Consider the following 56,947-nt stretch of genomic DNA (forward strand, 5'->3'; position numbering starts at 1 on the left):
CCGCGAACCGCACGCGCACCACGCATTGAGGTCACTGTTGCGCAGAGTCTTGGTTCTCGGTGGCACTCGCGAGGCGCGGACTCTCGCATCCCGACTCGATCAGGATCCGACGATCGAGGTGATCTCGTCGCTGGCCGGCCGGGTCCGTGAGCCGGTGCTGCCCGTCGGCCGGGTGCGGATCGGCGGTTTCGGTGGTGTCGAAGGGCTCACGCAGTGGTTGCGGGACAACGACATCGATGCTGTCGTCGACGCTACCCATCCGTTCGCGGCACGGATCACCGCCAACGCGGCCGATTCGACAGCGCGGGCAGGGGTTGCGCTACTGGTGCTGCGGCGCACGGAATGGAGCGCCGGACCGGACGATCGTTGGCACATCGTTCCGGATCTCGCATCAGCTGCCGACGCGATCGCACGTCTGGGGGAGCGGGTGTTCCTGACCATCGGACGGCAGGGCGTGGACGCGTTCGCCGAGTGCCCGGGATGGTTCCTGATCCGCGCGATCGACCCGCCCTCGACTGCACTACCGCGCGATGCCGAAGTCCTGCTCGCCCGTGGACCGTTCACGGTCGCTGACGAGGTCACGCTGATGCGGGACCGGGGCATCGACGTACTCGTGACGAAGAACAGTGGGGGAGCGCTCACGTCGGCAAAGCTCGACGCTGCGCGTGAACTCGGCATTCCCGTCGTGATGGTCGCCCGGACCCCGATCCCGGCCGGGGTGGCCTCGACGTCGGATCTCGACGCTGCCGCTGCCTGGGTCACGCAGGCCAAGCGCCCCCGACACACGAAAGGCCGCGCGAGTGAGTGTGGATGACATCGATTCCGGAGCGACGAACGGCAGTTGGGCCGACGGCGTCACACGGACCACCGGTCATTTCGCCGGATTCGATTTCGCCGGCTTCTGGGACGAGGGCGACTACTCGCGGGAGAGCTATGTCGAGCAGCCGCCGAGCGACGAGCTGATCGCGTCGATCGAGGAGGAACTGGGCGGGTACCGGCTCCCGGACTCCTATGTCGAGCTGGCGCGGATGCACAACGGCGGCATGGTCGATCGCTGCTGCCATCCGATGGACGAGCCGACGATCTGGGCCGAGGACCACATCCGGATCAACGGGCTCTACGCGATCGGCCGCACCGCGACGTGGTCGCTGTGCGGGAAGCTGGGATCGACGTTCAAGCACGTCGAGTGGGGCTACCCGGACATCGGTGTCGGTATCGCCGACACCCCGAGCGGCGGACACGAGCAGATCATGCTCGACTACCGCGACTGCGGCCCTCGTGGTGAGCCGCGAGTGGTGCACGTCGATCAGGAGGACCACTACCGCATCACCCTCGTCGCGCCGGACTTCGCGACCTTCGTCCGGGGCTTGGTGAGCGAGGACGAATTCGACGACAGCGAGGAGATTCTGCAGGCCGACCTCGAAGTGGTACGGCACGGCACCTTCTCACCGATCGTCCGTAGGGCGTTGGAGGCTTCGGGACTTCCCGAAGGCGAGGCGTCGATCCGTGCGCTCGCCGAACGGATCGTGACGAGCAAGGGGTTCTTCGCGCTGCACGCGGACGGCGACTCGTGGCTGATGTACGACGCCATGTTCTGGCTGTATTCGCACCTGGCCACGCCGACGTCGTTCGAGGACTTCGTGAACCGGGCCGACGGGCAGACCGACTACGAGCGCCCCTGCTACACCCTCATGGTCACCACCTCGTTCGTCGCCGACCCTTACGGGTTCTGCACCGGCGGGTACGCGGAGGGATTCCTGCGGGACTGGTGGGACGCGAAGGTCGAGCGGGGGAACCTCGTGCCGATCGATGGCGGGTACCGGTTCGCCCCGGAGTACGCGGAACAACTGCTCCGGGTACTCCGGGCCGTCGCGGGCTGACCAGGCTAGCGCGGCGTCAGGACGAAGACCGGGATCTCGCGGGTGGTCTTGCTCTGGTAGTCCGCATACGGCGGATACGCGGCCACGGCGCGCTCCCACCACAGTGTCTTCTCCTGCCCGAAGACCTCCCGGGCGGTGTAGTCCCCGGACGCGGTGCCGTCCTGCAGCTCGACGCGCGGGTCGGCGACCACGTTGTAGTACCAGACCGGATTCTTGGGGGCTCCGCCGAGCGAGGCGACCACCGCGTATTCGCCGTCGTGCTCGACCCGCATGAGAGGGGTGCGGCGTAGTTTGCCGGTCTTGTTTCCCACCGTCGTCAGCAGCACCACCGGTTTGCCCACGATCGTCGTGCCTGCTGTTCCGCCGGATTCGATGATCTGATCCGCCTGGTCGGCGGCCCAGCCTACGGTGCTGCGTTCGTACTCTCCGGAAAGTGGCATGGTGATCAATTCCTTTCGGCTCGAGCCGGATGGGGGAGGGCGGGAGCGTTCTCCGCGTCCGCCGGCCACCACCGGCCGGTGCGTTCCACCAGAACGTACAGCGCCATCGTCGAGAACCCATTGACGGGGGAGCGGCGCTTGTGTCACCAGCTGTGGCGGATCCCATCGAGTCCCGCGAAGGAGGTCCACTCGCTGGAGGCGAGTAGATCCGGCGACGGGCGACCTTGGGCGAGTTGGCAATCGGGCATTCGACGCTCACCATTCCGTGAAGAACTTCGTATAGGACGGAAGCACTGGAATACCGGAATATTCCGGGCCGTCACCGATCACTCGCCAATGCATCGGACTCACTTCGCAATCAGCTCAATTCAACGCCCCGACGCCAGGGGCGGGGGTTGAATGTCCGAGGACGGAAGGGGATCGATCGATGGATCGGGTGTGCATTGTGGGGGCTGGGCCGGCCGGACTGTCGGCAGCTCGGGCGTTTCGACGGCTGGGCATCGAGTACGACCAGTACGAGCGGCACAGCGACGTCGGCGGAATCTGGGATCTCGACAATCCCGGAACGCCGATGTACGAGTCCGCGCATTTCATCTCGTCGCGCACGATGTCGGGGTTCCACGACTTCCCGATGCCGGACTGGTTTCCGGACTATCCGAGCAACCGGTTGATCCTTGACTACACGCGTTCCTTCGCGCGCGCCTACGGCCTCTACGACGGCATCCGTTTCGGCACGTCGGTGGACGAGGTCGTGCCGGACGGCGACGGTTGGTCGGTACGGCTGTCGACGGGGGAGCGGCGTCACTACCGCGCGGTGGTGTGCGCGACCGGGGTGACGTGGCGGCCACGAATCCCGCACCATCCCGGCCACTTCGACGGCGAGGTGCGGCACGCCGTGACGTACCGCGCGATCGACGAGTTCCGTGGCAAGCGGGTGCTCATCGTGGGCCTGGGTAACTCGGGTGCCGACATCGCCTGTGACGCAGCGGCGTCGGCCTCGGAGACATATGTCAGCGTGCGGCGCGGTTACCACATCATTCCCAAGCACATTCTCGGTACTCCGACGGACGTGTTCGCCGAGAAGGGCCCTCGGTTGCCGTTGGCGGTCGAACGTCCGCTGTTGACCGGGATACTGCGGCTACTGCAGGGTGACCTGACGCGGCTGGGGTTGCCGCGCCCCGACCACAAGTTGCTCGAGTCGCACCCGCTGCTCAACAGTCAACTGGTCCACCATCTCCAGCACGGCGACGTCGCGATCGTCCCCGACGTGGCGCGACTGGCCGGCTCGCAGGTCGAGTTCACCGACGGCTCGCGTCGCGAGATCGACCTGGTGCTTTTCGCCACCGGGTACGACTGGGCGATCCCATACGCGCCGGACGACTGCTTCGACTGGGCACACGGCCGTCCCCACCTGTACCTGACCGCGTTCAATCCGAGGCAGCGCAACCTGTTCGGCGTCGGCTACCTGGAAACCAACTCCAGCGCGTACACCCTGTTCGATCAGGTGACGAACGTTCTCGCTCAGTATCTGCACGATCAGCGGCACAATCCGGGGCGGGCGTCGTCGTTCGACCGCAAGATGGCCTCCGATCGTCCCGATCTCACGGGCGGCATCTCGTTCATCGGCACCGAACGGCACAGTGCGTACGTCGATTCGCACGCGTTCCGCGACTATCTGGTGCGGGTCCGGGCCGAATTCGGGTGGTCGGGTCTCGAACCGGGGATGTTCGACCGGATGCGGGTCACGGCGTGAGCCGCGCAATCGTCACGGGTGCCGCGGGCGCCATCGGATCGTCCATCTGCCGGGGTCTGGCGTCCCGCGGCTACGACATCGTCGCGATCGACGTCGACGATGTCGGGCTGGCGGCACTCGCGGACACCTCGCCGTCACGGATCAGCCCTTACCGCTGCGATCTCACCGATCCGGCCGAGCGCAATGAACTGGTGGCGATGGTGGGCGCCGACTGCGATCTGCTCGTCCACGTCGCCGGTGTCGTCGTGACCACGCCGTTCGAGATGGTCTCCGACGCCGAGGTCGACCGGGAGCTGGGCGTGAACCTGCTGGCACCGGTGCATCTGACCCGGGCCCTGTACCCGACGCTCCAACGCTCGCGGGGCCATATCGTCGCGATCGTGTCGATCGGCGGGATGCTGCCGCTCGGGGAGAGTCCCGGCTACAGCGCGTCGAAGTTCGGTCTGCGCGGCTTTCTCCTCGCGCTCGCGGCGCGCTCGCGTGAGACCGGGGTGCGGGTGAGCATCGTCAACCCGGGCTCGGTGGACACCCCGATGCTGCGGCACGAGGCCTCGAGCGGGGGATCGCCGCTGAACTTCCTGAGCACACCGCTCAGGCCGCAGCAGGTGGCCGACCGGGTGTTCAGGGTGGTGGAGCGGCCGCGGGTCGAGACCAACATGCCGCGCTCCGACGGCTGGATGGTGAAGACCGGGATGTTGGTGCCGGGTCCGACGCTCGGGGCGCTTCCGTGGATCGCTCGGCTCGCCCGCCGGAACCTGGAGCGTTATCGCGCGCGCCACGGTCTCGGATCGTCCGTGGACTGATCACCTCGGACCGTGATCGGGGTCATACTGACCGGGTGGATGCCGAGAAGCGGTTCCGGGTGTCGCAGATTCCGGCCGCGGCGTGGGCGTACGTCCGCCGCGCGCCGGGCACGTTCATCTGGCTGGCGATCCTGCTCGTGACGAGCATCGTCATGCATCAACTGTCGGACTCGGCGCTTCATCATGTCCTGGGCAATCGCTCCACCAACCTGCACCACCTGCGGGAGGACCCGATCCATGTCCTGATCGCCAGTGCGTTCTGGCTGGCCGGCGGCTCGTGGCTGAGTTACTTCGTGCTCTTCAACCTGTTCCACGTACCGGTCGAGCGGTGGCTCGGGACGTGGCGGTGGCTGACGGTGGTCGTGGTTGCCCACGTCGGCGCGACGTACATCAGTGAGGGTGTGCTCTACCTCGGAATCCAGCACGGGCGGGCACCCGAGTCCGCGGTGAACACGCTCGACGTCGGTGTCAGCTATGCGTTGGCCGGCGTGATGGCGGTGTTGACGTATCGGATCGCGCCGCCGTGGCGGTACCTGTACGCGATCGGTGTGCTGCTGGTGTACGGGCTGCCGCTGTTCGGCGGCCTGACCTTCACCGACATCGGCCACTTCACGGCCGCGTTGATCGGCTTCGCGTGCTACCCGCTCACTCGGGCGCGGCCGGAAACCTGGGATCCGGAGGATTGGGCGAGTTCGATCCGTGCACGTGTTGTAGCCCGCCGGTAGCGTGCCGTTCATGAGCGAACCGGTGAAGGGTCCCGCGTCCTACTTTCCGTCGATCGAGAAGAAGTACGGCAAGCCGATCAGCGAGTGGCAGAGCCTGATTCGGTCGTCGGACCTGACCAAGCACATGGAATTGGTGAACTGGCTCAAGACCGAGCACGGCGTCGGCCACGGCCACGCCAACGCGCTCGTCGCGTACACGCTCGAGGAGGACGCGGCGGGCTGACCGCCTGCGCCCGGTTCAGGCGCCGGCGACGTCGAGTCCGTGCAGGCGCTTCGCGGTGGGTGACTTCTCGACGGTGTCCGGGTCCGGCTCGGTCCCGAAAACGCGGTCGGCGGTGCCGGATGTGGTGACCGTGAACCAGTAGTGCTCGTTGCGGTAGTGGTGGTTGCGGTGGTGCCGCCACGTCGCCTTGTACAGCGCGGTCTTCGGCTTGTAATCGGTGTGGATGAGGAAGTGCGTCCACTCGTACGCGAGGCCGAGGGCCGTGATGACGATCAGGAACGTGAGGCCGAGCTCGAGGCGCGGAAACCCGAGCAACGCGATCGCCAGCAGCAGCGGTGCCAGCCACAGGAACACCGGGGCCGGTATGAAGTCCAGCGGGATGTTCCGCGGATCCCCGTGGTGGGCGCGGTGTTTGCGGGCGAGGAGCGGATCGACCGTGAGCCCGGCGATTCGCTTGGGGCGCCAGTGCAGGATGAACACGTGGATGATCCACTCCAGCACCGGGAACAGGGCGAGCATCACGAGCGGCACCAGGGCGTCGGCCCACGTCCACGCGCCCAGCGCGACGCGGGTGATGACGGCGCCGACGAACAGCGCACCGATGCTCCACGGACTCGGGTGGTGGACGAACTCGCGGGCGGCGCCGGCGAGGGTGACGTCGCGGCCGAACGCGGACGACGTGTGACGGGTCGTGGTCATGTGTCCTCCTCGGACATGTCCCGTGCCGCCGCGAGCGCGCCGTCGAGCAGCGTGGTCGCCGGCTGGAGAAGGGCGTGCGCCGCGGCGAACGCGCCCTCCGGGTCGCGACGTCGGACGGCGTCGACGATCGCGCGGTAGCGGTCGATCTCGTTCACCTCGGCGGCCATCACGACCGCGAGCGCGTCGAGCATCGGCTCGTACGACGCCCGCAGCGTGTTGAACATCAGCCGGAACGTGATCGAGTCGGCGCCGTCGACCACCAGGTCCCAGAAGTCGAGGGCGATGCGCTGCCGGACCACGGGATCGTCTGCGGCGGCGAGCGCGTCGACGGCGGCGTCCAGAGCGGCCGCGGCGCTCTCCGGCGCGCGTTGCGCGGCGAGTTCGGCGACCTTCGGCCCGTTCCAGAGGCGCGCCTCGAGAATGCTGCGCGCCACCGCGAGGTCGATCTCGCCGCGGCGTACCAGGAGCCGGGGCAGCAGGTCGAGGCCGCCGCGACGGCGCAGATCGTTGACGACGGTCGCGCCGCCCTGCCGGACGTCGACCAGCCCCATCGCGGCGATCCGGTTCAGCGCCTCGCGCACGGCGGGCCGCGAGACGCCGAGGGCCTCGGCCATTCGCCGCTCGCTCAGCAGCGTTTCCCCGGGCGCCAGGCCGCCACCGACCACGCCGTCGACGAGTTGCTCGAAGACGTCGTCGGGGATCGACCTGCGACGCACCGGGGTGAGATCCATGTCACAGACGCTAGGCCCCTCCGGTGCAGCTGGTCAAGTGGTCAGACCAGTTCAGAATCCGATCGTGGTCTCGAAGCCGTCCCGGTCCGTGGCGAGTCGGTACCAGCGATCCGCGATCGCATCCGGGTCGCCGTCGCCCGACCCTCGCACGATCGGCAGGCCGACCGAGACGTGCCCGACGTACACGCCGTCGTCCGCCAGCTCTCCGTGGAGGGCGGTGGCCCAGTTACGCAGCCCGGCCAGCGCGATCCCGGCGTTGCCCATCATGGGCAGCGGGACCACGGCCGACATGCCGGTGGTGAACAGCAGTGCGCCGTCGCGTGCTTCCCGCATGGCGGGCAGCACGGCCCGGGTCGCGGTCAGTGCGCCGGCGACCGCCAGGTCGAACTGCGCCCGCGCCGACGCCGGTGTGGTGTCGAGCGCGCTGGTGTAGCCGAGCGCGGCCGGGTCCGGGAACTGTCCGTCGGCGAAGTCCCAGGTGGCGCCCGGGGCGTAGGACAGCACGTCGATCCGCCCGAGTCGGTCGGCGGCGGTGTGCAGCGCGGCGGTGAGGCCCGTCTCGTCGGTGACGTCGGCCGGAAACGCCTCCGCGGTGATTCCGCTCTCGCGTAGCGAGGCCGCCGTCGCATCCAACCTGCTCCGGTTGCGGGCGACGAGCGCGACGCGGTGGCCGGCCGATCCGAATCGGTGAGCGATCGAGTGTCCGAGCCCAGGCCCGGCACCGACGACGGCAATGGTGGACGGCATGCGCTTCCTCCTGGTGGTTACGATTTGTTCGTAACGCCACGCTAGGGAAGCGGCGGACCGTCTACAAAAGGCACTTTCATGTCAGGAACGCACAGCGACACAACCGACCTGGCACCGGACCCGGTGCCGCATCCGTGTGCCGGATGGCCCGGCGGCGGCCGCACCATCCGGAAGACGCTCGACCGGGTCGGGGACAAGTGGTCGGTTCTCGTCATCGGTGTTCTCGCCGCGTCCGGGCCGCTCCGGTTCGGTGTGCTGCACCAGCGTGTTCCGGGTATCTCCCAGCGCATGCTCACGCTCACGGTGCGCCATCTCGAGCGTGACGGGCTGCTGAGCCGCACCGCCTACGCCGAGGTGCCGCCGCGCGTCGAGTACGCACTCACCCCGCTCGGGGAGAGTCTGCGCGGCATCGTCACGGCCCTCGCGCAGTGGGCCACGGATCACGACGACGAGATCGAGTCCGCGCGCCGGGACTTCGACGTGCGCACCGGCGGTCAGCCCGGGTAGTGCCGCGGGGTGAACACCGTCGTCCCGTGCGCGTTCTCGACGACGGTCGTCTGTGACGACCCGACGATCAGCAGGCACCGCATGTCGACGTCGGCGGGGTCGAGGTCGGCCAGACGGACGATCTTGATCGACTCCTGCGGGCCGGCGATGTCGCGACCGATGACCACGGGGGTGTCGGGGGAGCGGTGTTCGAGGACGAGGTCGCGCATCGCGGCCACCTGCCACGTGCGGGACTTCGACGCCGGGTTGTAGACCGCGAACGCCATGTCGGCGCCCGCCACCGCGGCGATGCGCTTGGCGACGACGTCCCACGGCTTGAGCCGGTCGGACAGCGAGATCATCGCGTAGTCGTGGCCCAGCGGTGCGCCGACCCGGCTCGCGACGGCGTTCGCGGCGGTCATGCCGGGCAGGATCCGGACGGGGACGTCCTTCCACTGGTCCTCAGCCGCGACCTCGAGCACGGCGGCGGCCATCGCGAACACACCGGGATCCCCGGAGGAGACGACCGCGACGCGCGCGCCGCGCTTGGCCAGGTCGAGGGCCATCGCGGCCCGCTCGGCCTCGACGCGGTTGTCGCTCGCGTGCCGGCGCTGCCCCGGACGCGAGGGCACCCGGTCGATGTAGGTGGTGTAGCCGACGAGGTCGGTCGCGCGGGCGAGCGCCTCGTGGACCTCGGGCGTGGTCCACGCCTGGTCGCCCGGTCCGAGCCCGACGACGACCACCTCGCCGCGTGCCGGTTCGGGTGCGGTGCGGTTGTTGACGGGGCTGGGCACGATCGCGATCGAGAAGTACGGCACGTCCGCGTCGTCGACGGCGTCGGCGGCGGCGACGCGCTGCCGGTCGGTGCTGGCGCGCTCGACGTAGTAGGCCTCGTCGATGCGACCGGCGTCCTTCAAGGCTTGGCGCACAGCGGGATACGTGCGGCCGAGCTTCATGATCGCGGCGGCGTCGGTCTCGCGCAGACGCCGGGTCAGCTCGTCCTGCGGCAGCGTGCCGGGCAGGACGGTGAGGACTTCCTCGCCCTCGACGAGCGGCTCGGCGAGTGCGGCGGACGCGGCGCTGACGGCGGTGACGCCGGGGATGACCTCGGCGTCGAACCGGTCGGCCAGACGCTTGTGCATGTGCATGTACGAGCTGTAGAACAGCGGGTCACCCGCGGCGAGCAGCGCGACACTGCGGCCGGCCTCGAGGTGTGCCGCCAGGCGGTCGGCGGCCTGCTCGTAGAACTCGTCCATCGCGCCCTGGTAGCCGCCGGGATGGTCGATCGTCTCGGTGGTGACCGGGTAGATCAGGTGTTCCTCGATCTGGCCTTCGCGCATGTAGGGGGCGGCGACCGCGCGGGAGATGCTGCGGCCGTGCCGGGCGCTGTGGAACGCGATCACGTCGGCCTCGCCGATCACGCGGGCAGCCTTTACCGTCACCAACTCCGGGTCGCCGGGTCCGATGCCGACGCCCCACAACTTGCCGGTCGTGCTCATTCGATCTCGCTCGCAATCGCGTTCAGGGCGGCCGCGGTGATCGCGCTGCCGCCGCGCCGGCCGCGCACCACCAGGTACTCGAGGCCGGCCGGATGCTCGATCAGCGCTTCCTTGGACTCGGCCGCACCGATGAACCCGACGGGTCCGCCGACGATCGCGGCGGGCCGGGGCGCACCGGCTTCGATGAGGTTCAGTAGGTGGAACAGCGCGGTGGGTGCGTTGCCGATCGCGACGACCGCGCCGTCGAGCTTGTCGCCCCACAGCTCCAGCGCCGCGGCCGACCGGGTGTTGTCGATCGCCTTGGCCAGCACGGGAACTCGCGGGTCGTCGAGCATGCACAGCACGTCGTTGTCGCGGGGCAGGCGCTTTCGGGTGACCCCGGCGGCGACCATCTTCGCGTCGCACAGGATCGGGGCGCCGCGGCGCAGTGCCTCGCGGGCGTCGGCGACCACGTTCGGGGTGAACGCGATGTCGTCGACCAGATCGACCTGACCGCTCGCGTGGATCATCCGAACCACGGCCTGCGAGACGTCGGCGGGGAATCGGGCGAGGTCCGCTTCGGCTCGGATGGTGGCGAAGGACTGGCGGTAGATCTCCGCGCCGTCGCGAATGTAGTCGATCATGCGCCACACGATAGAGGCATCACGACGACCCGTTTTCCACCCGGTAACCGTCGTGGCCGGAGACCACGTCTGTTACCTCGCCGCGGGGTCGGCCGCACTTGCGGTCGCACCCGGACCAGTGCTGGCGGCCCTCCGCGGGCAGTTCTTCGTTCTCGATCGCGGCGCGGGCATCGGCCCGCACGTCGGTGTGCGACTTGGCGCAGCCCGGCTGCCCTGCGCATGCGCTGACCTGCAGGTACGGCGAGTTCTCGTCGAAGATCAAACCCATCGGTGCGAGCACCCGGACGACCTGTTCGGCGGCCCACTCCTCCAGGTCGGGCACCAGCAGCGACCGCCACGGCGTGATCACGATCGGCTTCTCCACGGCGGCGAGGAACTCCGCGAGCCGGGCGGGCAGGGTGCCGAACGCCAGCCCGGCCGCCAGCGTGACGTTGCCGTCGGGTTGGTCGAGCCAACCGATCGGACCGCGCTCGATCGCGTCGGGCAGCGTGACGGGATCGCCGTACTCGAGGCCGAGACGCGCGAGGCTGAGACGCGCGAGGACGCGCTCGGTGCCACCGGGCACCTCGTTCAGCCGCCACGCCTCGCCGCGGCTCTCACCGAACGCGCGCGCCGCGGCCAGCAGCACGGAGACCACATCCGCCTCCGCGAGCCGCGCGCCGCTGTCCTCGCCGGCCAGGACCAGCGCGAACCGACCGTCGTCCAACGCGTGCACGCCGAAGTCGCCGCGCAGGCCGGAGACGTCGCCGCGGCCGTCGTCGAGCGTGAACAGCGTCCGTCCGGGCAGGTCGGCCAGCGCGGGATCGGTGCACAGCGCGCGGTCGAGGTCGCCGACCAGACCCCGGACGTCGGCGTGGCCGCCGATCCGCCCGGACAGCGGCGAGGCGAGGATGTTGCGCACCCGCTCGTGCGTGGTCGACGGCAGCAGCCCGACGTCGGCGATGCGGCGCGCGAACTCCTCGGGATCGGTGACCGCGCGCAGCTGGACGTTGCCGCGTGAGGTCAGCTCGAGCTCGGCGTTGCCGATCTCCAGGGCGGCGACGGCCAGCGCCTGGAGCTGCGGCGAGGTGATCACGCCGCCGGGCAGGCGGACGCGGGCGAGGGGGCCGTCGGCGGCGTGGTGAACCTGGAGAGCACCCGGGCATCTGTCCGGGCCGGAGCGTGGAGATGGCACGTGTCCAGGCTAGAGAAGTCCGGGGACCGGTGTGCACACGCGTGACCGGTAGGATCTCCGGCGACCGCGGCAGAAGAGGAACCGGTGAGATTCCGGGCGGTCGCGCCACTGTGAAAGTCAGACCCTCTTCCGCCGCCCGAACCGCTTCGACGAGTCCCGACTTGCTCGAACCCTGCCGTGGGGCGCGAAACCCCGGAAAGGCTGCACCAGTGATCCTGCTGCTGTCGACGTCCGACACCGACCTGCTCAGCGCCCGCGCGAGCGGCGCCGAGTACCGCTGGGCCAACCCGGCCCGTCTGCTCGTCGACGAGGACCTGCCCGGCCTGCTCGATGGCGCCGACCTGGTCGTCGTGCGCATCCTCGGTGGTCGCCGGGCCTGGGAGGACGGCATCGACGCGGTGCTCGCCTCGGGTCTGCCGACCGTCGTGCTCGGCGGCGAGCAGGCACCCGACGCGGAGCTGATGGAGTGCTCGACGGTGCCCGCCGGTATCGCCGCGGAGGCGCACACCTACCTGGCCGAGGGCGGCGGCGCCAACCTGCGCCAGCTGCACAACTTCCTGTCCGACACCGTGCTGCTCACCGGCTACGGGTTCGAGCCGGCCGCGCACCTGCCGAACTGGGGCATTCTCGAGCGCGAGGCCCGCACGGTCGAGGGCCCGACCGTGGCGGTGCTCTACTACCGCGCCCAGCACCTGGCCGGGAACACCACGTACGTCGAGGCGCTGTGCCGGGCGGTCGAGGACGCCGGCGCCAACCCGCTGCCGATCTACTGCGCGTCGCTGCGCACCGCGCCTGCCGACCTGCTGGAGACGCTGGGCCGCGCCGACGCGATGGTCGTTACCGTGCTGGCGGCCGGTGGCACCAAGCCTGCGCACGCGCAGGCCGGCGGCGACGACGAGGCGTGGGACGTCGCCGAACTCGCCGCGCTCGACGTGCCGATCCTGCAGGGCCTGTGCCTGACCAGCAGCCGCGAGGCCTGGGAGGCCAACGACGACGGCCTGTCGCCGCTCGACGTCGCCACCCAGGTCGCGGTTCCGGAGTTCGACGGCCGCCTCATCACGGTCCCGTTCTCGTTCAAGGAGATCGACGCCGACGGCCTCACCACCTACGTGCCCGATGCCGAGCGCGCCGCCCGCGTCGCGGGGATCGCCGTCCGGCACGCGCGGCTGCGCCGGATCCCGAACCCGGACAAGAAGATCGCGCTGATGCTGTCGGCGTACCCGACCAAGCACGCCCGCATCGGCAATGCCGTCGGCCTCGACACCCCGGCCAGCGCGATCGACCTGCTCACCGCGATGCGCGAGAGCGGCTACGACCTCGGTCCGCTCGACGGCGACGACGCGCTGCCCGGTCTCGCAGCCAAGGACGGCGACGCGCTGATCCACGCGCTCATCGCCGCCGGTGGGCAGGACCCGGACTGGCTCACCGCCGAGCAACTCGAGGGCAACCCGATCCGCATCTCCGCCGCCCGCTACCGCGAGTGGTTTGCAACGCTGCCCGAGGACTTCCGGGAGGGCGTCGAGGAGCACTGGGGTTCCGCGCCCGGCGAGCTGTACGTGGATCGCTCGTCCGATCCAGACGGCGAGATCGTCATCGCGGCGATCCGCGCCGGCAACGTCGTGCTGATGGTGCAGCCGCCGCGCGGGTTCGGCGAGAACCCGGTCGCGATCTACCACGACCCCGATCTGCCGCCGAGCCACCACTACCTGGCCGCGTACCGCTGGATCGGCGCGAACACCGAACAGGGTGGATTCGCGGCCGACGCGATCGTGCACCTGGGCAAGCACGGCAACCTCGAGTGGCTGCCCGGCAAGACGCTCGGCATGTCGGCGTCGTGCGGCACCGACGCCGCGCTCGGCGACCTGCCGATGATCTACCCGTTCCTGGTCAACGACCCGGGCGAGGGCACCCAGGCCAAGCGGCGCGCGCACGCCACCCTGGTCGACCACCTGATCCCGCCGATGGCGCGCGCCGAGTCCTACGGCGACATCTCCCGGCTCGAGCAGCTCCTCGACGAGCACTCGAACATCTCGGCGCTCGACCCGGCGAAGCTGCCCGCGATCCGCCAGCAGATCTGGACGCTGATGCGGGCCGCGAAGATGGACCACGACCTGGGCCTGACCGAGCGTCCCGAGGAGGACGTGTTCGACGACATGCTCATGCACGTCGACGGCTGGCTGTGCGAGATCAAGGACGTCCAGATCCGCGACGGACTGCACATCCTCGGCAAGGCGCCGGAGGGCGACGCCGAGGTGGAGCTGGTGCTCGCGATGCTGCGTGCCCGGCAGATGTGGGGCGGCGAGCAGACCGTGCCCGGTCTGCGGGAGGCGTTGGGCCTGAGCGAGGCCGGCGACGAGGACCGCGGCCGGGTGGACGAGATCGAGGCGCAGGCGCACGCCCTGCTCGCGGCGCTGGCCGAGACGGACTGGGATCCTGCGGCCGCCGACCGGCTGTCCGACGACGACACCGTCCGACAGATCCTGCGCTTCGCCGCGACCGAGGTCGTGCCGCGGCTGCGGCAGACATCCGGCGAGATCGCGCAGGTGCTGCACGCGCTCGACGGCGGCTTCATCGCCGCGGGCCCGTCCGGGTCGCCGCTGCGCGGACTGATCAACGTGCTGCCCACCGGCCGCAACTTCTACTCGGTCGACCCCAAGGCGGTGCCGTCGCGGCTGGCGTGGGAGACCGGTCAGGCGATGGCCGAGTCGCTCGCCGCCCGCTACCGCGCCGACCACGGAGAGTGGCCCAAGTCGGTGGGGCTGTCGGTGTGGGGCACGTCGGCGATGCGCACGTCCGGCGACGACATCGCTGAGGTGTTCGCGCTGCTCGGTGTCCGCCCGGTGTGGGACGAGGCCTCGCGCCGCGTGACCAGCCTCGAGGTGATCGACCTCGCCGAGTTGGGCCGCCCGCGCATCGACGTCACCGTGCGTATCAGCGGCTTCTTCCGGGACGCGTTCCCGCACGTGCTGGCCCTGCTCGACGACGCCGTCCGCCTGGTCGCCGGTCTGGACGAGGGCCCCGAGGCCAACTACGTCCGCGCCCACACGCAGGCCGATCTGGCCGAGCACGGCGACGACCGGCGCGCGACCACCCGCATCTTCGGGTCCAAGCCCGGCACGTACGGCGCCGGTCTGCTGCAGCTGATCGACTCGAAGAACTGGCGCGACGACGCCGACCTGGCGCAGGTGTACACCACGTGGGGCGGCTACGCGTACGGCCGCGGCCTCGACGGCGTCCCGGCGTCGGACGACATGCGCAGCGCCTACAAGCGGATCGCGGTGGCTGCCAAGAACACCGACACCCGCGAGCACGACATCGCCGACTCGGACGACTACTTCCAGTACCACGGCGGCATGGTCGCGACGGTCCGCGCGCTCACCGGCAAGGATCCGGAGGCGTACATCGGCGACAGCACCCGGCCCGACGCCGTCCGCACCCGCACCCTGTCGGAGGAGACCGCCCGCGTCTTCCGTGCCCGCGTGGTGAACCCGCGCTGGCTCGAGGCGATGCGGCGCCACGGCTACAAGGGCGCGTTCGAGATGGCCGCGACCGTCGACTACCTGTTCGGCTACGACGCCACCACCAACGTCGTCGCGGACTGGATGTACGAGAAGCTCGCCGAGACGTACGTGCTGGACGAGCAGAACCGCAAGTTCATGTCCGAGTCGAATCCGTGGGCGCTGCACGGCATCTCCGAGCGACTGCTCGAGGCCGTCGAACGGAAGATGTGGGAGGAGCCGTCCCCGGCGGTCCTCGAGGGGCTGCGGCAGGTGTACCTCGAGACGGAGGGTGAGCTCGAGGGGGACTGAGGCTCTCCGCGCCTGTGCGTCTTTTCGGTAGTCCCAACTACCGAAAAGGCGCACGGGCGCGCAGCGCCTAGCGGCGCCAGAACAGGTGGTGCGTCACGCCGCTCGGACTGGGCACCGTTTCCAGATGGAATCGGTCGAGCAGTTCGTCCGGGGTATCCCACAGTTGCAGTCCGGTCCCGAACGTGATCGGGGAGACGGCCACGTGCATGGTGTCGACGAGGTCGGCGTCGAGGAACTCCCGGATGGTGGTGACCCCACCACCGAGCCGGACGTCCTTCCCCTGCGCGGCCTCCTTGGCCTGATCGAGGATCGTGGCCGGGTCGCCGTCCACGAAGTGGAACGTGGTCTCGCCGCGCGTGATCGACGGCCGGGGGTGGTGGGTCGCGACGAACACCGGCGTGTGGAACGGCGGCTCCTCGCCCCACCAGCCCTCCCACTCCAGGTTCTCCCACGGGCCGCGCTGCGGCCCGAACTTGTTGCGACCCATGATCTCGGCGCCGATGTTGCGGGAGAAGTCGCGAGTGAAGTAGTCGTCGAGGCCGCGGCTGCCACCGGGATCGGTGCGCATGGGCCAGCTCGCAGTCGCGCCCGCCCACGCGAGCATGTCACCGGGGTCGAGGCCGAACGGATTCTCGAAGGTCTGGTTCTCGCCGCACGCGACGCCGTCGCTGGAGACGTTGAAGTTCTGGACCCGTAGCAGCTGACTCACGTGATGCTCCGCTCTCGAAGGTGGTGTTACGAGAAGACAGACTCGCCGTATCGACGAAACTCATCATGACGCGGCCTCAGGCTGGCCGCGAGGATACGAGAGTGACAGTTCTGTCGACGGATCCCGGGGCGTGGGTGCGACCATGGAGGAGTCGACGCTCTACGCCTGATGCTGACCGGAGGCCGTGGCGATGGACGACTGGACGAGAAGCGAGCTCCCGCGGGTCGTGGTCGAGACCGTAAACGGCCGCACAAGGCACAGCGCGGGCAAAGCGGTACGCATCGGCCGGGACCCGCAGTTGGAGATCACGATCGTCGATCCTGTGGTGTCGCGCGAGCATGCGCGGCTCAGGTGGGACGAGGGATGGCAGCTCGTCGACTCCGGCAGCAAGAACGGGATCTACGTCGACGGCAAGCGCAGAGAAGAGGTACCCGTCACGGACACCGTCCTCGTCCGCCTGGGTGACGCGGTCGAGGGACCCACGGTGCGGATCTCGATCGAGGATCCCGACGCGACGCGACGGGACGTGGGCAGTCGATGGGACGAGTCGACGATCGAGGTAGGGGCCTCGATCGCCCCGCCCCCGGCACCGCGCGCGACCGTCCCCGCGGGAGCCCTGACGATCGGACGGTCTCCGGACAACGACATCGTCGTCCGGGATGTGCTGGCCTCACGCCGTCACGCGATGGTCCACAATGCGCCGTCCGGCCTCGAAATCGAAGATCTGGGGAGCGTCAACGGAACGTTCGTCGGCGGTGCCCGGGTGACGCGCGCACGGCTGACCGACGGCGACGTCGTCACCATCGGCAACACCGACTTCACCGTGCAGGAAGGCCGTCTCGTTCCACGGCAGGCGACCGCCGCGACCGCCGGCGGTCTGCGCGTGGACGGCGTCGGACTCGTCATCGAAGGCGGGCGGCGACTGCTGGAGGACGTCACCTTCACGGCGGGACCCGGGAGTCTCACCGCGGTGATCGGGCCCTCCGGCGCGGGAAAGACCACGGTCGCCAAGATCATCTCCGGTTCGGCAGGCCCCACGGAAGGCGTCGTCGAGTTCGAAGGACGCAGCGTGCACACCGACTATTCGGTGCTGCGCTCCCGCATCGGCATGGTCCCTCAGGACGACGTCGTCCACCGGCAGCTGACCGTCCGGAGGGCCCTCGGCTACGCCGCGGAGCTGCGACTGCCGCCGGACACCACCCGGGCCGACCGTGAAGTGGTGATCGCAGGGGTACTCGACGAATTGCAACTGACCGAGCACGCCGACACCCGCGTCGATCGCCTCTCCGGCGGGCAACGCAAACGCGCATCGGTCGCGCTGGAGTTGCTCACGGGCCCTTCCCTGCTCATCCTGGACGAACCGACCTCGGGTCTCGACCCCGCGCTCGATCGACAGATCATGGCGACGCTGCGCCGCCTCGCCGATTCGGGCCGCGTCGTCGTCATCGTCACGCATTCGCTGTCCTACCTCGAAATGTGCGACCAGGTCCTCCTCCTTGCTCCCGGTGGCAAGACCGCGTATGTGGGACCGCCCGACCGAGTCGGGAGCGCGCTCGGCAGTACCGACTGGGCCGACATCTTCGCCCGCGTCGCCTCCGACCCCGACGGGGTGTTCGCCGAGTACCGCGCCACCCGCACGGTGGCGGAGGTGCCACCAGCCCTGCCCGGGCCGCTCGGCTCTCCCGCGCACACCTCGAGGCGTAAGCAGTTGAGCACCGTCGCCCGCCGCCAGGTTCGGCTGATCCGCGCCGACCGGGGCTACCTGATCTTCCTGTCGCTTCTGCCCTTCGTGCTCGGCGGCCTGGCCTTGCTCGTGCCGGGCGACACCGGGTTCGGGCAGTCCGGTGCCGACGTTTCCGGCGAACTCACCCAGATCCTGGTGGTGCTGATTCTCGGCGCCGCCTTCATGGGCTGTTCACTGACCATCCGCGACCTGGTCGGAGAGCGCATGGTCTATCAGCGCGAACGTGCCGCCGGGCTGCTGCCGTCCGCCTATCTGACGGCGAAGATCGTCGTGTTCTGCGCCGCCGGCATCGTGCAGTCGGTGATCATGGTCCTGATCGTCTACGTGGGCAAGGGTTTCCCGGGCCACGGCAGTGTGCTCCCCTCGGGCTCCGTCGAACTGATCGTGGACATCGCCGCCACTACCTGCTGCTGCGTCGTGCTCGGATTGGCGTTGTCGTCGGTGGCGCGCTCGAGCGAGCAGGTGCTGCCGATGCTGGTGGTCACGATCATGGCGCAACTGGTGATGTGCGGAGGATTGATCACGATCACCGGACGCGCCGTGCTCGAACAGGTCGCGTGGCTGTTTCCGTCACGCTGGGGGTTCGCGGCGGCCGCCTCGACGGTGGACCTGGTCACGAATGCCACCGGCACCGAGCCGGACACGCTGTGGCAGCACACCGGATCGTGGTGGCTCCTCAGCATCGCCATGCTGGTGCTCATCAGTTGCGTGCTCGCGGTCGTCACCTACAGCCGGCTCCGGCTGCGCCGTCAGACCGCAAAGCGCCTATAGTCGCCGGTCGAACGCGAGTGTCGGTTCGGCGGTGGGGATGTCGACGGTGTACGTCCGCAGTCGCACCGATTCCGCCGACAAGTCCATGACCATGAATCCGAGGTCGTCGAAGTTCTGGTAGAGGTTGGCCCGGTCCGGCCGACTGGACTTGCCGTGCTGGTTCTTCGCGGCCGCCCCGGAGACGATCTGCCGGGTGCCCTTGGACTCGACGGTCGGCTCGAGGACCTGCAACGAGTGATCGTGCCCGGACAGGATGAACTGGCACCGTCCCACGACGTGGTCCTCGAAGAAGCGCTTGGCGTGGATGCCGTTCATCGGTTCGATCGGAATTCCGTCGTACGCCCCGGCATCGCCGTGCGAGCCGTTGTTCAGGTACGGGTGGTGAGTGCACGCGATCTTCCACTTCGCCGGCGATGCCGCGATCGCGGCATCGAGCCAGGCCCGCTGCTCGTTCATGAACTGGCCGTCCGCGGCCCAGTACGGCACGAACAGCGGAGGCAGGTAGGCGGCGACCGGGTTGAGGTCGAGGACGAAGAACTCGACGACCGGGTTCTCCTCGGGCACCCGGACCGAGTAGTAGCGGTAGGGCATCCACCATTTGCGCGACGTCCCGTGGTAGTCGACCTCGTCGTTGCCGCGCAGCAGCCAGCCACCGTCGCCTGGGAACACCGCACTGTTGTCGTGGTTACCGAGGGCCATCACCCAGGGGAAGTCCAGGCCGTGGTTGGGGTCCTCGAACTTGGTGGCGAACTGGACGTCCCGGTCGCCGTTGGGCCCGGCCTCGTAGATGTTGTCGCCGAGCCCGAGCGCCATCCCGAACGGCTCGGCCTGGTGCAGCTTGCGCGCCGCGTCGGCGACAGCCCACTGCGGCTGGGTGCCGGTCCCGGCGTCGCCGGTGACGAGCACCCGGACGTTCGACGTCGTCGGGAAGGCGAACTTGCCGTCCGCGGGGGCAGGCGCGGCCGGAACGGCGGCGGAGGCTGTCGGCGCCAGTGCCGCCATCGGGACGGCGGCGGCTGCGACGCCGGCTCCGGCGAGGAAGTGTCGACGGTTGATCGGGTTGAGCTCGGTCACGGTGTCCTCGGAGGTCTCGTCGGTTCGACAGTCCGCCCCAGCAAACCCGAAACTGGACGACCGTACTACTGAAATCGCTTGATGGGCCCAGATGTTCATACGACGTTCATCCGATCCGCCCCGCGGCCCGTACCCTGTCTGCATGGCTGTCACGCTGAGCGAGATCGGTGCCGCGAAATACGTCCTGCTCACCACGTTCCGCAAGGACGGCACCGGGGTGCCGACCCCGATCTGGGCGGCGATGGACGGCGACCGGATGCTGATGTGGACCGAGACGAACTCGTGGAAGGTCAAGCGGATCCGTCGCACATCGCGGGTCACCGTGGGGGTGTGCGACGTGCGCGGCAATCCCAAGGGGCCGCAGATCGACGCGACCGCGGTCGTCCTCGACGACGCCGGCACCGAGCACACGCGCGAGGTGATCATCCACAAGTACCGGGTCCTCGGGTGGCTGCTCGTGAAGGGCAGCCTGCTGCGCCGCGGGCGGAAGGGCACGGTGGGCTTGGCAGTGGTGGTCGGCGAGGACCGCTGAGCGACATCCGACCGTGCAGCCACCGGCCCGCCGTGCCCCGGTGGATCACATCTCGAAGCGGGCGACCGCGTTCCCGGTGAGGGGATTGTGTTCGCGTGCATAGATTTCCAGGGTGGCGGGGTTCTTGTGCCCGGTCTGCCGCATGACTTCGTGGGCCTGGGCACCGTTGCGGAACGCCTGGGTGACGAACCCGGCGCGCAGGGAGTGCCCGCCGAGGTTCGCGATCTTGGTGGGGGAGAGTCCGGCGTCGGTGGCGGCACGGCGGATCACCCCGTGGATACCCTGCCCGGTCAGGGCGCTGTCACCGATGTTCCCGTTCACGCGCAGCGGCCGGAACACCGGCGATGTTGCGACGTCGGGAAGAAGGTCGGGATACGGGACGTGGCAGATGTGCGTGCTGAACGTGTCGGGGGCACCGAGTAACTGGGCGATACCGGCGCGGCCAGCCCGATGGTGGGCGAGAACGACGTCGAGCCAACGCCGGTACACGCACGGAGGGCAGGCGCGGTGCCCGACTGCGAACGGGGTGGCCTTGACCATACCGGCGCCGACCTGGTCGGTCTTCGATCGGCGCACCAGGATGTGCAGCCCATCCTGGGGGTGGAGGGTGATGTCGCGCAGTTGCAGGCCGGACAGCTCGGAACGGCGGAAGGCGCCGAGGAATCCGATCAGGATGACCGCCGAGTCGCGCCGTTCTCGCAGTCGGTCCTGCCACGTTTCCGCGTCCTGACGCATCGTGGCGAGGATGTAGCTGATCTCGTCCCCCAACAGCGGTGCGACGCGTTTGGTCGGGCGTTCCCCGCCGGCGGCGTAGGTGCGGCGCAGGCCGGCCAACGTGTCCTTGACGATCTGAGCCTGCCCGGGCGCGGGGCGGGCGCAGGCTCGGTGCCAGTAGTTGATCGACGCCACCCATCGGGTGAGCGTGTTCGTCGCGTACCGGCGTTCCCCGGTGTCGGTGCGCTGCTCGGCGTGCTCGGTGAGATAGTCGGCGACGGTATGCGGGTGCGCCGGCATCGGCACCTGCCCGCGCTCGGCGCACCAGCCGCGGAATCTGTCCCAGTCCGTGCGGTAGTTCCGGGCGGTCGAAGGCGAGTGCCGCTGCTCGAGGGCGGCGACGATCCGGGCCTCGGCGGACGCGGACAGCACCGGGACGACAGGTTCGGGCGCGGGCCCTGTCGATGCCGCCGGGCGTTCGGGAACGGCGGGCAGAGCGGGCACGACACTGGCCGTGTCGACCTGTTCACTCACACCCGTGCTCCTCTCGTGTCTGTCGAGCGAGCCTACCGAGTGGAACCGACAGTTCTGTATGTCCGGCGCGGACGCCCCCAAGTGTCACTGTGACGAAATGGCGCCATGCCCGAGGCCGGGCCGCCGACGCGCTGTTGTGGCGAGATTGCCCCCCGGACTTCACGATTCGATGATGGCGCTAATGGAAATTAGCGTGAGTAGTTTCTCTGGGACCCGCGGATCGTCTCCTCGCGGCACGCCGCGCAGCGACACCGGCGGCATGGGGTCGGGCTCGAACGTTGCGCCGCGGACGCAAGGGGGACGGTCGGCCCGCCGGTCACGGCATCGGCCTGAGCGCCCATTCTTTGGCGGAAGTGGCGGGATCCTGCGTATCGGACGCAGGAGTGGGCGCTCAGGCCGACTGCGGGCGCAGTCGAGTTGGAAACGCTTGGCGGGGAGCGAATTTCGGGTTCGCATGGAGCCCACCAGGCGCTGGACGGCCGCGTGACGCCGGCACTGTCGACCGTGACGCGATTCCCCGACCGGAGCTCGCCACGCGCCGCGGACCCTGCGCCATCACCGCGAGTTGTGGCACGATTTCGCAGGTGACCAGTAGACCGGACGAAGCGCAGCGCCTGCGCGACCTGGCGCTGCTACGCCGCGTGCGCGACCGGATCGACCGGGAGTACGCGCAGCCGCTGGACGTCGAGGCGCTCGCGCGCGGCGTGCACATGTCCGCCGGACACCTCAGCCGGCAGTTCCGGCTCGCGTACGGCGAGCCGCCGTACGCCTACCTGATGACGCGGCGCATCGAGCGCGCGATGGCGCTGCTGCGGCGCGGGGATCTCAGCGTGACCGAGGTCTGCTTCGCCGTCGGCTGCTCGTCGCTGGGGACGTTCAGCACCCGATTCACCGAGCTCGTCGGCGTCTCACCGAGCGTTTACCGGGACCAGGAGCGGCCCGCGACGGAGATGCCGTCGTGCGTGACGAAGCAGGTCACCAGACCGGTCAGGAATCGAGAAGCGTCCGCCGCGAGCGGCACCTAGCGTGGTGGCCACAGCCCCCACCTGCACACACGCCGCCACCGCAACAGATGGAGAACCGATGAGCACGCCCACCCCGCACGCCGCCGACAGCCACGACCTGATCCGCGTGCACGGTGCCCGTGAGAACAACCTCAAGAATGTGAGCGTCGAGATCCCCAAGCGGCGGTTGACGGTGTTCACGGGTGTGTCCGGCTCCGGCAAGAGCTCCCTGGTGTTCAGCACGATCGCGGCCGAATCGCAGCGGATGATCAACGAGACCTACAGCGCCTTCGTGCAGGGGTTCATGCCGACCCTCGCGCGCCCGGACGTCGACGTGCTCGAGGGACTGACGACGGCGATCATCGTCGATCAGGAGCGGATGGGCGCCAACCCGCGCTCCACGGTGGGTACCGCCACCGACGCCAATGCGATGCTGCGCATCCTGTTCAGCCGGCTCGGCAAGCCGCACATCGGCTCGCCGCAGGCCTTCTCGTTCAACGTCGCCTCCATCAGCGGCGCCGGTGCGGTCACCGTGGAGAAGGGCGGCCGGACCGTCAAGGAGCGTCGTAGCTTCAGCATCACCGGCGGCATGTGCCCCCGCTGCGAGGGCATGGGCCGGGTCTCCGACTTCGACCTGACCGCGCTGTACGACGACAGCAAGTCGCTCAACGAGGGCGCGCTGACGATCCCCGGCTACAGCATGGACGGTTGGTACGGCCGGATCTTCCGCGGCTGCGGATTCTTCGACCCCGACAAGCCGATCGCCAAGTTCACCAAGAAGCAGCTGAACGATCTGCTCTACAAGGAACCGACCAAGGTCAAGGTCGAGGGCGTCAACGTCACCTACGAGGGTCTGATCCCGAAGATCCAGAAGTCGTTCCTGTCCAAGGACCGCGAGGCGATGCAGCCGCACATCCGGGCGTTCGTCGACCGCGCGATCACCTTCCAGACCTGCCCCGACTGCGAGGGCACGCGGCTGAGCGCCGAGGCGCGGTCGTCGAAGATCGACGGGATCAGCATCGCCGACGTGTGCGCCATGCAGATCAGCGATCTCGCCGAATGGGTGCGCGGCCTCGACGAGCCGTCGGCCGCGCCGCTGCTGAAGTCGCTCGGCGAGACGCTCGACTCGTTCGTCGAGATCGGGCTCGGCTACCTCAGCCTCGACCGCCCGGCCGGCACGCTCTCGGGCGGCGAGGCGCAGCGCACCAAGCTGATCCGCCACCTCGGGTCGTCGCTCACCGACGTCACCTACGTGTTCGACGAGCCGACCATCGGCCTGCACCCGCACGACATCCAACGGATGAACGACCTGCTGCTGCAGCTGCGCGACAAGGGCAACACGGTCCTGGTGGTCGAGCACAAGCCGGAGGCGATCGCGATCGCCGACCACGTCGTCGATCTCGGCCCCCGCGCCGGCACCGAGGGCGGCGAGATCGTGTTCGAGGGCAGCGTCGACGAACTGCGCTCGAGCGGCACCCTCACCGGCAAGCACCTCGACGACCGCGCCGCGCTCAAGCCGTCGGTGCGCACCTCCACCGGTGCGCTCGAGGTGCGCGGTGCCGACACCCACAACCTGCAGGGCGTCGACGTCGACATCCCGCTGGGCGTGCTCGTCGTGGTGACCGGTGTCGCCGGTTCGGGCAAGAGTTCGCTGATCGCGGGATCGGTGGCCGGGCGGGACGGAGTCGTATCCATCGACCAGGGCGCGATCAAGGGGTCGCGGCGCAGCAACCCGGCAACCTACACCGGACTGCTCGAGCCGATCCGCAAGGCGTTCGCGAAGGCCAACGGCGTCAAGCCCGGTCTGTTCAGCGCCAACTCCGAGGGCGCGTGCCCCAACTGCAACGGCGCCGGCGTGGTGTACTCCGACCTGGCAATGATGGCCGGCGTCTCGACCCCGTGCGAGGTGTGCGACGGCAAGCGCTTCCAGGCCGAGGTGCTGGACTACACGTTCGGCGGCAAGGACATCGCCGAGGTGCTCACGATGTCGGTCGCCCAGGCCGAGGAGTTCTTCGGCTCCGGCGATGCGAAACTCCCTGCGGCCCACAAGATCCTGGTGCGGCTGGCGGACGTCGGACTCGGGTACGTCAAGATCGGTCAGCCGCTGACGACGCTGTCCGGTGGTGAGCGTCAGCGCCTCAAGCTCGCCACCCACATGGGGGAGAAGGGCGACGTCTACATCCTCGACGAACCCACGACCGGCCTGCACCTGGCCGACGTGGAGAACCTGCTCGGTCTGCTCGACCGCCTCGTCGACGCCGGCAAGTCGGTGATCGTCATCGAACACCACCAGGCGGTGATGGCGCACGCCGACTGGATCGTCGATCTCGGGCCCGGCGCGGGTCACGACGGCGGCCGGATCGTCTTCGAGGGCACGCCCGCCGACCTGGTCGCCGACCGGTCGACGCTCACCGGCCAGCACCTCGCGGAGTACACCGGCAGCTGACCGCGATCACGGCAATTCGGTGATCGACAACCGACCGGTCGGGTGGCGTGCTTCAATTCGCCCATGCGAAAAGCACTGCTGGCAGTTGCATTGATCGCTACCTGGCTGGTCGCCGGGGCCGCGCCCGCGGGCGCCGCCTCGTCTGCGGGCCCGGCGCAGCCGTCCTGGTCCGGGCAATACTCGGTGAAGCGGTTCGCGGCGACGAAGACCGGTACGAGTTTGGCCGCGCGGCAGTGGGAGCCCGACTTCGCCGACACGTACACGTTCGAGACGACGTGCACGGCCGGGACGTGCGTGGCCACCGTGGTCGATGGGCCCAAGCCGGCCAACCCAACCCTCCCGCAGCCGGCGCGGTACACGTGGGACGGCACCAGGTGGGTGCATCCGTACGACTGGAAGTGGGACTGCTGGCAGGGCGAGGGCGTGCCCAAGGTGTGGGCGCCGGCGCACTCGTTCGCGTACTACACCCCGCAACGCGACGGCACACTGGTCGGCTCGTGGCGCACCGACATCGACAGCGGCCCGTGCGCAGGCTCGGTGATCATGAACGTCGCGGCCTACCCCGTCGACCGGTCGCCCGGGCTCTTCGGCAGCAGCAGCTGAGCCGCCCGGAGACTACGGCGGCCCGCGCCGCGACACCGGCGGCAGGAACTCGGCCTCCAGGCTGCGGGCCCACCAGGCGCCGGTGGCGCGGCGCTCGTCGCGGGTGGTGAACCGGTAGCGGTACAGCCGGGCCCGGATCGCGGCCGGCGGCGCGTCCGGGAACGGATTGTGATGGAGCAGCTTCAGCAGCGCGGTGTTCCCGTCGAGCAGACGTTCGACCAGCCCGCCGAACCATGACGTGGCGTACCCGGGGGAGATCGCGGCGAACCACATCAGCCAGTCCAGCCGCAGGTGGTACGGCGCGAACTGGCGGGGGCGCCGTCGCAGGGCGCCCGGCTTGCCCTTGAACTCGTAGGCCAGCCACTCGCTGTCGGCGGTGGGATGCGCGTCGCGGCACCCCTCGACGACGATCTCGCGGCGGGTCTTGGTCACGTGCCCGAACGCCCCGTACGTGTTCACCAGGTGCCACGGATCGAACGACGCGTTCATCATCTGGTGACTCGAGAACAGGTTGCGCGCCGGGCGGTAGCTCAGCGCCGCGATCGCAACGGTGACCGCGACGACGATCACCACGAACCAGATCGGTGCCGCGGCGATGTCCGACGGTGCCGTGACCGGCAGCATCGCCTCCCAGAACCCGTTCGGCAGCACCGACAGCCCCAGCACGATCGCGAGCCAGTTGAGCCACGCGAAGTTGCCGCTGACCACCAGCCACAGCTGGGTGACGACCATGATCGCGGCCGCCCCGCCGGCGACGGGCTGCGGAACGAACAGGAAGAACGGGACGATCAGCTGCGTGAAGTGGTTGCCGGCGACCTCCACTTTGTGCAACCGGCGGGGAAGCCGGTGGAAGTACCAGCTCAGCGGGCCCGGCATCGGCTGCGTCTCGTGGTGGTAATACAGGCACGTCAGATCGCGCCAGCACGGATCGCCGCGGATCTTGATCAGCCCGGCGCCGAACTCGAGTCGGAACAGCAGCCACCGCAGCAACAGCAGGGTCAGCAGCGGCGGTGCGGTGTGGGCGTTGCCGACGAACACCGCGAGCAAGCCCACCTCGAGCAGCAGCGACTCCCACCCGAACCCGTACCAGACCTGCCCGACGTTGACGATCGACAGGTACAGGCCCCACAGCAGCAGCCAGCCGAGCATGCACAGCGGCAGCGGCAACAGATCCAACAACCCGAGCAGGGCCGCCGCCGACAGTCCCGCCCCGGTGCACGCGACGCCCATGAAGAAGCGGTCCGAATAGTGCAGGTGGAAGAGGCTCGGCGACCGCTGCCAGCGGGCGCCGGCGAGGAACCGGCGGATCGGGAGGATGCCGTGGTCCCCGATGAGCGGCCGGAACTGGTCGATGGCGACGAAGAACGCACACAGGTAGATGACGGCCAGCCCCTCCTTGAAGAACAGCCGTCCCAGCCAGTAATTGTCGGCGTCGAACCAGTTCACGGCAGGCGTCCCCTGCCGCGGACGTTACTCGGGGCGCGGTGCTGCGGCCAGAGGCCTCACGCCAAGTGCGGCAGCACTTCCTGCTCGAGCAGTTCGAGCCCCGACATGTCGTACGCGGCCTCGGGCACGTAGAAGATCGCGTACTCGAGTCCCTGCTCCTTCAGCGCCGTCAGCTTCTCGACGATCTGTTCGGGGGTGCCGACGCCGGGCAGGCCGCGGAACGCCGCCAGCGACGCGTCGGCCTGCTCGGCGCCGACGATCGGCTCGAGACGCGCCCGCAGCGCCGCGAGCCGATCCTGCACCTCCGCCTCGGTGCGGCCGATCGCGACGTTGTAGTTCGCCGAGCGCACGATCGCGTCGAAGTCGGTGCCCACGTCGGCGCAGTGCTCGCGGAGGATCCGCGACTTGTGCGCGAACACCTCGGGGGTGCCGTCGAAGTTCGTGTACTGCGCGTACTTCGCGGCGATCTTCAGGGTGACCTTCTCGCCGCCGCCGGCGATCCACAACGGGATGCCGCCGTCCTGCAGCGGCAGGGGCCGCACGATCGCGCCGTCGACCTGGTAGTGCCGGCCGTTCAGGGTGGCGGTGCCGGTGCTCCACGCCTGCCGCAGGATCTGCACGCCCTCGTCGAGACGCCCGAGTCGTTCACCCGCCGAGGGGAACCCGTAGCCGTAGGCGCGCCACTCGTGCTCGTACCAGCCGCCGCCGATACCCATCTCGACCCGGCCACCGGAGATGATGTCGGTGGTGGCCGCGATCTTCGCGAGGTACGCGGGGTTGCGGTAGCTCATCGCGGTGCACATCTGGCCCAGGCGCACCCGGTCGGTCACCGCCGCGAAGGCCGACATCAGCGACCACGCCTCGTGGGTGGCCTCGTCGGTCGGCGTGGGGACGGTGTGGAAGTGGTCGTAGACCCAGATCGAGTCCCACGGCCCGCGGTCGGCGCGCAGCGCGAGGTTGCGCATCGCCGCCCACTGGTCCGCCGGATCGATGCCGACGAGGTCGAGCCGCCAGCCCTGGGGTACGAAGAGTCCGAATTGCATCGCAGTCCTTGTCCGTGCGGGGGATGTGTCGGTGGTCGTTGTCGAGCGGTGGTCGTCGGGCTACGCCAGCGCGTCCACGTAGTACCAGCGCCCGTTCTCGCGGACGAATCGGCTGTGCTCGCGCATCGACCCGCGCTGGCCGTGGTCGGTGTAGTGGGCGACGAACTCGACGGTGCCGGTGTCGTCGAGCAGGCCGCCGCCGGTGCCCTGCAGCACGTCCAGGCGTCGCCACACCAGATCCGGATCCAGTTCCAGGTCAGTGGGGCGGGTGCTCGAGTGCCAGGTCCGCAGCAGATAGTCGGCGTCACCGACCGCGAACGCGGCGTAGCGCGAACGCATCAGCTGCTCGGCGGTGGGGGCGTCGGCGTCGCCGCGGTGGAAGCGACCGCAGCACTGGCCGTACTGCTCCCCGGACAGGCACGGGCAGCGATCGTCGTTCGAGACCTTCGTCATCACTGTTCCTCTACTGGGCCTGGCTCACCGACGACATGTGGAAGTCCGGAATCCGCATGGGCGGCATCGCCGTCCGGGTGAACCAGTCCTTCCATTCGCGCGGCAGTGTCTGCTCGGTGGCACCGACCTCCGTGGTGCGGCGCAGCAGATCGAGCGGGCTCTCGTTGAACCGGAAGTTGTTGACCGCAGCGGTGACCGCACCGTCCTCGATCAGGTACACGCCGTCGCGGGTGAGACCGGTCAGCAGCGCGGTCGCCGGATCCACCTCGCGGATGTACCACAGCGTGGTCAGCAGCAGCCCGCGCTCGGTGTCGGCCACCATGTCGTCGAGGGTGGCCGCGCTCCCGCCGGAGAGCAGCAGGTTCTCGCCCGGCACCGCCACCGGCGCACCGAATTCCGCGGCCGCGGCCCGCGGGTAGGCGAGCGCGTGGATCACGCCGTCGCGCACCCAGTCGACGCGGGCGGCGTCCATGCCGTTGTCGAACACCGACAGCGTGTCGGACGACGCGGTCGTCGCCACGAACGGGGAATACGCGAGGCGCGGGGCGTGCGGATCCGAGAACAGCGTCAGCGGGATGTCGGTGAGCCGTTCGCCGACGCGGGTGCCGCCGCTGCGCGACAGCGCGGTGTGCCCCTCCTGCGCGCCGCGACCCTCCATCGCCCACATCAGCGGAATCATCAGGTCCGACACCGCGGACGGCGGCAGCACCGTCTCGTAGCGTCCGGCGGGCAGCGCGACGGTGCGCGCCGACCAATCCAACCGTCGGCCCAGATCGGCCAGCAGGTCCGGCACCGACACGTCGGTGAAGTCGAGGGTGGCCGACCCCACCCAGGCGCTCGCGTCACCGCGCTTGCCGTTGATCTCGATCGAGCCGGTCGGCTGGGTGAACCGTCGGCGGATGCCCGTGGACGTCCCCAGCCACGTGCTGTGCATCTGGTGGTGCGCAAAGCCGTAGAGCCGGTCGGCGGCGTCGAACCCGTCTGCCAGGCCGGGCACCAGCGTCTCGAACACCCCGACGCCGGTGGACGCGGCGGCGTCCGACCAGCCCGCGTCCGTGCCGGCGCCGGTCAGCAGGTCCATCGCGTCCTCGGCCGGCTGCGCGGACCGGGCCGCGGCCTCGCTGGCGCCCACCACGTCGGCGATCGCGTCGGCGTCGACCGCCGACGACGTCACCGCGCAGACCTTCGCGGCGCCGTTCTCGCGGACGATCGAGAGCACCGTCCAGGACCGCGACGTCGAGACCCCGTTCGTGGTCATCGAATTGCCCGCCCACCGCAGCGACGCCTCGCTCGCGTCGGTGACCAGCACCATCGCCTCGTCGACGGTCGTCAGCGCGAGCGCACGCTCGACGAGTTCCTGCGCGGCGATCATCGCCCGCCCTCCGTTCGGGTATTCAGCACGTTGACGCCGCGGAACAGCGCGGACGGGCAGCCGTGGCTGACGGCCGCCACCTGGCCGGGCTGCGCCTTGCCGCAGTTGAACGCGCCACCGAGGCGCCAGGTGGACGGTCCGCCGACCGACTCCATCGATCCCCAGAAGTCCGTCGTCGTCGCCTGGTACGCGACGTCGCGCAGTTGCCCGTCGAGGCGGCCGTCCCGGATCCGGAAGAACCGCTGGCCGGTGAACTGGAAGTTGTAGCGCTGCATGTCGATCGACCAGCTCTTGTCGCCGACGACGTAGACGCCGTCCTCGACCCGCGCGATCAGCTCCGCGGTCGTGGTGTCGGCCACCGGGTCCGGCTGCAGCGACACGTTCGCCATCCGCTGGATCGGCACGTGGTGCGCGGAGTCGGCGTACGAGCAGCCGTTGGACCGTTCGAGGCCGAGGCGCGGCGCGAACACCCGGTCGAGCTGGTAGCCGACCAGCGTCCCGTCGCGCACCAGGTCCCAGCGCTGCGCGGCGACCGCGTCGTCGTCGAACCCGACGCTGGCGAGCCCGTGCGGTTCGGTGCGGTCGGCGGTGACGTGCATGATCGGGGTGCCGTACCGCAGCGTCCCGAGCAGGTCGGGGGTGGCGAACGACGTGCCCGCGTACGCGGCCTCGTAGCCGATCGCGCGATCGTATTCGGTTGCGTGGCCGATGGATTCGTGGATGGTCAGCCACAGATTGGTGGGGTCGACGACCAGGTCGGTCGGGCCCGCCTCGACGCTGGGCGCCGCGATCTTCGCGGCAAGCAGCCCGGGGATCTCGGCGAGTTCGGCGTCCCACTCCCAGCCGGTACCGGTCAGGTACTCCCAGCCGCGGCCGACCGGCGGGGCGAGGGTGCGCATCGTCTCGAAGGTGCCGGCGTCGGCGTCCACCGAGACCGCCTCGAGCTCGGGATGCAGCCGGACCCGCTGCTGCGTGATGGTCGACCCGGACAGGTCGGCGTAGAACGTCTGCTCCTTGACCTGCAGGCAGCTCGCGGTGACGTGGTCGATGCCGTCCGCGTCGAGCAGCCGCCGCGAATAGTCCTCCAGCAGGGCCACCTTGTCGGCGGCGGCCACCGCGAACGGGTCGGTCGCGTAGCCGGACACCCACGTGGCGTCCCGGTACGCCGGTTCGGGTGCGAGCACGACGCGTTCGCGGTTGAGGGCGCGCAGCGCCCGGGCCACCTGCACCGCCTCGGCGGCGACCGCGGCGGCCCGTTCCGGCGTCAGCTCCGCGTGCGACGCGAAACCCCATGTCCCGTCGACCACGACGCGGACCGCGAACCCGGTCTCGACGCCGTCCCGCACCGACTGCACCCTGCCGTCACGTAGCCGCAGCGACTGCGTCACCAGTCGGTGCACCCGCAGATCGGCGTGCTCGGCACCGGCGGCCCGGGCATGGGACAGGGCGGCGTCGGCCAAGGCGCGCAACGGCAATCCGGTGAACTCGGGGTCGGCCGGACGGTCGGACGCGACTGCGGGCGGGACAGCGCCGTGGGTGACGATCACCCGGCACAGCCTAGTCGGCGATCCGATCGAGTCCACGCGGCGAACGATCGCCGACCGATGCATCGCGCTGCGGCTTGTCCGGCAGGCCGACTAGGGGCAATTCAAGCCGCAACGGCGGAGAGGAATAGTTCGGCCGGAAGCAGTCGCGGACAGGTCACTGACGGGTTGGGAACGCGGCCATCGTCCGAGAGTGCGACTGCCGAGACGGTTTGCGTCCAGATCGGTGGCGTATCCGTATCTGGACGATCTCCGGGGTCGCTCGACGTCCGGGATCCTCATCGGGTATGACATATGTACGCTAATGGCCGTACATATGTGAGTGGGACGAGGAGCAGAGTGTCCGGATATCTGAACGACGAGGAAGCGTTTCTGGTCAAGACCGTTCGTGAATTCGTCGACCGCGAGGTGAAGCCGAGCGTGCAGCAGGTGGAGCACGCGAACGAGTACCCCGAGAAGTGGATCGAGCAGATGAAGCAGATCGGGATCTACGGATTGGCGGTCCCGGAGGAGTACGGCGGCATGCCGGTGTCGATGCCCTGCTACGTGCAGGTCACCGAGGAACTGGCACGCGGATGGATGTCGCTGGCCGGCGCGATGGGCGGGCACACCGTGGTGGCGAAGCTCTTGACCCTGTTCGGGACCGAGGAGCAGAAGGCCCGCTATCTGCCGGACATGGCCACGGGCAAGCTCCGGGCGACGATGGCGCTCACGGAACCCGGAGGCGGTTCGGACCTGCAGGCGATGACGACGGTTGCCCGGCGGGACGGCGATGACCTGGTCGTCACGGGCGCGAAGACATGGATCAGCAATGCGCGCCGATCCGGCCTGATCGCGCTGCTGTGCAAGACCGATCCCGCCGCGCAGCCCCGGCACACCGGCATCTCCGTCGTCCTCGTCGAGCACGGACCCGGGATGACGGTCTCCCGTGATCTCCCCAAACTCGGCTACAAGGGCGTCGAGGCCTGTGAGCTGGCGTTCGACGGATACCGGGTTCCCGCGACGGCGATCCTCGGCGGCACGCCGGGGGCGGGCTTCGCGCAGATGATGAAGGGGCTCGAGACGGGCAGGCTGCAGGTCGCGGCCCGCGCGCTCGGTGTCGGAGCCGCGGCCCTCGAGGATTCGCTGGCGTACGCGCGCCAGCGCGAGACCTTCGGCGTGCCGATCCACAAGCACCAGTCGATCGGCAACTACCTGGCCGACATGGCCACCAAGCTCACCGCCGCGCGCCAGCTCACCCGCTACGCGGCCGAGCGATACGACAAGGGGGAGCGGTGCGATATGGAGGCCGGCATGGCCAAGCTGTTCGCGTCCGAGACCGCGATGGAGATCGCGCTCGACGCGGTCCGCATCCACGGCGGCTACGGCTACTCGACCGAGTACGACGTCGAACGCTACCTGCGCGACGCACCGCTGATGATCGTCGGAGAGGGCACCAACGAGATCCAGCGCAACGTCATCGCGTCCCAGTTGGTGGCCCGGGGCGGACTCTGAGAGTATGGGCGGTGCGTGACTGACATACTCGGACCGTGAGCACCAGGGAGAAGGATTCCGTCCCGGCGTACCGGGTCGTCGCCGACGCGATCCGGGACGAGATCGCGGGCGGACGATACGCCGGCGGCGTCCGGTTGCCGACCGAATTCGATCTTGCGCAACGATTCTCGGTCAGCAGGCAGACCGTTCGCCGGGCCTTCCACGACCTGGTTGCCGAAGGCAGCGTCTACCGGGTGCCCGGACGCGGGACGTTCGCCAACGACGAACGGGGCCGCTATCTCCGGCACCACGGTTCGATCGAGGATCTGCTCAACCTGTCGACGGACACGTCGATGGAGGTGCTCGAGCCGTTGCGCCGCCGCGCGGACATCGAGGCCGCCGCGCGCCTGCGGGCCGACACGGATGTCGTTCGTACGGTGGTCTTCCGGCGGGTGCACGACGGAGTTCCCTTCGTGCACACCACCGTCCACCTCCCCGAGCGGCTGGGGCGGATCATCGCCGGGGCGCCCGATCTCGCGGCCGGCGCGATCGGGACGTCGACGGTCATCGGACTGCTGGAGCCGCACCTGACGAGCCCGATCGTCGAAGCGGCCCAGTCGATCACCGTCGGCTCGGCCTCCGGGGCGGTGGCCGAGGCGCTCGGCTGCGAGCCGGGGCATCCGATGCTGCGGATCGACCGGGTCTACTCCGACGCTGACGGCGATGTCGTCGAGGCGTCGGTCAGCTACTTCCTGCCGGAGCACTACACGTACCGAGTCACCTTGCGGCGAGAGCACACCGGGCAGCCATGACCGGCCGGGCGCGGCTCCGGCCGGTGGCGGCGGGATCAGTTCCCGACGTGTTCGGACGTCGGGGCCGTCAGTAGCCCCAGTGCGGCGTCCACGAGTCGCACCGCCCACCCGGGGTGGTTCGGCGCGTCGGCGTTCGCCGTGCCGTCGTGGTCGGCGACGGTCCGTACCACGACGTGGTGCAGCATCGTCATCCGTTCCTCCACGGTTTGCGGTGGTAGCGCACCGAGCGACCGCTGAATCGATGCCCACACGATGCGCAGGCTGGTCGCCGATTCCCAATCGAACCCGGACCGTCGCGTCGGATCGCTCAGTAGCTGCACCAGGAACCCTCCGTAGTGGCTGTCCGGGTCCGAGGTCTGCGCTGCGAGCGGGAAGACGAACGCCTCGAGGAGCGAGCGGAGATCGGCCGAACGCCCGTCCGCCTGGATCGCGGCGAGCAACTGCAGCCGGTTCTCGTTGATCGCGTGCATGCGGTGCTCGAAGATCGCCGCCAGTAGGGCTTCCTTGTCGCCGAAGTGGTACTGGACGGCGGCGCTGTTCCGCTGTCCTGCCGCCGTGCCCACCTCGCGGAGCGAGACCGCGTTCAGTCCGCGCTCGCTGAAGAGCCGCTCGGCAGCGAGGAGGATCCGCTCACGGGTCGTCGTGGAGGTGTTCGTCGAGCTCGACATGCCCGCATTCTCTCAAACGGTTGTCTTTGCGCCGGTGAGCCGAGCGACCATTGCCCTTGTAAAACGCGTGCATTAGATTGTTAATGCACACGTTTTACATCGGTCCCGCTTCCGGTCACAGCTACGCCCACTCCGTGACATGCGCCGTCGGCGTTCGTCGAAACTCGCTCGGCCGGAAGACAATCAGCGGAGGAATGGATGAAGATCAAAGGAGCCGTCCTCGACGGTGTCGGCGAGGACTGGAGGATCACCGAGATCGAACTCGGCGATCCCGTGCACGGGGAGGTGCAGGTCCGGCTCGCCGCCTCGGGGTTGTGCCACTCGGACCACCACATCAGGACCGGGGCGACGCCGATGGGGACCTTCCCGGTACTCGGTGGGCACGAGGGGGCCGGCGTCGTGACCGCCGTTGGACCCGGGGTGTCCGACATCGAGGTGGGCGATCACGTCGTCCTGGCGTTCCTTCCCGCCTGTGGCACGTGTCCGTCGTGCGCCAAGGGTTTGCAGAACCTGTGCGACAAGGGCGCCGGTCTGCTCGCGGGCAAGGCGATCTCCGACGGCACGCATCGGGTGACCGTCGACGGCCGGCCGGCCGTGCCGATGTGCCTGCTGGGCACGTTCGCGCCGTACGTCACGGTCAACCAGGCGTCGGTCATCAAGATCGAGAAGGACATTCCGCTCGAGAAGGCCGCGCTGCTGGGGTGCGGCGTGTCGACGGGGTGGGGGTCGGCCACCGAGATCGGGGGCACCAAGGTCGGCGACACGGTCGTCGTCGTGGGTGTCGGCGGAATCGGTATCAACGCAGTTCAGGGAGCCGCTCATGCCGGCGCCCGGTTCGTCGTCGCGATCGACCCCGTGAAGTTCAAGCGCGACCAGGCCGTCGAGTTCGGTGCCACGCACACGTTCGCCTCCCCCGAAGAGGCACTCGAGCCGGTTCGCGACCTCACCTGGGGCAAGCTCGCCGACGTCACGATCCTGACCGTCGGGCATCTCGAGGGCGACATGGTGGCACCGGCCCTGACGATCACCGGCAAGGCCGGACAGGTCGTGGTCACCGCTCTCGGGGATGCGTTGAACAAGAGTGCGTCGATCAACCTGTTCGAACTGACGCTCTATCAGAAGCGCGTGCAGGGCGCGATCTTCGGCGGTATCGGACCCCGTGAGCAGATCCCCCGGCTGCTCGACCTGTACCGGAGCGGTGCCCTCGAACTCGACAAGCTCGCGACGAGAACGTATCGACTCGACGAGATCAATCAGGGATATTCCGACATGCTCGACGGGAAGAACCTTCGCGGAGTGATCGTGCACTCCGACGCCGACTACTGATGCTGCGAGAGAGGACGAGGCGAGGACATGGCTGACTTCACGAAGATCTACATCGACGGAAAATGGGTTCCGTCCACCGGTGACCGGTTCATCGACGTGGTCGATCCGGCCACCGAGGAGGTCCTGGCGACGGTTCCGGAGGGAACCGCAGCCGACGTGGACGCCGCGGTCGCTGCCGCGCGACGGGCATTCGAGCCCTGGTGGCACACGCCGGTCGCGGAGCGAGTCGCTCTGCTGCGAGCCGTCGCGCAGGCGATGCGCGAGCGCAGCGGCGAGCTTGCACAACAGATTTCGGACGAGATGGGATCGCCGATGTGGTTCGCCGCCTCGGTGCAGGTCGGGATGCCGATCAACAGCTTCCTGCACGCTGCGGAGACGGCGGAGGCGTTCGCGTTCGAACGGGTCGAGGGACGGTCGACGATCGTGCGGGAACCGATCGGCGTCGTCGGGGCCATCACGCCCTGGAACTACCCGCTGCACCAGATCGCGGCCAAGGCGGCCTACGCTCTCGCGGCGGGCAACACCGTCGTCGTGAAGCCGAGTGAGGTTGCCCCGCTGGACGGCTGGCTGCTCACCGAGATCCTCGACGAGGTGGGACTGCCTCCCGGAGTGTTCAACCTGGTGAGTGGTACCGGCCCCGTCGTGGGCCAGGCGATCGCCGCCCACCCCGACGTCGACGCGGTCTCGTTCACCGGTTCGACGGCCGCGGGCAAGATCGTCAGCAAGGTCGCCGCGGACACCGTGAAGCGGGTGGCGCTCGAACTCGGGGGCAAGAGCCCCAACGTGATCCTCCCGGACGCCGACCTGGCCGCCGTGATGCCCGCCGCTGTGCAGGGCGCGATGATCAACTCCGGCCAGACCTGTGCGGCGCTGACGCGCCTGATCGTTCCGCGCGAGCGTCTCGCCGAGGTCGAATCGCTGGTGGCCACCGCGGTGGAGTCCTTCACCGTCGGTGATCCGAAGGCGGAGGGAACCCGGCTCGGCCCGCTGGCGTCGCGCGCTCAACTCGATCGCGTCCGCGCGTACATCGATCGGGGAATCGAGGAGGGTGCGAAGCTCGTCGTCGGTGGAAGCGAACCGGTGCCGGGTCTGGACCGCGGCTACTACGTGAAGCCGACGGTGTTCTCAGAGGTCACCCGGGACATGACGATCCACCGCGAGGAGATCTTCGGTCCGGTCCTGTCGATCATCGCGTACGACACCGTCGACGAGGCCGTCGAGATCGCCAACGACACCGTGTACGGACTCTCCGGCAGCGTGTGGTCGGCCGACGCGGACGCCGCGCGCGCGGTGGCCGGCCGGATCCGGACGGGCCAGGTCTCCGTCAACGGCGGGGCCTTCAATCCGAACGCGCCGTTCGGTGGGTACAAGCAGTCCGGCATCGGACGCGAGTTCGGCACGTACGGTCTCGGGGAGTTCCTCGAGACCAAGTCGTTGCAGCACTGAGTCACCATGAGGGGTCGTCCCGTCCGCGCCGCGTGGTTCGGGACGACCCTCGTTCGTGTCCGGTCGTGCCGGGCAGTGCCCGCCCGGACACACGAAAGGGCCCCGGTGCAGACGTTTCCGCACCGAGGCCCTTCGCCGACGAGCTACAGCAGTTCGAGGATGGTGGCGTTCGCCATTCCGCCGCCCTCGCACATGGACTGCAGGCCGTAGCGGATTCCGTTGTCCCGCATGTGATGCACGAGCGTCGTCATGAGGCGCGCACCGGATCCGCCCAGCGGGTGACCGAGGGCCATGGCTCCGCCGTTCGGGTTCAGCCGGGCGTAGTCGGCACCCGTCGCGCGCTGCCAACCGAGCGACACCGACGCAAAGGCCTCGTTGATCTCGAAGGCGCCGATGTCGTCGATCGTCAGCCTCGCCCGGTCGAGGACCTTGGCGGTGGCGGGAATCGGGCCCTCCAACATCGTGATCGGGTCGGCGCCGACCACCGTGGCCGAGTGGACGCGCGCGATCGGCTTCCACCCGTTGCGGGCGGCGACCTCGCTCGTCGTGAGGAGCAGGGCGGCCGAGCCGTCCGAGATCTGCGAGGCGTTGCCCGCGGAGATCACGCCGTCCTCCTTGAACGGAGTCTTCAGTCCGCCGAGGCCCTCGAGGGTGCCTCCCCGTCGAATGCCCTCGTCCACCTGGACGACTCGCTCGACGCCGTTGTCGTCGACCGTCGAGATCGGGACGATCTGACCGGCGAATCGGCCTTCGTCGGTAGCCCGGGCGGCGCGCTCGTGCGAATCGAGGGCATGCTGATCGAGTTCGCCGCGGCCGAGACCGAACTTGGTGGCGATCATCTCGGCACCGACACCCTGATTGAACTTGTAGTTGTCGTAGCGGGCCGCGACCATCGGCCCGTACGGCTCACCGAGCCGGCCCTCGACACGGGTGGATCCCATCGGGACCCGCGACATCGACTCGACACCACCGGCGACCGCGATGTCGTAGTGGCCGGCGATGATCCCGGCCGCGACCTGATGGACGGCCTGCTGGGACGAACCGCACTGCCGATCGACGGTCATCCCGGGAATCGCCTCGGGCCATCCGGCGGCGAGCACGGCGTATCGGCCGATGCATCCCGCCTGCTCGCCGACCGCGGACACACAACCCCAGACCACGTCGTCGACCAGGTGGGGATCGAGGCCGTTGCGGGCGGCCAGCGCCTGGAGGGTCAGGGCCGACAGGTCCGTCGGATGGACGCCGGACAGGGCGCCCCCTCGCTTCCCGACCGGGGTGCGAACCGCATCGACGATCACAGCATCACGCATGTCAAGTACTCCTTGGGGATTCGGGATCAGAGTCCGATGGACTTCGCGACGATCGTCTTCATGACTTCGCTCGTGCCGCCGTAGATCCGGGAGACCCGGGTGTCGGCGTACAGGCGGGCGATGGGGTATTCCGTGATGTAGCCGTAGCCGCCGTGGAGCTGGAGGCACTTGTCGATGACCTTGCCGGCGGTTTCGGTGCAGAACAGTTTGGCCTTGGCGGCGTCGGCGACGCTGAGTTCGCCGGCGTCGTGGAGCTCGAGGGCGCGGTCGGCCATGAGGGTGATGGCCTCGACGTCGGTGGCGCATTCGGCGAGGACGAATTTGGTGTTCTGGAATGCGGCGACGGGCTTGCCGAACACGTGACGATCCTTCACGTACGCGATCGCGTGCTGGAGCGCGGCCCGCGCGGTGGCGGCACCGCCCAGCGCGATCGAGAGACGCTCCTGCGCCAGGTTGTGCGTGAGGTAGGTGAAGGCCGCGCCCTCTTCCCCGAGTCGATCGGTGACGGGCACCTTCACGTCGGTGAAGGACAGCTCCGCGGTGTCGGACGCCTTCAACCCGATCTTGTCGAGCTTGCGGCCCACCGCGAAGCCCTCGGAGGTGGTGTCCACGCACAGGATGGTGAGCCCGGCCCGGCGATCCTCGGCCGTGCTGGGGGACGTTCGGCACACGACGAGAACGAGATCGGCGAGGGCGCCTCCGGTGATGAAGGTCTTGGCGCCGTTGAGCACGTAGTGCGAGCCGTCCGCGGAGAGAACCGCGGTGGTGCCGATGTTGGCGAGGTCGGATCCGGTGCCGGGCTCGGTCATGGCGATCGCCGTCATGATGTCGCCCGACGCGAACCCGGGGAGCCAGCGCTGCTTCTGCTCCTCGTTCGCGTAGCTGAGGAGGTACGGCAGGATCAGGCTCGCGTGGACGGAGTACGTGCCGAACGTGACGCCGGCGGCGGCGGTCTCCTCGCCGACGACGGCGTTGAACTTGAAGCTCGCCTCGCCGCCTCCGCCGTACTCCTCGGGCACCTGGATGCCGAGGACACCGAGCTCGCCGAGACGTCGGTAGAAGTCACGCGGGGGATGTCCCTGCTCCTCCCACTCGTGGTGGACGGGAGTCACCTCCTTGGCGATGAAGTTGCGAATCGTCTCGCGGAATGCCTCGTGGTCGTCGTTGAACACAGTGCGCTGCACGGCAATGTCCTCTCTCGTGAATGGATGTGGTGTTCGTCAGCCCGGTGTCGCGTATCGGTCGGACGCGCGTCAGATGCCGTAGCTGCGCAGGATTCCCTTGCTGATGATGGTCTTCTGGATCTCGCTCGTCCCCTCGCCGATGAGGAGGAAGGGTGCCTCCCGCATGAGCCGTTCGATCTCGTACTCCTTGGAGTAGCCATAGCCTCCGTGGATTCGGAAGCTTTGCTGAGTCACCTCGGCGCAGTATTCGCTGGCGAGGTACTTGGCCATTCCGGCCGCGACGTCGTTGCGGTCGCCGGAGTCCTTCAGGCGGGCGGCGTTGACCATCATCAGATGTGCGGCTTCGACTTTCGTCGCCATCTCGGCCAGCTGGAACGAGATCGCCTGGTGTTGGGCGATCGGCTTGCCGAACGTGCTCCGCTGCTGGGCGTACCGCGCGGCGAGCTCGAAGGCGCGGATCGCGACACCGCACGCACGCGCGGCCACGTTCACCCGGCCGACCTCGACCCCGTCCATCATCTGCCGGAACCCTTGTCCGGGAGCGCCGCCGAGGATCGTGTCGGCGCTCGTGCGGTAGCCGTCGAAGACCAGTTCGGTGGTGTCGATGCCCTTGTAGCCCATCTTGTCGATCTTCCCGGGGATGGTGAGCCCCGGGTCGACGGTGCCGAAGCCCGCCGGCTTCTCGACCAGGAAGGTGGTCAGGTTGTCGTGCTTGCGCTCCGCACCCTCGTCGGTCCGGACGAGGGCCGCGACGAGCGTCGAGCTGCCGCCGTTCGTCAGCCACATCTTCTGGCCGTCGATCGTGTAGCCGCCCGCCCCGTCGGTCCGGGCCCGCGTCCGGATGGCCGCCACGTCCGAGCCCAACTCCGGCTCCGACATCGAGAACGCGCCGCGCGTCTCACCGGTTGCCATCCGCGGGAGGTAGTACTGCTTCTGTGCCTCCGTGCCGTGCCGCGCGATCATGTAGGCGACGATGAAATGGGTGTTGATCACACCGGACACGCTCATCCAGCCACGAGCGAGTTCCTCCACGCACAGCGCGTAGGTCAGGAGGGACTCGCCCAGCCCGCCGTACTCGGTGGGGATCATCAACCCGAACAGGCCCATCTCCCGCATCTGGTCGACGATCTCCTGCGGGTAGGTGTCCGAGTGCTCGAGTTCCTGGGCGTTCGGAATGATCTCCTTGTCCACGAACGCGCGAACGGTTGCGAGGACCTCCGTCTGGAAGTCGGTGAGATCGGGGGTCTGTGCAAGCCTGGTCACGGCTGATCCTGTCGTCGGGAGGGAAGAGGCGGGCTGGTGCGGACGGTTCCCGCGTCGCCGAGTGCTGCGACGTCGCTCTCGGACAGGCCGAGCCGGTCGACGAGCACGGCCGACGTGTCGCCGCCGCCGATCGGTGCGGGTGCGGCGGCGGGGTGCCGGCCGTCGAAGGCGACGGGCAACCCGGTCGCGAGGTACTCACCGATGCCCGGCTGATCGAGCATCCGGAACATCGGATTCGCGGTCACCCGCGCGTCCGTCGCGAGCTCGTCGAAGCTGCGGTACCGCTCGAAGAGGACCGAGGTGGACGCCAGGGCCACGGTGACCTCGGCGGACGTGTGCCGGGCGAACCAGTCGCCGAACAGCCCGTGGAGAACCTGTCGGTATCGATAGCGATCGGCTTCTCGGTCGAAGTCGGCCTCGAGCGACTCCTCGATCCCCGCGATCGTGCCGCTCGTGCCCGTGACGTCCGCCAGGTCGCGGAAGTGTCGGGCAGTGAGCGCCACGACCATGAATCGATTCCCGTCACGAGACTCGAAGTCGTGGCCGTACTGCCCGTAGACGTCGTTCCCGATACGCTCCCGCGAGGTGCCGTTGACCTGTGCTTCGGTCAGGAAGCCGAGGTTGCCCGCGGTGGCGAGCGCAACGTTCTCGAGCGCGAGGGTGGCCGAGGTGCCCTGGCCTGTCGCCTCACGACGTCGTACCGCGGAGACGAGAGCCAGCGCCGCATACAGCCCGCAGGTCACGTCCCAGACCGGCAGCGCATGGTTGACCGGGCCCGCGTGCGCGGTGGGGCCCGTGACGTACGGGAATCCGGTGGCGGCGTTCACGGTGTAGTCGACGCCGGTCGACCGGTCGGCCCGGCCGTGGATCTCGAGATGGATCAGATCGGGTCGCTCGCGCACGAGGGACTCGTACGAAAGCCATTCGCGTCCGGCGGTGTTGGTGAGCACGATTCCGCCGGACGGTCCGCTCTCGACGATCAGACGGCGGACGAGTTGTTGACCGGCCGCGGATTTCAGATCGACCGTGACGGAGCGCTTGCCCTTGTTCAGTCCGGTCCAGTAGATGCTGGTGCCCTCGCTCGTGACGGGCCAGCGGTCGTAGTCGGGCCCGCCGCGGAGGGGGTCGACGCGGATCACCTCGGCGCCGAGCTGTGCCAGGGTCATGCCGCAGAGGGGTGCCGCGACGAAGCTCGACAACTCGACGACGCGTACGCCCGCGAGGGGCAACGGTGTGGATTCGATGCGGTCGGTCACTATCGGCTTCCTCCTGCGAGTGAAACGATCCGTTCGGCACGGATCAGAACGGGGCGGTCGACCATGTGCCCGTCGACCGCGAGCACCCCCGCGGCGCCGGGAGCCGCGGCCGCGGCGAGAATCTCCCGGGCCCAGTGGATCTCCTCCGGACCGGGTGTGAGCGCCGCATGGACCGGTTCGACCTGCGCCGGGTGGATGCACAGCTTGCCGGTGAAGCCGAACTGCCGCGCATGAGCGACGTCCCCGGCGAGGACGCGCGCGTCCGAGATCGACGCGGTGACAGAATCGATCGGGGCCGGCAGGCCGGCTGCCGCCGAGGAGAACGCCATCTGGGCGCGGGCCCGATCGATCAGCGGGGAGCGGGCCGGATCCACGCCGAGTTCGGCCGCGAGATCGAAGCTGCCCAGCGCCATCCTCGTGACGTGGGGCAGAGCGGCGATCCGGTCCGTCTCGAGCACACCCTCGGCCGTCTCGACGAGGGCGATGATCGGGTGGTTCGCCGTGCTCCCCGCCAGCGCGGCGGCCAGTTCACGCAGAGTTCCCTCCGTCGACTTGGGCAGCATTACGGCGCAGTCGATGTCACGGAGGGCCGCGACTTCGTCGACAAACCATTCGGTATCGACGCCGTTCACACGGACCGCCCCGGGATGGTGCGAGAGCCACGATGCGGCGTTGCCGAGAGCCTCGCGCTTGCGTTCCGCCGACACCGCGTCCTCGAGATCGAGAACCGACAGGTCGGCGCCGCACGACAGTGTGCCGGCGAATCGGGTGGGGCGGTCGGCCGGAGTGAACAGCAGCGTTCTGGCGGATGCTGTCAGGTCATGCATTCGTTCCACATCCTTGCATGGCGTGAATCGGGAGCGGGCGAGAGCGCCGCCTCCCTTCTTCGATTTTTTATAGCCGAGATACCGAGCGGTGGAAAGGTGCCCGGGAGCGCTCGCGGCGCGGCCGTCCGCGCCCGGCGGGTGGCCCGCGCCGCGCCGCCCCGGCCTCGCGGACACTGCTGTCGAACCGTAGGGAGCCCTCGGTGGAGTCGTAATACACTGGTCCGCAGTGTTTTTCGGGCCGACGTCACGCCCGGTCCGGGGCGGAAGCGGCATCGGGTGGGTGCCCATGGAAGCGTCGAATCATAGGTTCCGGCAAGGGTCGGCCCCGTCCGCTTCGAATCGTTCGCGGCCCGGTTTTCGTGTCGCGCCGGTCCGGGGACCGGCACATCGGTCCTGCCTATCGCACGGTTCGGCACATGCGTCTTGTCGGCGGTGATGCTACGTGATTCCGTTGTGGTGCAGAGTAATACGTGAAAGGAAGTCGGTACATGCAACTCAAGGGATCTTCGATCGCGGTCACGGGCGGGGCCTCGGGACTGGGCCGTGCGACGGCAGAACGGCTGGCCGCCGCGGGCGCGGTCGTCACGCTCATCGATCTTCCGGGGTCGGACGGGGCGGAGGTCGCGGACGACATCGGCGGCGGTACCCGCTTCGCGGCTGCGGACGTCACCGACGAGGCCCAGTTCGCCGCCGCCCTCGACGTCGCGTCCGAGGGCTCGGGGCTGCGCGGTGTCGTGCACTGCGCCGGGGCTGGGCGGAAGCTGCGAATTCTCGACAAGGAGGGGCGCGCGGGTTCGCTCGAGGACTTCGAGTTCGTGGTTCGACTCAACCTCGTCGGGTCGTACAACGCGCTCAGGCTCGGTGCCGAGCGCATCGCGCGGACGGAGGAGGTCGACGGCGAGCGTGGCGCGATCGTCCTGACCGCGTCGGTGGCGGCGTTCGAGGGGCAGATCGGGCAGCTGCCGTACACCGCGTCGAAGGCCGGGATCGTCGGCATGACCATCACCGCCGCCCGCGACCTCGCCAGCAGGCGAATCCGGGTGTGCACCATCGCCCCCGGAATCATGAACACTCCGTTGCTGGCCCGACTGCGGGACGACGTCAAGACGTCGCTCGAGGCCACGGTGCCCAACCCGTCGCGTCTGGGAGATCCCGCGGAGTTCGGCCACCTGGCCGGCACGATCCTGGAGAACGGCTACCTCAACGGTGAGACGATCCGCCTCGACGGAGCGATCCGGATGGCGCCGCGCTGACAACGGGCGCCCGCGCCGATCGCGCGGAAAACAGGGAGGGGGTGAGTCGACTCGGTCGGCTCACCCCCTCCCTGTTGTTTCACGGCACGAGCAGCGTCAACGCTTCCGCGACGCAGGCCGGCTTGTCCACACCCTCGATCTCCACGACGAAGCGAGTCGTGAGGAGGTTGCCGGCCGGTACGCCCTCCAGCCCGACGAAGGTGGCGCCCAGGCGGAGCCGGGACCCGGACCGCACGGGATGGGGGAATCGAACCTTGTTGCTGCCGTAGTTGATCCGAGCAGACCCGAACGCGAGCGAGTATAGCTCCTGGGCCAGCGTCGGAATGATCGACAGGGTCAGGAATCCGTGCGCGATGGTCCCGCCGTGCGGTCCCTGTGCGGCGCGCTCGGGCTCGACGTGGATCCACTGGTGGTCGCCGGTGGCGTCGGCGAAGCGGTCGATGCGCTTCTGGTCCAGCAGGATCCACTCGCCCGGACCCTGCGGGGCACCGATCGCGGCGCGGACCTCGTCCGGCGCGCGGAAGACCCGCGGACTCACTTCGTGACCCGTTCGAAGACGGCGGCCAGGCCCTGCCCGCCACCGATGCACATGGTCTCGAGGCCGTAGCGGCCCTGTCGGCGATCGAGTTCCCGTGCCAGCGTCGCGAGCATCCGCCCGCCGGTGGCGCCGACGGGGTGACCGAGCGAGATCCCGGATCCGTGCACGTTCATCCGTTCGAAGTCGGCCTCCGCGAACCCCCACTCGCGGGTGACCGCGAGGGCCTGCGCGGCGAAGGCCTCGTTGAGTTCGATCAGGTCGATGTCCGAGAGCTCGAGACCGGCCTTGCGCAGGGCGATGGCCGTCGCCGGAACGGGACCGATGCCCATCACCCGCGGCTCGACGCCGGCGACGGCCCACGACACCATCCGCACCAGCGGCGTCAAGCCGAGCTCCGCGGCCCGCTGCGGGGTCGTCACAATGCACATCGAGGCCGCGTCGTTCTGCCCGCTCGAGTTGCCGGCGGTCACCGTCGCGTCGGCGTCCTCGCGGGACATGATCGCGAGCAGCCCCGACAGCTGCTCGCGAGTCGTGTCGGCGCGGGGGTGCTCGTCGGTGTCGACGACCCGGTCGCCGCCCCGGCCCGGCACCGCGACCGGAACGATCTCCTCCGCGAGGATTCCGTTCTTCTGCGCGGCCACCGCACGCTGGTGGGAGACCAGCGCGAGTTCGTCCTGCTCCTGTCGCGAGATGTCGTACTCGCGCCGGAGGTTCTCGGCGGTCTCGATCATGCCGCCGGGAACGGGGTAGTGCTGCCCGCCCGCCGTCGAGCGGGCCCGGACGAGCCCGTCGTGAACCGTGACACCACCGCGGGCACCGCCCCAGCGCATGTCGACGGAATAGAAGGCCGCGTTGCTCATGCTCTCGGTGCCGCCGGCAACGACGAGGTCGTTGTCCCCGTTCGCGACCTGGAGCGCGCCCTGGATGACCGCCTGGAGTCCCGAGCCGCAGCGCCGGTCGATGTGCATCCCCGGCACCGACACGGGAAGGCCCGCGTCGAGTGCCACGACGCGTCCGATCGCGGGTGCCTCGCTGTTGCCGTTGCAGTGGCCGAGGATCACGTCTTCGATCGCCGCCGGGGTCAGTCCCGTACGGGCGATCAGTCCCTGCAGCGCCGCGACGCCCAGATCGACGGCGGTCAGGGACTTGAACATTCCGCCGTAGCGCCCGATCGGCGTCCGTACCGGCTCGCAGATGACGGCTTCGCGCATGATGTGCCTTCCTTGGATCAGTGCTCGATGAAGTCGACAGTGAGTGTCGTGTGCGTTGTGGGTTGATCGCGCGGTCCACTCTGCATCGCCAGGGCGACGCTCTCGGATCCCGTTCGCGTGCAGGAGATGTACGCCGGTTGCCCGCAGAACAGCGGTGCCACGTTCCGGTGACGCACCCGCACCGCGCGCTCCGCGAAGTCGAGCCGCACCGCCTCGGCGAGGGCCAGCGTCATCAGCGGGCCGTGGACGACCAGCGCGGGATAGCCCTCGACCCCGGTGGCGTAGGGCCAGTCGTAGTGAATGCGGTGGGCGTTCGCCGTCGCGGCACTGAATCGCATGAGCAGGGTCGGATCGGTGGCGAAGGCCCAGCCGTCGTTCTCGCGCCGTAGCGGCGAACCGGCCGGGGGAGCAGCGTGGGCGACGCGTGCTTCGCCGGGACGCACCTCGGCCGCGGGCCGGTAGACGATGTCCTGACGTTCGATCAGGGCGGGCGTCTCGGCGTCGGCGAAGAGCCGGGTCTCGGTGGTGACGACGACGAACGGACCCGAACGGCCGGTCTTTTCGTTCACCGAGAGGATCTCGCTCGCCCGGCGGATGGTCGTCCCGACCCGTAGAGGGGCGAGCAGCTGCACCTCGCCTCCGGCGAACATCCGGCGCGGCAGTCCGGCCGCCGGATCGTCGTCCCCGCGGACGGGATGGCCGTCGGACCCGATCCGGGACGAGGCGGTCCAGCGGGCGAGCGCGGCCCAATGCCACAGCGGCGGCAGCAGGTCCCCGTGCCTGACCTCGGCGTTGCCGTCGTCGAACAGCGAGGACAGCGCCAGGACCGGCGCCGGATCCAGCAGCTCCTCGGTCACCCCGGTCGGCGCCGGCCGCTGCTCGCCGGTCACATGAATCGTCCTCCGGTGACCTCTAGAACCGTGCCGGTCATGAAGGACGACAGATCGGAGGCCAGGAACAGTGCGACCGAGGCGATCTCGCTCGGCTCCCCGGCGCGCCCGAGCGGAATCTCGTCGAGCTTCGCCTCCCAGATCTCGCGCGGTAGCGCCTCCGTCATCGCGGACCGAATCAGGCCGGGCTGGATCGCATTGATGCGGACGCCGTGGTGCGCCATCTCCTTTGCGGCCGCCTTCGTCATGCCCACGATCCCGGCCTTGGCTGCCGAGTAGTTGGTCTGGCCGACGAGTCCGACCTTGCCGGACAGCGACGAGATGTTGACGATCGCGCCGCGCTTCTGCTCGCGCATCACCGCGGCCGCCATCCGGGTCCCGTTCCACGTGCCCTTGAGGTGGACGGAGATGACCTGGTCGAACTGCTCCTCGGTCATGGTGCGCATGGTCGCGTCCCGAGTGATGCCGGCGTTGTTGACCAGTACGTCGAGCGAACCGAACTCGTCGACAGCGGTGCGGACGAGTGCGTCCACGTCGTCGGCGGCGGTCACGTCGCAGCGCACACCCCGGGCCACGCTCGGACCGCCGAGACGCTCGACCGCCGCATCGGTCGCTTCCTTGTCGAGGTCGCCGACGACGACGCGCGCGCCCTCCTCGATGTAGCGCTGTGCGATCGCGAATCCGAGGCCCTGAGCGCCACCGGTGACAACAGCGACTCGATTGTCCAGCAAAGTCATGAATTCGCAGCCCTTCACTTGGTTCGTTCGATAACGTGGGCGCGCATCCGGTCTCGCGGAGTGCCGGGGTCGTGGAACTCGGAACCTGCTGGCGTCCAACAGAAACGACGATAGGCCGATCCGAGTCGAAAGTGTGCACCCGAACCGGCCGGAATCTATCGGTGTTGGCTATGAACTCACTCGACGTTTCGTATTGGACTTCATGGAAGGACAGCCCGGAAGGTGGCAAGCATGGAAACCACCGCTACCGACGTCAGCGATGACGACTTTCAGGACATGCTCGCTCAGACCCGACACTTCGTCCGGTCGGTCGTGCTTCCGCGCGAGCAGGAGATCATGGACGGCAATCTCATCCCGGAGTCCATCCGGCAGCAGAGCCGGGACATGGGCTTGTTCGGCTACGCGATACCGCAGGAGTGGGGTGGCCTCGGCCTGAACCTGGCTCAGGACGTCGAACTGGCGATGGAGTTCGGTTACACGACGCTCGCGTTGCGGTCGATGTTCGGCACCAACAACGGCATCGCCGGCCAGGTGCTCGTCGGGTTCGGCACCGACGAGCAGAAGGCCCGCTGGCTCGAGGGGATCGCCTCGGGCGCCGTCGTCGCGTCCTTCGCACTCACCGAGCCGGGCGCCGGATCCAACCCCGCCGGACTGCGGACCAAGGCGGAACGATCCGGTGACGAGTGGGTTCTGAGCGGTGAGAAGCGGTTCATCACCAACGCTCCCATCGCGGATCTGTTCGTGGTGTTCGCGCGGACGCGTCCGGCCGACGACCAGGGACCGGGCATCGCGGTGTTCCTCGTGCCCGCGGACACTCCGGGCGTGACCGTCGGGGCCAAGGACGCGAAGATGGGGCAGGAGGGTGCCTGGACCGCGGACGTGCACTTCGACGGCGTGCGCGTGCCCGAGAGCGCGCTCGTCGGCGGCAACGAGGACATCGGATACCGGGCCGCGATGACGTCGTTGGCCCGGGGCCGCGTGCACATCGCCGCCCTTGCGGTCGGGGCGGCCCAGCGCGCGCTCGACGAATCCGTCGCGTACGCCGCGACGGCCACGCAGGGTGGCACACCCATCGGCAACTTCCAACTGGTGCAGGCGATGATCGCCGACCAGCAGACGCAGGTGATGGCCGGGCGGGCTCTCGTGCGGGACGCGGCCAGAGCCTGGGTGTCGGGGGAGGATCGGCGCATCGCACCGTCCGCGGCCAAGCTCTTCTGCACCGAGATGGCTGGCCAGGTAGCCGATCTCGCGGTTCAGGTGCACGGCGGAAGCGGCTACATGCGCGAGGTTGCGGTCGAGCGGATCTACCGCGACGTACGCCTGCTCCGACTGTACGAGGGCACCAGCGAGATCCAGCGCCTCATCATCGGAGGGGGACTCGTCAAAGAGGCGCAGCGCGCCGGTTAGGCGATGTTTCGGCTGGATGACGACGAACGGCGCGAGCCCCGCACGATCAGTGCGGGGCTCGCGCCGTTCGGCATCGGGACGGGTCAGTGCGCCGCGACGACGCCCTGCGGCTTCTCGCCGATGATCGAGATGCGATCCATGACGCGGCGGGCAGGGTAGTAGTCGCTGGCCGCGTAGTGCTGGCAGGATCGATTGTCCCAGAACGCGATCGTGTTCGGCTGCCAGCGCAGTCGAACCTGGAACTCAGGTCGCTGGATGTGCCGGTACAGCATCCGCAGCAGTTCGTCGGACTCCGCCTCGCTGACGCCCAGGATGCGCCGGGTGAAGGAGACGTTCACGAACAGCACCCGCCGGCCGGTATCGGGGATCACCCGGACCACGGGATGCTGGACGGGCGGGAACTCCGGTCGCAGGGCCGCGACCGATTCCTCCGGCATACCCGCCCCGAACGCGTGCACCCAGTCGTGCTCGGCCACGAGATGGTCGATGCGGTCGCGGATGTCCTGCGGCAGAAGGTCGTAGGCGGCACCGGTGTCGGCCCAGAGGGTGTCACCGCCGACGGGAGGAATCTCCACGGCCCGCAGGACCGCGGCGAAGGAGGGGTGCTCGCCCCACGTGACGTCGTTGTGCCAGTTGTTCTCGAATCCGCTCGTCATCACGTCCTTGGCCAGGGTCACGACGTCGGCGTCGGTCTGGCCCGGCTGGATGTACTTGAAGAAGGGGTGCTGTTCGAGATCGCCCCACAGCTGCGCAAAGCCGCGATGGTCGGACCGCTCGATGTCCTGGTCGCGGAAGAAGAGCACCTTCCATTCCAGCAGCGCGCGCCGCAGCTCGGCGAGGGTCTGTTCGGACAGGTTGCCGGACAGGCGGATTCCGCTGATCTCGGCGCCGATCGTCGGGGTCACCGGGGACACGGAGAAGCTGGTGTAGGGAGGTGCCTCGCCGTCGGGTGCGGCGTTCGGGGCGACCATCGGTCCGTGGCCGTACAGCGGGTCGGCCCGACCGGGTTCGAAGAAGGCTGTCGTCAGCGGAGAGCGGGTCATTTCGGGGTGTCCTTTCGCAGGGTGGTGCTCGGGCGTCTTCGCCCGGTCAGGCGTCGGCCGCAGCGGCGGCGATGGCGCCCTTGACGAGCTTCCCGGTCGGTGTGCGGGGCAGCTCGGTGACGAACTGGATGCTCCGGGGGCTCTTGTAGCGCGCGATCCGGCTCCGGGTGAAGTCGATCAGTTCGGTGGCGAGGTCGGGGCCGGGTTCGACGTCGGACTCCAGTTGCACCAGGGCCTTGACGGACTCGCCCATCTCCGGGTCGGGAACACCGATCACCGCGACGTCGCGGACGACGGGATGCACGGCGAGGCAGTTCTCGACCTCCTGCGGGTAGATGTTCACGCCGCCGGAGATGATGAGGAACGAGCGCCGGTCCGACAGGAAGAGGAACCGGTCCTCGTCCAGATGTCCCAGATCGCCGACAGCCGTCCATGTGGGGTGCACGGGATGCCGGGTCCCGGCGGTCTTGACCGGGTCCTTGTAGTACTCGAACTGGGAGTCGGTGCGTTCGAAGTACACGGTGCCGATCTCGCCCGGGGGGAGTTCGACGCCGGCGTCGTCGCAGATGTGTACCGTTCCGATGAACCCGTCCCGGCCGACGCTGCCCGGCTTGCGCAGCCACTCGGCGCTGTCGATGATCGTGAGGCCGTTGCCTTCGGTGGAGCTGTAGTACTCGACGACAATCTCGCCCCACCAGTCGATCATGGCTCGCTTGACCTCGACGGGGCAGGGCGCTGCCGCATGGATGGCGCACCGCATCGAGGAGCGATCGTAGCGCTCGCGCACGTCCGCGGGCAGGCGGAGCATCCTGACGAAGTGGGTCGGGACCCACTGACTGTGGGTGACCTTGTGCGCCTCGATGGCGGCCAGGGCTCCCTCGGCGTCGAACCGGTCCATCATCACGACCGTGCCGCCGAGTGCCTGAACCGACGCCGAGTATCCCAGTGGCGCTGCGTGATAGACGGGCGCGGGGGAGAGATAGACGGTGTCCGTGTCGACGCCGTACACGCGCTCGAGGAGCCCGATGAGCGGGTCTCCGGGTTCGGCGACGTCCCGGTCCGGCAGCGGGCGCATGATGCCCTTGGGGCGCCCGGTGGTGCCGGAGGAGTACAGCATGAGCGCACCTCGCGGCTGCTGTTCCGGAGGTGTGGCCGGGAACTGCGCCACGGCGCCGCGGTAGTCGTCGTAACCGGCGAGTGGACCACCGAAGGCGAGGCGGTGCTCGACCTGGGGTGTGTACTCCCGGAGCCCCGCGACCGTGTCGGCGAGCGCCGCCGCGACGACGAGCACCGTTGCGTCACAGTCATCGACGATGTAGCCGATCTCCTCGGGTGTGAGGTGATTGTTGACGATGGTGATGTGCAGACCGCACCGCAGCGCGCCCCAGTACAACTCGTAGACGGTGGGATCGTTGTCGGCGACCACCGCGATGTGGTCGCCGCGCCCGAGGCCGGCCGCGATCAGCCAGTGCGCGAAGCGGATCGAGCGGGTCTCGAGTTCGGCGAAGGTGACGACCTCGCCAGTGGTCGCGTGGATCACCGCCGGCTTGTCCGGGCAGGTGAGTGAGTGGGCTCCGGGGTACATACGTCGTGCTTCCTTCGGGTCCGTGTTAGGGGAACGGGTCTGGGAGGCGGTGTTCGCGAGGGCTAGGGTGCGGTCGCGGCTTCCATGCCGGCGGCTCGGCGGAATCGGGCGGCGTCGCGCTCGGGGTTGGTCGTGAGTGCCGAGACGACACCACCGACGACCACCACGATGCCGAGGATGACGAAGCCGCGTGCGTAGCCGTCGGCCACGGTCTCGGCCGAGTCGATGATGCGGCCGAGAATCAGCGGCGCCGCCAGGCCACCGAGGCTGTAGACGGCGACCACGACCGACATCACGACGCCGCGCTGGCGGGCCGGGACCACGTCGGAGAGCGCCGAGAAGCACAGGCCGTAGCTGGCGCCCGCGGCGGAGGCGCCGACGACGATGATGACCATCTGCAGAGCGCTGCGGTCCATGAGCGCGAACGCGAGCGTGCTGATGCCGCCGGTGACGGCGAGTGCCGAGGCGAACAGGCAGCGCGAGACACGACTGGTCATCCCTCGGCCCGTCAACCATCCCGAGATCGCGCCGGCAGCGATCATGATGACGGCCGCGGCCACGTAGGGCAGGGCGACCAGGATGCCGCTCTCCTCGGTCGTGTAGCCCAGCCCCTCCTGGAGGTAGAGCGGCAGCCAGCTGACCTTCAACGCGGTGGAGCAGTACGTCGTGAAGAACAGGACGAGCAGTCCGAGGATCGTGGGGGAGCCGAACAGGCGCAGGTACGGCACCCGATCGGGGAGCGGGCCCGCCACCGTGTGCGCCTGGGCGCGGTCGGACGCGTATTCGCCGGTACCTCCGACGAACATCCACAGGACGGCCCACACGATGCCGACGGCGACGAGCGCGACGTACGGGGCGTGCCAGGAGTGGTTGACGAGCAGCCAGGTCAGGGTGGGCGAGGCGATGAAGGCGCCCATGCCCGCGCCGGCCTGGACGATGGAGGTGGGCAGCGCGCGCTTGTCCGCCGGGAACCAGCTGTGGACGACGGTGGTTGCCATCGCCGTCGCGGGTCCTTCCGCGAAGCCGAGCAGGACTCGACTCGCGATCAGTACGCCGAACGTGACCGAACCCATCAGCGGCGCCAGGCTCACGACCCACAGCAGGGCGACACCCGCGAGCAACCAGCGGGCCGGGATCCGGGTCAGGAGGAGACCGCCGAGGATCGCGCCCACGGCGAACAGCCAGAAGAAGCTGCTCTGGACGAGCCCGAACTGCTCCCGGGTGATCCCGAGTTCCTTGATGATCGGAATGCCGGTGATACCGACGACCACTTTGTCGGCGTAGTTGAGGAGGAGGAATCCGAACAGCATGAGCACGATCGCCGCGGTACGGTGACGCGGTCGGCGAGCGACGGGTCGGTCCGGCGTGGGGGTCGTAGCGACCAGTTGATCGGTGTCGGGCGTAGAGGTCATCGCAAACACACCTTCGGTGTTGGGTCCTGCCGGTAGTGCGACCGGACGTTAACGCAGTGGGATGCAAGGTAATTGGACTGCGGCGAGGCGGAATCTCGGCGCGCTTCGCGATGCGGCTGGTGCCGCGGCGGTTCGCCGGCTGCGAACGAAACCATAGTTAAAACACGTGTGTGACGCAAGCCTCACTTCGCGCCTCCACTTCGAGCGTCGCTCCCGGTGGCCCGGGGCGGCTCGGTTCATAGGGAACGGCTAATCCGCGTTGTGGGACTTGCTGATTGATCAAGTCGAGCTCCGATGGTCGACTTGAGTTCTCGCACGTACGCGGTCACGGGGCCGCCGGCACCGAAGAGGAGTACTCGACGTGAGTTCCGTTCTGGCCGAGTTCGACAGTGGCATAGCTATTTTCACGATCAACCGACCCGAGGCGCGCAACGCTGTCGATCTGGAGGTGGCCGAGGCCATGGCCGCGGCCGTCGACGAGTTCGAGGCGCGCCCCGACCTCATGGTCGGCATCCTCACCGGCGCCGGGGGCAATTTCTGTGCCGGAATGGACCTCAAGGCGTTCGCGCGGGGAGAGAAGCCGAGCCTGCCAGGCCGGGGGTTCGCCGGCATCGCCGAACAGCCGCCCACGAAGCCGCTCATCGCGGCCGTCGAGGGCTGGGCGCTGGCGGGCGGCTGCGAACTGGCGCTGGCCGCTGATCTCGTAGTCGCGGCGGAGGATGCGAAGTTCGGGATTCCCGAGGTCAAGCGTGGCCTGGTTGCCGCCGGCGGTGGTTTGCTCCGACTCCCGCGGGTCCTGCCGTACCAGACCGCAATGGAGCTCGCGCTCACCGGCGATCCGCTCACCGCGCCCCAGGCACACGCCCGCGGCCTGGTGAACGTCCTCACGAGTCCGGGTGAAGCGCTCGACGGCGCCCGCCGGCTCGCTGCGCGGATCGCGGCGAACGGTCCGATGGCTGTCCGCGTCACCAAGCAGGTCGTGTCGCTCGCTGCCGGCTACACCGACCCGCAAGCCTTCGACGCGCAGCGGGTGCTCACCGGTCCGGTGTTCACGTCTGCCGATGCCCGGGAGGGTGCGGTGGCCTTCGCGGAGAAGCGTGCGCCGGTCTGGGTGGGCGCATGACGGAACCGGAGCCGGACCGCCGGTCCGTTCGGTTGATCCGTGACGGCCGTGTCGCCACCATCCTCCTGGATCGACCTGATCGGCGTAACGCTCTGGACCTGAACGGTTTTCGTCTCCTACGCGAGGCGATCCACGAGGTCGGGTCGGATCCGGAGATCCGGGTGGCGGTGATCAAAGGCGCCGGCGGCACGTTCTGCAGCGGTGCCGATCTGCAGGCGGTCCGCGGCGCCCATCCACTCGACCGGATGAGGGAGATCAACGAAGCGGCATCGGCGTTGGGTGAGTGCAGCAAGCCCCTGATCGCGCACGTCGATGGATTCGCGGTGGGCGCGGGCTGGAACATCGCACTGCTCTGCGACGTCGTGGTCGCGACCCCGGAAGCGCGGTTCGCGCAGATCTTCGCCAAGCGAGGGCTCTCGATCGACTTCGGCGGGTCGTGGATCCTCCCGCGGGTGGTCGGTCCTCACCAGGCGAAGCGGCTGACGATGCTGGCCGAGACCATCGATGCGGATGAGGCGCTCCGACTGGGAGCGGTGACCTGGGTGGTGGAGAGGGAGCGGATCGATTCGTTCGTCGCGGACGTGGCGGCGCGGCTCGCGGCCGGGCCGCCGGTGGCGCTCGCCCAGTCGAAACAACTCCTCGACCGGGGCGTGACGCGCACGCTCGGGGAGGCGCTCGACGCGGAGGCTTCCGCAGTCGTCGTGAACTTCGGTACCGATGCCACCGAGGCGGTCTCGGCTTTCGTCGACAAGCGGGAACCGGTATTCGAGGGGCGGTGGGGTACGCGATGACGATCGCCGTCGACAATGCGCTGACCGGGCCGATCCGCACGCGGTTCACGGAACTGTTCGGTATCCGTCATCCCATCGTGCAGGGCGGAATGCAATGGGTGGGCCGGGCGGAGTTGGTCGCTGCCGTGGCGGAAGCCGGTGGCCTGGGCATGATCACCGCGTTGACCCAGCCCACCCCCGAGGCGCTGGCGGCCGAGATCGCGCGGTGCCGCGAGATGACGGACCGCCCGTTCGGCGTCAATCTCACGATGCTGCCCAGCATCAACCCGCCGCCGTACGCGGAGTACCGCGCCGTGATCGTCGAGTCCGGCGTGCCGGTGGTGGAGACCGCCGGCTCGAGCCCTGCGGAGCACATGGATGACTTCAAGGGCGCCGGAATCAAGGTGCTCCACAAGTGCACCAGCGTCGGGCACGCGCTCAGCGCGCAACGCCTCGGTGTGAACGCCGTCAGCATCGACGGCTTCGAGTGCGCCGGGCATCCCGGCGAGGACGACATCCCGGGACTCGTCCTCGTCCCGGCCGCGGCCGATGCGTTGACCATTCCCTTCATCGCGTCCGGCGGTTTCGCCGATGCCCGCGGTCTGGTGGCCGCGCTGGCACTCGGCGCCGATGGTGTGAACATGGGCACCCGATTCCTCTGCACGCGTGAGGCCCCCGTGCACGAGGCCGTGAAGGAACGGATCGTCGCGGCCGACGAACTGGACACGGAACTGATCTTCCGCCCGTTGCGCAACACCGCCCGCGTCGCGAGTAACGGTGTGAGCCGAGAAGTAGTCGAGATCCTCTCTGCTGGTGGGGCGTTCGAAGATGTTCGCGAGCTGGTCGCGGGATCCCGTGGGCGGCGGGTCTACGAACTCGGTGATCCCGAGTTCGGGATCTGGAGCGTCGGTCTTTCGCAAGGGCTGATCCGTGACATCCCGTCCGTGCGCGAGTTGATCGACCGCATCGTCGACGAGGCCTCCGGCCTGGTGCGGGGACGACTCGGTGGACTGTTGACCGATTGATGTGACGACACGAACGAGGGGGCTGCCCACGGGCAGCCCCCTCGTTCGTGTCGGTTCAGCGGCGCGCGAGTCGAGCGTCGACGTGACGACCTCGCCGGAACGGTCCAGCCGAATCAGGTTCGTGCTCGTGGCGATCGGATTCCATCACTCCTGGATCGGGCCGGCGCCGGGGCCCGCGGTCGTCATCGACGACGACGTTACGGTTACGCACGACCTGCCTCCGCGCCGGACCGGGCGGGCAGCAGTTGCGTGCGCAGCACGTTCTTCTGAACCTTGCCGGTGGTGTTCCGCGGCAGCTCCGGCAGGACGGTGAGCAGCTTCGGGCACTTGTATCCGGCGAGCCGTTCGCGGCTCCAGTCGGTGAGCCCGTCCAGGGTGGGCGGTGCTGCGGGATCCCGCGGCACGACGACGGCATGCGGCACCTCGCCCCATACCTCGTGCGGCGCAGCGATCACGGCCACTTCGGCGACCTCCGGATGGGCGGCGATGACGTCCTCGACCTCCGCGCAGTAGATGTTCTCGCCGCCGGAGATGATCATGTCCTTGAGCCGGTCCACGACGTAGATGTAGCCGTCCTCGTCCTGCCGGACCAGGTCGCCCGAGTGGAACCATCCGCCGCTGAACGCCGCGGCGGTCGCTTCCGGCTTGTTCCAGTAGCCGGTCATCACGGAGGGGCCGCGATAGACGATCTCGCCGATCTCTCCCGTCGCGACGTCGTTCATGTCGGCGTCGACGATCCGGACCTCCACGTTGAGGAGGGGGGTCCCCACCGCGCCCAGCTTGCGCTCGGCATCCTCGCCGAGGAGC

The 56,947-nt window shown here is 69.0% G+C and carries 52 protein-coding genes (2 of these 52 cut by a window edge); 23 read left to right on the plus strand and 29 right to left on the minus strand.

All coding sequences use genetic code 11. The annotated features are described in order from the left end of the window. The 3 genes in view from cobM to ACQ5DX_RS10110 are tightly spaced (at most 8 nt apart) and all read left to right on the plus strand, a layout consistent with a single transcriptional unit that may run on beyond the window. On the plus strand, nt 1-29 hold the end of the coding sequence (gene cobM / locus ACQ5DX_RS10100) for a precorrin-4 C(11)-methyltransferase (protein WP_430332493.1). It extends 721 nt beyond the left edge of the window; the window shows 29 of its 750 coding nt (coding positions 722-750); its start codon lies beyond the left edge, outside the window; the stop codon is at nt 27-29. 8 nt (nt 30-37) lie between these two features. After that, entirely contained in the window at nt 38-814 is a 777-nt protein-coding gene (locus ACQ5DX_RS10105; RefSeq protein WP_430332494.1) for a cobalt-precorrin-6A reductase, read from the plus strand. After that, the gene (locus tag ACQ5DX_RS10110) at nt 801-1,880 is read left to right on the plus strand and encodes an SMI1/KNR4 family protein (protein WP_430332495.1); all 1,080 of its coding nucleotides are present in this window, start codon (nt 801-803) and stop codon (nt 1,878-1,880) included. The genes ACQ5DX_RS10105 and ACQ5DX_RS10110 overlap by 14 nt, the downstream gene beginning before the upstream one ends. A gap of 5 nt (nt 1,881-1,885) precedes the next feature. On the opposite strand, the gene ACQ5DX_RS10115 is transcribed toward ACQ5DX_RS10110, so the two are convergent. Then, nucleotides 1,886-2,320 (minus strand): nitroreductase family deazaflavin-dependent oxidoreductase, encoded by a 435-nt coding sequence (locus ACQ5DX_RS10115; protein ID WP_430332496.1) that lies wholly within the window; start codon nt 2,318-2,320, stop codon nt 1,886-1,888. 445 nt (nt 2,321-2,765) lie between these two features. Between ACQ5DX_RS10115 and ACQ5DX_RS10120 the strand changes: the two genes are divergently transcribed. Genes ACQ5DX_RS10120 through ACQ5DX_RS10135 form a run of 4 tightly spaced genes read left to right on the plus strand, consistent with a single transcriptional unit; the run spans nt 2,766 to nt 5,824 of the window. Next, entirely contained in the window at nt 2,766-4,073 is a 1,308-nt protein-coding gene (locus tag ACQ5DX_RS10120) for a flavin-containing monooxygenase (RefSeq protein WP_430332497.1), read from the plus strand. Further along, nucleotides 4,070-4,876: an SDR family NAD(P)-dependent oxidoreductase gene (locus tag ACQ5DX_RS10125; RefSeq protein ID WP_430332498.1), complete on the plus strand. Its 807-nt coding sequence runs from the start codon at nt 4,070-4,072 to the stop codon at nt 4,874-4,876. The genes ACQ5DX_RS10120 and ACQ5DX_RS10125 overlap by 4 nt, the downstream gene beginning before the upstream one ends. Nucleotides 4,877-4,911: 35 nt before the next feature. Then, the gene (locus ACQ5DX_RS10130) at nt 4,912-5,601 is read left to right on the plus strand and encodes a rhomboid-like protein (protein WP_430332499.1); all 690 of its coding nucleotides are present in this window, start codon (nt 4,912-4,914) and stop codon (nt 5,599-5,601) included. 10 nt (nt 5,602-5,611) lie between these two features. Then, nucleotides 5,612-5,824, plus strand: coding sequence for a DUF4287 domain-containing protein (locus ACQ5DX_RS10135; protein WP_430332500.1), 213 nt, complete (start codon nt 5,612-5,614; stop codon nt 5,822-5,824). Between the two features lie 15 nt (nt 5,825-5,839). Here the strand turns inward: ACQ5DX_RS10135 and ACQ5DX_RS10140 are convergent, their stop codons facing one another. The 3 genes from ACQ5DX_RS10140 to ACQ5DX_RS10150 are packed head-to-tail and all read right to left on the minus strand — an operon-like array spanning nt 5,840 to nt 8,001. Next, nucleotides 5,840-6,523, minus strand: a complete 684-nt coding sequence (locus ACQ5DX_RS10140; RefSeq protein WP_430332501.1) for a sterol desaturase family protein — start codon at nt 6,521-6,523, stop codon at nt 5,840-5,842. After that, nucleotides 6,520-7,254, minus strand: a complete 735-nt coding sequence (locus tag ACQ5DX_RS10145) for a FadR/GntR family transcriptional regulator (protein WP_430332502.1) — start codon at nt 7,252-7,254, stop codon at nt 6,520-6,522. The genes ACQ5DX_RS10140 and ACQ5DX_RS10145 overlap by 4 nt, the downstream gene beginning before the upstream one ends. A gap of 51 nt (nt 7,255-7,305) precedes the next feature. Continuing rightward, the gene (locus tag ACQ5DX_RS10150) at nt 7,306-8,001 is read right to left on the minus strand and encodes an SDR family NAD(P)-dependent oxidoreductase (RefSeq protein ID WP_430332503.1); all 696 of its coding nucleotides are present in this window, start codon (nt 7,999-8,001) and stop codon (nt 7,306-7,308) included. 78 nt (nt 8,002-8,079) lie between these two features. Between ACQ5DX_RS10150 and ACQ5DX_RS10155 the strand changes: the two genes are divergently transcribed. After that, nucleotides 8,080-8,508 (plus strand): winged helix-turn-helix transcriptional regulator, encoded by a 429-nt coding sequence (locus tag ACQ5DX_RS10155; RefSeq protein ID WP_430332504.1) that lies wholly within the window; start codon nt 8,080-8,082, stop codon nt 8,506-8,508. On the opposite strand, the gene cobJ is transcribed toward ACQ5DX_RS10155, so the two are convergent. Genes cobJ through cobG form a run of 3 tightly spaced genes read right to left on the minus strand, consistent with a single transcriptional unit; the run spans nt 8,496 to nt 11,783 of the window. Then, nucleotides 8,496-9,986 carry a precorrin-3B C(17)-methyltransferase gene (cobJ, locus tag ACQ5DX_RS10160; RefSeq protein ID WP_430332505.1) on the minus strand — a complete coding sequence of 497 codons (1,491 nt, stop codon included), beginning with the start codon at nt 9,984-9,986 and terminating at the stop codon, nt 8,496-8,498. The two genes, ACQ5DX_RS10155 and cobJ, sit on opposite strands and share 13 nt — an antisense overlap. Further along, the gene (locus ACQ5DX_RS10165) at nt 9,983-10,609 is read right to left on the minus strand and encodes a precorrin-8X methylmutase (protein ID WP_430332506.1); all 627 of its coding nucleotides are present in this window, start codon (nt 10,607-10,609) and stop codon (nt 9,983-9,985) included. The genes cobJ and ACQ5DX_RS10165 overlap by 4 nt, the downstream gene beginning before the upstream one ends. A gap of 19 nt (nt 10,610-10,628) precedes the next feature. After that, complete coding sequence (gene cobG / locus ACQ5DX_RS10170) at nt 10,629-11,783, minus strand: precorrin-3B synthase (protein WP_430332507.1); 1,155 nt, start codon at nt 11,781-11,783, stop codon at nt 10,629-10,631. Between the two features lie 209 nt (nt 11,784-11,992). On the opposite strand from cobG, the gene cobN reads away from it, so the two are divergent. Continuing rightward, on the plus strand, nt 11,993-15,592 hold the full coding sequence (gene cobN, locus ACQ5DX_RS10175) for a cobaltochelatase subunit CobN (RefSeq protein ID WP_430332508.1): 3,600 nt from the start codon (nt 11,993-11,995) through the stop codon (nt 15,590-15,592). Between the two features lie 67 nt (nt 15,593-15,659). On the opposite strand, the gene ACQ5DX_RS10180 is transcribed toward cobN, so the two are convergent. Beyond that, nucleotides 15,660-16,301, minus strand: a complete 642-nt coding sequence (locus tag ACQ5DX_RS10180) for a dihydrofolate reductase family protein (RefSeq protein WP_430332509.1) — start codon at nt 16,299-16,301, stop codon at nt 15,660-15,662. 190 nt (nt 16,302-16,491) lie between these two features. Between ACQ5DX_RS10180 and ACQ5DX_RS10185 the strand changes: the two genes are divergently transcribed. Then, nucleotides 16,492-18,816: an FHA domain-containing protein gene (locus tag ACQ5DX_RS10185; protein WP_430332510.1), complete on the plus strand. Its 2,325-nt coding sequence runs from the start codon at nt 16,492-16,494 to the stop codon at nt 18,814-18,816. On the opposite strand, the gene ACQ5DX_RS10190 is transcribed toward ACQ5DX_RS10185, so the two are convergent. Continuing rightward, nucleotides 18,811-19,890, minus strand: a complete 1,080-nt coding sequence (locus ACQ5DX_RS10190; protein WP_430332511.1) for a metallophosphoesterase — start codon at nt 19,888-19,890, stop codon at nt 18,811-18,813. The two genes, ACQ5DX_RS10185 and ACQ5DX_RS10190, sit on opposite strands and share 6 nt — an antisense overlap. A 142-nt stretch (nt 19,891-20,032) precedes the next feature. Between ACQ5DX_RS10190 and ACQ5DX_RS10195 the strand changes: the two genes are divergently transcribed. Next, complete coding sequence (locus tag ACQ5DX_RS10195; RefSeq protein ID WP_430332512.1) at nt 20,033-20,422, plus strand: PPOX class F420-dependent oxidoreductase; 390 nt, start codon at nt 20,033-20,035, stop codon at nt 20,420-20,422. A gap of 45 nt (nt 20,423-20,467) precedes the next feature. Here the strand turns inward: ACQ5DX_RS10195 and ACQ5DX_RS10200 are convergent, their stop codons facing one another. Then, nucleotides 20,468-21,670, minus strand: a complete 1,203-nt coding sequence (locus ACQ5DX_RS10200) for a site-specific integrase (RefSeq protein ID WP_430332513.1) — start codon at nt 21,668-21,670, stop codon at nt 20,468-20,470. Between the two features lie 584 nt (nt 21,671-22,254). On the opposite strand from ACQ5DX_RS10200, the gene ACQ5DX_RS10205 reads away from it, so the two are divergent. From ACQ5DX_RS10205 to ACQ5DX_RS10215, 3 genes are all read left to right on the plus strand, one after another. Further along, on the plus strand, nt 22,255-22,695 hold the full coding sequence (locus ACQ5DX_RS10205) for a helix-turn-helix transcriptional regulator (RefSeq protein WP_430332514.1): 441 nt from the start codon (nt 22,255-22,257) through the stop codon (nt 22,693-22,695). A gap of 58 nt (nt 22,696-22,753) precedes the next feature. Continuing rightward, nucleotides 22,754-25,120 carry an ATP-binding cassette domain-containing protein gene (locus ACQ5DX_RS10210; RefSeq protein WP_430332515.1) on the plus strand — a complete coding sequence of 789 codons (2,367 nt, stop codon included), beginning with the start codon at nt 22,754-22,756 and terminating at the stop codon, nt 25,118-25,120. Nucleotides 25,121-25,183: 63 nt separating this feature from the next. Beyond that, on the plus strand, nt 25,184-25,723 hold the full coding sequence (locus ACQ5DX_RS10215) for a hypothetical protein (RefSeq protein ID WP_430332516.1): 540 nt from the start codon (nt 25,184-25,186) through the stop codon (nt 25,721-25,723). A gap of 12 nt (nt 25,724-25,735) precedes the next feature. On the opposite strand, the gene ACQ5DX_RS10220 is transcribed toward ACQ5DX_RS10215, so the two are convergent. Genes ACQ5DX_RS10220 through ACQ5DX_RS10240 form a run of 5 tightly spaced genes read right to left on the minus strand, consistent with a single transcriptional unit; the run spans nt 25,736 to nt 31,584 of the window. After that, the gene (locus tag ACQ5DX_RS10220) at nt 25,736-27,169 is read right to left on the minus strand and encodes a lipase maturation factor family protein (RefSeq protein WP_430332517.1); all 1,434 of its coding nucleotides are present in this window, start codon (nt 27,167-27,169) and stop codon (nt 25,736-25,738) included. A gap of 56 nt (nt 27,170-27,225) precedes the next feature. After that, entirely contained in the window at nt 27,226-28,212 is a 987-nt protein-coding gene (locus tag ACQ5DX_RS10225) for an LLM class F420-dependent oxidoreductase (protein WP_430332518.1), read from the minus strand. 60 nt (nt 28,213-28,272) lie between these two features. Then, a complete protein-coding gene (locus tag ACQ5DX_RS10230) occupies nt 28,273-28,665 on the minus strand; it encodes a YchJ family protein (protein ID WP_430332519.1) in 393 nt (130 codons plus the stop codon). 10 nt (nt 28,666-28,675) lie between these two features. Further along, on the minus strand, nt 28,676-30,037 hold the full coding sequence (locus ACQ5DX_RS10235; RefSeq protein WP_430332520.1) for a metallopeptidase TldD-related protein: 1,362 nt from the start codon (nt 30,035-30,037) through the stop codon (nt 28,676-28,678). Next, entirely contained in the window at nt 30,034-31,584 is a 1,551-nt protein-coding gene (locus ACQ5DX_RS10240) for a TldD/PmbA family protein (protein ID WP_430332521.1), read from the minus strand. Before ACQ5DX_RS10240 ends, ACQ5DX_RS10235 begins: the two co-directional genes overlap by 4 nt. Nucleotides 31,585-31,875: 291 nt before the next feature. On the opposite strand from ACQ5DX_RS10240, the gene ACQ5DX_RS10245 reads away from it, so the two are divergent. Together ACQ5DX_RS10245 and ACQ5DX_RS10250 are read left to right on the plus strand one after the other, a co-directional pair. Then, nucleotides 31,876-33,075, plus strand: a complete 1,200-nt coding sequence (locus ACQ5DX_RS10245) for an acyl-CoA dehydrogenase family protein (RefSeq protein WP_430332522.1) — start codon at nt 31,876-31,878, stop codon at nt 33,073-33,075. A gap of 35 nt (nt 33,076-33,110) precedes the next feature. After that, entirely contained in the window at nt 33,111-33,866 is a 756-nt protein-coding gene (locus tag ACQ5DX_RS10250) for a GntR family transcriptional regulator (RefSeq protein ID WP_430332523.1), read from the plus strand. A 35-nt stretch (nt 33,867-33,901) separates the two neighbouring features. Here the strand turns inward: ACQ5DX_RS10250 and ACQ5DX_RS10255 are convergent, their stop codons facing one another. Further along, nucleotides 33,902-34,534, minus strand: coding sequence for a TetR/AcrR family transcriptional regulator (locus ACQ5DX_RS10255; RefSeq protein WP_430332524.1), 633 nt, complete (start codon nt 34,532-34,534; stop codon nt 33,902-33,904). Nucleotides 34,535-34,732: 198 nt separating this feature from the next. On the opposite strand from ACQ5DX_RS10255, the gene ACQ5DX_RS10260 reads away from it, so the two are divergent. After that, on the plus strand, nt 34,733-35,860 hold the full coding sequence (locus ACQ5DX_RS10260) for an NDMA-dependent alcohol dehydrogenase (RefSeq protein WP_430332525.1): 1,128 nt from the start codon (nt 34,733-34,735) through the stop codon (nt 35,858-35,860). 27 nt (nt 35,861-35,887) lie between these two features. Further along, a complete protein-coding gene (locus tag ACQ5DX_RS10265; protein WP_430332526.1) occupies nt 35,888-37,306 on the plus strand; it encodes an aldehyde dehydrogenase family protein in 1,419 nt (472 codons plus the stop codon). 143 nt (nt 37,307-37,449) lie between these two features. On the opposite strand, the gene ACQ5DX_RS10270 is transcribed toward ACQ5DX_RS10265, so the two are convergent. The 5 genes from ACQ5DX_RS10270 to ACQ5DX_RS10290 form a co-directional block, all read right to left on the minus strand. Further along, nucleotides 37,450-38,616: a thiolase family protein gene (locus ACQ5DX_RS10270; RefSeq protein ID WP_430332527.1), complete on the minus strand. Its 1,167-nt coding sequence runs from the start codon at nt 38,614-38,616 to the stop codon at nt 37,450-37,452. Between the two features lie 26 nt (nt 38,617-38,642). Beyond that, a complete protein-coding gene (locus ACQ5DX_RS10275) occupies nt 38,643-39,800 on the minus strand; it encodes an acyl-CoA dehydrogenase family protein (protein WP_430332528.1) in 1,158 nt (385 codons plus the stop codon). Between the two features lie 69 nt (nt 39,801-39,869). After that, nucleotides 39,870-41,063, minus strand: coding sequence for an acyl-CoA dehydrogenase family protein (locus tag ACQ5DX_RS10280; RefSeq protein WP_430332529.1), 1,194 nt, complete (start codon nt 41,061-41,063; stop codon nt 39,870-39,872). Then, entirely contained in the window at nt 41,060-42,319 is a 1,260-nt protein-coding gene (locus ACQ5DX_RS10285) for a CoA transferase (protein WP_430332530.1), read from the minus strand. Before ACQ5DX_RS10285 ends, ACQ5DX_RS10280 begins: the two co-directional genes overlap by 4 nt. Continuing rightward, nucleotides 42,319-43,146, minus strand: coding sequence for an HpcH/HpaI aldolase/citrate lyase family protein (locus ACQ5DX_RS10290; protein WP_430332531.1), 828 nt, complete (start codon nt 43,144-43,146; stop codon nt 42,319-42,321). The genes ACQ5DX_RS10285 and ACQ5DX_RS10290 overlap by 1 nt, the downstream gene beginning before the upstream one ends. Before the next feature lie 488 nt (nt 43,147-43,634). Between ACQ5DX_RS10290 and ACQ5DX_RS10295 the strand changes: the two genes are divergently transcribed. Continuing rightward, nucleotides 43,635-44,399 carry an SDR family NAD(P)-dependent oxidoreductase gene (locus ACQ5DX_RS10295; RefSeq protein ID WP_430332532.1) on the plus strand — a complete coding sequence of 255 codons (765 nt, stop codon included), beginning with the start codon at nt 43,635-43,637 and terminating at the stop codon, nt 44,397-44,399. A gap of 79 nt (nt 44,400-44,478) precedes the next feature. Here ACQ5DX_RS10295 and ACQ5DX_RS10300 read toward each other — a convergent pair whose 3' ends face one another. Genes ACQ5DX_RS10300 through fabG form a run of 4 tightly spaced genes read right to left on the minus strand, consistent with a single transcriptional unit; the run spans nt 44,479 to nt 47,775 of the window. Further along, the gene (locus ACQ5DX_RS10300) at nt 44,479-44,937 is read right to left on the minus strand and encodes a MaoC family dehydratase (RefSeq protein ID WP_430332533.1); all 459 of its coding nucleotides are present in this window, start codon (nt 44,935-44,937) and stop codon (nt 44,479-44,481) included. Next, nucleotides 44,934-46,148, minus strand: a complete 1,215-nt coding sequence (locus tag ACQ5DX_RS10305; protein WP_430332534.1) for an acetyl-CoA C-acetyltransferase — start codon at nt 46,146-46,148, stop codon at nt 44,934-44,936. Before ACQ5DX_RS10305 ends, ACQ5DX_RS10300 begins: the two co-directional genes overlap by 4 nt. Before the next feature lie 17 nt (nt 46,149-46,165). Next, the gene (locus ACQ5DX_RS10310) at nt 46,166-47,038 is read right to left on the minus strand and encodes an FAS1-like dehydratase domain-containing protein (RefSeq protein ID WP_430332535.1); all 873 of its coding nucleotides are present in this window, start codon (nt 47,036-47,038) and stop codon (nt 46,166-46,168) included. Beyond that, nucleotides 47,035-47,775 (minus strand): 3-oxoacyl-ACP reductase FabG, encoded by a 741-nt coding sequence (fabG, locus tag ACQ5DX_RS10315; RefSeq protein ID WP_430332536.1) that lies wholly within the window; start codon nt 47,773-47,775, stop codon nt 47,035-47,037. The genes ACQ5DX_RS10310 and fabG overlap by 4 nt, the downstream gene beginning before the upstream one ends. Before the next feature lie 231 nt (nt 47,776-48,006). Here fabG and ACQ5DX_RS10320 point away from each other — a divergent pair, with 231 nt between their 5' ends. Next, nucleotides 48,007-49,182, plus strand: coding sequence for an acyl-CoA dehydrogenase family protein (locus tag ACQ5DX_RS10320; RefSeq protein ID WP_430332537.1), 1,176 nt, complete (start codon nt 48,007-48,009; stop codon nt 49,180-49,182). A gap of 83 nt (nt 49,183-49,265) precedes the next feature. Here ACQ5DX_RS10320 and ACQ5DX_RS10325 read toward each other — a convergent pair whose 3' ends face one another. From ACQ5DX_RS10325 to ACQ5DX_RS10335, 3 genes are all read right to left on the minus strand, one after another. Further along, on the minus strand, nt 49,266-50,225 hold the full coding sequence (locus tag ACQ5DX_RS10325; RefSeq protein WP_430332538.1) for a TauD/TfdA dioxygenase family protein: 960 nt from the start codon (nt 50,223-50,225) through the stop codon (nt 49,266-49,268). A gap of 46 nt (nt 50,226-50,271) precedes the next feature. Then, nucleotides 50,272-51,810 (minus strand): acyl-CoA synthetase, encoded by a 1,539-nt coding sequence (locus tag ACQ5DX_RS10330; RefSeq protein WP_430332539.1) that lies wholly within the window; start codon nt 51,808-51,810, stop codon nt 50,272-50,274. Nucleotides 51,811-51,872: 62 nt separating this feature from the next. After that, entirely contained in the window at nt 51,873-53,222 is a 1,350-nt protein-coding gene (locus tag ACQ5DX_RS10335; protein WP_430332540.1) for an MFS transporter, read from the minus strand. Nucleotides 53,223-53,583: 361 nt separating this feature from the next. On the opposite strand from ACQ5DX_RS10335, the gene ACQ5DX_RS10340 reads away from it, so the two are divergent. The 3 genes from ACQ5DX_RS10340 to ACQ5DX_RS10350 are packed head-to-tail and all read left to right on the plus strand — an operon-like array spanning nt 53,584 to nt 56,140. After that, nucleotides 53,584-54,345 (plus strand): crotonase/enoyl-CoA hydratase family protein, encoded by a 762-nt coding sequence (locus tag ACQ5DX_RS10340; RefSeq protein WP_430332541.1) that lies wholly within the window; start codon nt 53,584-53,586, stop codon nt 54,343-54,345. Beyond that, the gene (locus tag ACQ5DX_RS10345) at nt 54,342-55,136 is read left to right on the plus strand and encodes an enoyl-CoA hydratase/isomerase family protein (protein WP_430332542.1); all 795 of its coding nucleotides are present in this window, start codon (nt 54,342-54,344) and stop codon (nt 55,134-55,136) included. Before ACQ5DX_RS10340 ends, ACQ5DX_RS10345 begins: the two co-directional genes overlap by 4 nt. After that, nucleotides 55,133-56,140 carry an NAD(P)H-dependent flavin oxidoreductase gene (locus ACQ5DX_RS10350; protein WP_430332543.1) on the plus strand — a complete coding sequence of 336 codons (1,008 nt, stop codon included), beginning with the start codon at nt 55,133-55,135 and terminating at the stop codon, nt 56,138-56,140. Before ACQ5DX_RS10345 ends, ACQ5DX_RS10350 begins: the two co-directional genes overlap by 4 nt. 203 nt (nt 56,141-56,343) lie before the next feature. Here ACQ5DX_RS10350 and ACQ5DX_RS10355 read toward each other — a convergent pair whose 3' ends face one another. Continuing rightward, nucleotides 56,344-56,947 carry the 3' portion of a long-chain-fatty-acid--CoA ligase gene (locus ACQ5DX_RS10355; protein ID WP_430332544.1) on the minus strand. 956 nt of this gene lie beyond the right edge of the window, so 604 of the gene's 1,560 nt are visible here — the last part of the coding sequence; its start codon lies off the right edge, out of view; it ends in the stop codon at nt 56,344-56,346.

This window comes from Rhodococcus sp. ACT016 (assembly GCF_050477185.1).
GTDB lineage: Bacteria > Actinomycetota > Actinomycetes > Mycobacteriales > Mycobacteriaceae > Prescottella.

Coding starts and splice junctions, on each gene's coding strand:
- ACQ5DX_RS10235 (WP_430332520.1), bottom strand. CDS start 30,037: ATGATCGCCGCGCAGGAACTCGTCGAGCGTGCGCTCGCGCTGACGACC.
- ACQ5DX_RS10350 (WP_430332543.1), top strand. CDS start 55,133: ATGACGATCGCCGTCGACAATGCGCTGACCGGGCCGATCCGCACGCGG.
- ACQ5DX_RS10255 (WP_430332524.1), bottom strand. CDS start 34,534: ATGTCGAGCTCGACGAACACCTCCACGACGACCCGTGAGCGGATCCTC.
- cobJ (WP_430332505.1), bottom strand. CDS start 9,986: ATGAGCACGACCGGCAAGTTGTGGGGCGTCGGCATCGGACCCGGCGAC.
- ACQ5DX_RS10330 (WP_430332539.1), bottom strand. CDS start 51,810: ATGTACCCCGGAGCCCACTCACTCACCTGCCCGGACAAGCCGGCGGTG.
- ACQ5DX_RS10135 (WP_430332500.1), top strand. CDS start 5,612: ATGAGCGAACCGGTGAAGGGTCCCGCGTCCTACTTTCCGTCGATCGAG.
- ACQ5DX_RS10185 (WP_430332510.1), top strand. CDS start 16,492: ATGGACGACTGGACGAGAAGCGAGCTCCCGCGGGTCGTGGTCGAGACC.
- ACQ5DX_RS10210 (WP_430332515.1), top strand. CDS start 22,754: ATGAGCACGCCCACCCCGCACGCCGCCGACAGCCACGACCTGATCCGC.
- ACQ5DX_RS10270 (WP_430332527.1), bottom strand. CDS start 38,616: ATGCGTGATGCTGTGATCGTCGATGCGGTTCGCACCCCGGTCGGGAAG.
- ACQ5DX_RS10295 (WP_430332532.1), top strand. CDS start 43,635: ATGCAACTCAAGGGATCTTCGATCGCGGTCACGGGCGGGGCCTCGGGA.
- ACQ5DX_RS10305 (WP_430332534.1), bottom strand. CDS start 46,148: ATGCGCGAAGCCGTCATCTGCGAGCCGGTACGGACGCCGATCGGGCGC.
- ACQ5DX_RS10145 (WP_430332502.1), bottom strand. CDS start 7,254: ATGGATCTCACCCCGGTGCGTCGCAGGTCGATCCCCGACGACGTCTTC.
- ACQ5DX_RS10345 (WP_430332542.1), top strand. CDS start 54,342: ATGACGGAACCGGAGCCGGACCGCCGGTCCGTTCGGTTGATCCGTGAC.
- ACQ5DX_RS10115 (WP_430332496.1), bottom strand. CDS start 2,320: ATGCCACTTTCCGGAGAGTACGAACGCAGCACCGTAGGCTGGGCCGCC.
- ACQ5DX_RS10215 (WP_430332516.1), top strand. CDS start 25,184: ATGCGAAAAGCACTGCTGGCAGTTGCATTGATCGCTACCTGGCTGGTC.
- ACQ5DX_RS10230 (WP_430332519.1), bottom strand. CDS start 28,665: ATGACGAAGGTCTCGAACGACGATCGCTGCCCGTGCCTGTCCGGGGAG.
- ACQ5DX_RS10260 (WP_430332525.1), top strand. CDS start 34,733: ATGAAGATCAAAGGAGCCGTCCTCGACGGTGTCGGCGAGGACTGGAGG.
- ACQ5DX_RS10150 (WP_430332503.1), bottom strand. CDS start 8,001: ATGCCGTCCACCATTGCCGTCGTCGGTGCCGGGCCTGGGCTCGGACAC.
- ACQ5DX_RS10225 (WP_430332518.1), bottom strand. CDS start 28,212: ATGCAATTCGGACTCTTCGTACCCCAGGGCTGGCGGCTCGACCTCGTC.
- ACQ5DX_RS10290 (WP_430332531.1), bottom strand. CDS start 43,146: ATGCATGACCTGACAGCATCCGCCAGAACGCTGCTGTTCACTCCGGCC.
- ACQ5DX_RS10320 (WP_430332537.1), top strand. CDS start 48,007: ATGGAAACCACCGCTACCGACGTCAGCGATGACGACTTTCAGGACATG.
- ACQ5DX_RS10245 (WP_430332522.1), top strand. CDS start 31,876: ATGTACGCTAATGGCCGTACATATGTGAGTGGGACGAGGAGCAGAGTG.
- fabG (WP_430332536.1), bottom strand. CDS start 47,775: ATGACTTTGCTGGACAATCGAGTCGCTGTTGTCACCGGTGGCGCTCAG.
- ACQ5DX_RS10195 (WP_430332512.1), top strand. CDS start 20,033: ATGGCTGTCACGCTGAGCGAGATCGGTGCCGCGAAATACGTCCTGCTC.
- ACQ5DX_RS10155 (WP_430332504.1), top strand. CDS start 8,080: ATGTCAGGAACGCACAGCGACACAACCGACCTGGCACCGGACCCGGTG.
- ACQ5DX_RS10265 (WP_430332526.1), top strand. CDS start 35,888: ATGGCTGACTTCACGAAGATCTACATCGACGGAAAATGGGTTCCGTCC.
- ACQ5DX_RS10325 (WP_430332538.1), bottom strand. CDS start 50,225: ATGACCCGCTCTCCGCTGACGACAGCCTTCTTCGAACCCGGTCGGGCC.
- ACQ5DX_RS10165 (WP_430332506.1), bottom strand. CDS start 10,609: ATGATCGACTACATTCGCGACGGCGCGGAGATCTACCGCCAGTCCTTC.
- ACQ5DX_RS10140 (WP_430332501.1), bottom strand. CDS start 6,523: ATGACCACGACCCGTCACACGTCGTCCGCGTTCGGCCGCGACGTCACC.
- ACQ5DX_RS10335 (WP_430332540.1), bottom strand. CDS start 53,222: ATGACCTCTACGCCCGACACCGATCAACTGGTCGCTACGACCCCCACG.